Source organism: Actinomadura chokoriensis, assembly GCF_039529475.1.
Lineage (GTDB): Bacteria > Actinomycetota > Actinomycetes > Streptosporangiales > Streptosporangiaceae > Spirillospora > Spirillospora bangladeshensis.
On sequence record NZ_BAAAMW010000001.1, the window covers coordinates 112,102 to 169,772 of the forward strand.

The following is a 57,671-nucleotide window of genomic DNA, read 5'->3' on the forward strand; positions in this document are numbered from 1 at the left end:
TTTCTGCCGCCGCCGCTGCACCGAGCAGTCGCGCTCCCCGAGGTGGACGACGCCGCCCTCCCCGTCGCCGAGGATCTGCACCTCGATGTGCCGGGCGTGGTCGAGGTACCGCTCGGCGTACAGCCGCGGGTCGCCGAAGGCCACCTGCGCGCCGGCGCGCGCCTCCACGTAGGCGCGGGGCAGCTCGCGGGGGTCGCGCACCACCGTCATGCCGCGGCCGCCGCCCCCGGCGACCGCCTTGATGATGACCGGGTAGCCGATGGACGCCGCGACGGACTTCGCCTGCTCGACCGTCTCCAGCGGCTCGGGGCTGCCCGGCAGCACCGGCAGCCCCGCCCGCCGGGCGATCTCCCGGGCCTGGGCCTTGTCGCCCAGCCGGCTCAGCACCGGCGCGGACGGGCCGACGAACGTCAGGCCCTCGGCCGCGCAGATCTCGGCGAAGTCGGGGTCCTCGGACAGGAAGCCGTAGCCGGGGTGCACCGCGTCGGCGCCCACCTGCAGGGCGGCGGTGACGATGGCGGCGGGGTTGAGGTAGCTGCGGCGGGGGGCGGCCGGGCCGATGCGGACGCACTCGTCGGCGACCCGCGTCACCGCGGAGTCGCGGTCGGCGTCGGAGTACACCGCGACGGTGCGGATGCCCAGCTCCCGGCAGGTGCGCGCCACACGCAGCGCGATCTCCCCCCGGTTGGCGATCAGGACGGTGGAGAACATGAAGACTCCTCAGTGGCGGAGTTGCCCGGGACGGGCCCGGCTTGCCGCGCGCGGCGTGCTCAGACCGGGGCGAGCACGAACAGCGGCTGGCCGTACTCGACGGGCCGGCCGTCGGGCACCAGCACCTCGACGACACGGCCCGCGCGCTCGGCCGTGACGGCGTTCATCAGCTTCATCGCCTCGACGATGGCGACCTGCCGGCCCTCCTCGACCTCGTCGCCGACCTCCACGAACGGCCGTGCCCCGGGGGCCGACGCGCGGTAGAAGGTGCCGACGAGCGGCGCCTCGACGCTGAAGGAGCCGTCGTCGGCGGGACCGGCGTCCCCGGCGGCCGGCTCGCCGGCGGGCAGGGCGGGCGCCGCCGGGGCGGGCGCCGGGCCCGCAGGGGCGGCGGGAGCGGCGGCCGGGTCCGGCCATTCCACCTCGACGCTCAACTCGCCCGCGCGCACCCGGACGCTCTTCAGCGGCCCGGCGGTGGCGCCGATCAGCTCGGCGGCCCGCCGGCACAGGTCGTCGAGCGTGCTCGCGGCGGTCGGGTCCTCAGTCATGTGCACCTCGCTCCTCGGCCCCGAACGCGCCGAACCGGGCGCGGCGCCGCCGCACCAGGTCGGCCGGGGCGATGTCGGCCAGTTCGTCCAGCGTCGCGGTGAGCGCGCCGCGCAGCAGTTCGCCGGCGGCCACCGGGTCCTCGTGCGCCCCGCCGTCCGGTTCGGGCACGACCGCGTCCACGATCCCCTGCCGCAGCAGGTCGCGGGCGTCCAGCCGCAGCGCCGACGCGGCCAGCGGCGCGAGCTCGCGGTCCTTCCACAGGATGGCGGCGCAGCCCTCCGGGCTGATCACCGAGTAGACGGCGCCGGCCAGCGCGAGCACCCGGTCGGCCGCGGCCAGCGCCAGCGCGCCGCCGCTGCCGCCCTCCCCGACGACCGCCGAGACGATCGGCACCGGCAGGCCGGTCATCAGCCGGATGTTCTCGGCGATCGCCCACGCCTGCCCGCGCTCCTCCGCCTCGACGCCCGGATGCGCGCCCGGCGTGTCCACCAGCGTGACGACCGGCAGCCGCAGCTTGGCCGCGAGCCGCATCAGCCGCCCCGCCTTGCGGTAGCCGGCGGGCGAGGCCATGCCGAAGTTGTGCGCGATGCGGTCGGCGGTGTCGCGGCCCTTCTGGTGGCCGATGACCACGACGGGACGCCCGTCCAGCCGCCCGGTCCCGCCCACGATCGCGGGGCAGTCGCCCGACACGCGGTCGCCGCGCAGCTCCTGGAAGTCCTCCAGCAGCTGGCGGATGTAGTCGACGGTCGTCGGGCGCCGCTGGTGCCGGGCCAGCCCGACGACCTCCCACGCGTCCCGTGCGGGCAGCTCCGCCGGGTCGCGGACGAGCCGGACGCCCGCCCCGGCCGGCCCGGCGGCCGGCGCCGCGGGCTTCGCGCCGAGCGCGGCGGCGAGCACGCAGCCCAGCGCAGGGCGCAGCGCCGCGCGCGGGACGACGGCGTCCACGAAGCCCCGCTCCAGCATGAACTCCGCGGTCTGGAAGCCGTCCGGCAGCTCCTGCTGGATCGTCTGCTGGATCACCCGGGGCCCGGCGAACCCGATCCGGGCGCCCGGCTCGGCGAAGATGACGTCCGGCAGGGTGGCGAAGGACGCGGCCACCCCTCCGTAGGTCGGGTCGGTGATGACCGAGACGGTCGGCACGCCCGCCTCGTCCAGCTCGGCGAGGGCCTGGCTGGTCTTCACCATCTGCATCAGGGAGAAGGCGCCCTCCTGCATCCGGGCCCCGCCGGAGGCGGTCACCAGCAGGAACGGCGCGCGGGTCCGGAGGGAGACCCGCGCGGCCCGCGCCAGCCGCTCGCCGACGCCCACGCCGAGGCTGCCGCCCATGAACCGGAAGTCCATGACGGCCGCCACCACCGGGTGGCCCTCCAGCGTCCCGGTCACGCAGGTGACGGCCTCCCGCTCGCCCGTCTCCGCGCGCGCCTGCGCCATCCGCTCCGGATAGGGCCGCGAGTCGGTGAAGCCGAGCGGGTCCTCGGCCACCGCGACGTCGTCCAGCGCGGTCACCGACCCCTCGTCGAGGAGCTGGGCGATCCGCTCGCGCGCGGTGAGCCGGGTGTGCGCCCCGCAACCGGGGCAGACCCGAAGGGAACGGTCGAAGCGCTTGCCGTACGTCAGCTCGCGGCACGCGGGGCAGCCGTACCACCGCACCGCGTCTGTCGGCATCGTCTGCGTACTCACCTGGGCAGAGTCGCCCGGCGGGCTCAACGGCCACTGGACGACCGCTGGACGTGCCGCGCCGCGCGGCCGGCGGCCGGGCGCCCGCCCACCGATCTTCCACCGCCCCTTGAGCGGCGCTCCGCACACTCCGTCCGTGCCCCGCGCCCGCGGGTGCTCAGGACGGGAGGACGCGATGGGACGGGGCCTGCTCCGCCGGGCGCTGCGGTATCTCGGCGCCGGGATGGGTTACGTCGGCTTCGGCGTGATCGGGATGACTCCGAGCCAGTACATGCGGTACATGTCGGAGCGCGCGGACGAGGCCGAGGCCGAGGAGTGCCCGTCCGCGCTCGCGTCCCCGCCTCCGGGCCACCCCGAGCGCCTGGTGCCGGGCGAGCCGCTCAGCGAGGAGGCGTCCCGGCTGTGGGCCCAGCTCGACGACCTCGGCCGGTGAACCGGGCCCGGCCGCGGCGTCAGCCGGCGGCCTCGCCGAACGCCGCCGGGGCGGGGGTGCCGCCGAGCGCGTCGGCGTGCGCGAGCAGCGTCTGGAGGGCGCGCCTCAGCTCGACGTTCCGCGCGGAGTCGCGGCCGCCCAGCGGTTCCAGGTAGCGGTCCTCCAGCTCCCGCACCCCGGGGACGGCCTTCGCCACGACCTCCGAGCCGCGCGCGGTGAGCGAGAGCTGCACGGCCCGGGGATCGTCCGGGTTGTCGGCGCGCTCCACGAGCCCGGCCCGCTCCAGCGTCCGGACGAGCCGGGAGATGTACATCGGCTCCAGGCCGCTGTAGTCGGCCAGCTGCCGCTGGCTGGGCCGGACACCGCTCATGATCATGCCGTGCAGCGACGCCACGACGGCGTACTGGGCGTGCGTGAGCCCGAGCGGCGCCAGGGTGCGGTCCATGGCGACGCGCCAGCGCAGGGACACGTGCCAGAGCAGGTAGCCCGTGGGCGGCGGCGGGGCATCGGCTCGGTTCGCCATGAATACAGTCTACATGTTTATTACTGGCACGTTCCCTCGGCCGCCGCCGAGCGCTCCGAACTGCACGTTCGAAAACAAGTCTTGACACGGCTCGCGGCGTGGTATGCACTCACACCACCGCCTCTCAACGACGCCCCCTTCCTCTCAGGGAGGACGATGTCGGCAGCAGAATGTTAGCGATAACATCCGACCTGGATCTCAATCGGCCACCAAGGGCGTGAACACCCTCGCGACCGCGACCATGCACACATGAAGTGACCTCCTCGCTGTCGAAGGGCCATCGCATTGCCGATGTGAGCGCTAACTCCCAACCGTCCCCGGTGCCACGGCACTGCCGCGTTCTCGCGAAATGAAGTCCAGCAGCAGGAAGGAAGGTCCGCACGATGATTCGGTTACTGCTCGCGCGCTGGAAAAAGGCCGTCCTGTTCGCGGCGGCGGTCGTCGCGCTCGGCGCCGCCAACGTGGCCGGGACGCCGGGCGGGGCGCTGGCGGCGGGGACGCTCCCGTGCGACATCTACGCCTCCGCCGGCACGCCGTGCGTCGCCGCGCACAGCACGACCCGGGCGCTGTTCGGCTCGTACGGCGGCCGGCTCTACCAGGTGCGCCGGGCCTCGGACGGCGCGACCCGCGACATCGGCGTGCTCGGCGCCGGCGGCTACGCCGACGCCGCCTCGCAGGACGCGTTCTGCGCGGGCACCACGTGCGTCATCTCGGTGATCTACGACCAGACGTCCCGGCACAACGACCTCACCCCGGCGCCGCCGGGCGGCGTCGGCGGCCAGGACGACCCGGTCCCCGCGGACGCGCTGCCGGTCACGGCGGGCGGCCACACCGTCTACGGCGCGTCGTTCTCCGGCCGCATGGGCTACCGCGACAACTCGACCTCGGGCATCGCGACCGGCGGCCGGCCGGAGGGGATGTACATGGTCACGTCCGGGACGCACGTCAACAGCGGCTGCTGCTTCGACTACGGCAACGCCGAGACGAACAACCTCGACAACGGCAACGGCCACATGGACGCCATCTACTTCGGCACCCTGTGCTGGTTCTCGCCGTGCCACGGATCGGGGCCGTGGGTGATGGCCGACCTGGAGAACGGGCTGTTCCAGTCCGACAGCGGCGGCAGTGAGAACTCCGGATACACCGGCAACCGGAATCCGTTCGTGACGGCGACGCTGAAGAACAACGGGACGAACTACTTCGCTCTGAAGGACGGCAACGCGCAGTCGGGCGGGCTGTCCACGCGCTACTCCGGTCCGCTGCCGACATCGCGCTCGGGCTATTCGCCGATGCACAAGGAAGGCGCGATCATCCTGGGGATCGGCGGCGACAACAGCAACAGCGCCATCGGCAACTTCTTCGAGGGCGTGATGACCTCGGGGCTGCCCAGCGACGCGGCGGAGAACGCCGTCCAGGCCAATATCGTGTCGGTCGGCTACGGCGCCCCGAGCCCGGTCGCGGGAGGCAGCCTCACCCCCGGCTCGACCGTCTCGCTGCGCGCGACGACGGCCTGCTGCACCACCCGCTACATCCGGCACCAGAACGACAACGTCGTCACCTCGGAGATCTCGTCCGGCAGTTCGGCGCTGGACAGGAACGACGGCTCCTGGATCGTGCGGCGCGGCCTCGCGAACAACTCATGCGTGTCGTTCGAGTCCCGCAACTACCCCGGTGACTTCCTGCGGCACTCGAACTACCAGCTCTACCGGCAGCCGATGGACGGCAGCGCGCTGTTCCGCGCGGACGCCACATTCTGCCCGCAGCCCGGCAAGAGCGGCAGCGGGACCTCCTTCGCCTCCTACAACTACCCGGACCGCTTCATTCGCCATTACAACAACACCGTCTACATCGCCGGCAACGGCGGGTCCCACGACTTCGACGCGTCCGCAAGCTGGGCGGCCGACGTGACGTGGGCCGTCAATTCCCCCTGGGCTCCCTGACCCCCGAAGACGACGAGAGCCGCCCCAGGCCCGGGGGCGGCTCTCGTCCCATGCGTCCGCGCTCTCAGGTCATTTCTGGTCCATGACCGTGGCCAGGTAGTCCTCGGTCTTGGCGGGGTCGAGGAGCCAGTTGGCGAAGTCGCCGGGGTTGGCGTAGCCGTACGCGAAGCGGTAGGCGACCGCCTCGTTCTCGGCGGCGATCGCGAGGACCTTCTGGACGTGCTCGGGCAGCGGCCCGAGCATCATGTTCGTGTAGGCGGTGGGGTACTGCGCGTACTCCCAGTAGGTCTCGAAGGTCTGCCGCATCCATTCGGGGTCGAAGGGGCGTTCGCCGTGCCGGAGGATCGCCTGGAAGTAGGTCTCGGCGCACCGCACCGCGTTGTTGGAGCCCTGGCCGGTGCACGGGTCGTTGGCGACGACGACGTCCGCCATGCCGAGGACGTGCGCGGTCGGCGACAGCGTCCCGACCGGATGCCGGACGACGGGCGCGTAGCCCCCGTACAGCGTGCAGCGCGCGTCGGTGGGTTCTGCGTCCACCGTGCGCTCGTACTCCCACGGCACGTACCGCCGCATGAGGTCGAGGGTGCGGGCGAGGTGGTCGGCGGGGCTCGGACGGTCGTCCCAGCAGTCGAACGGCCCGCCCGGGACCGCCTCCCACAGCAGGATGTCGCAGGGGCCGGTGTTGGTGTAGCCCGGCATGAAGAACAGCTCGCCGACTCCGGGCGTCGCGGTGATGCGCACGTGCGGTTCGGGGTGGTCGGGCCACGGCGTCATGCCGTGCAGGTAGATGCACGACAGCTTCCGCTGCGGACGGTCGTACGGCGAGCGGCTCGCGTCCCGATCGAACAGCTCCACCAGCTCGCCCTTGCCCGCCGCGATGACCGTCAGGTCGTAGAGGGCGGCCAGTCCTTCCAGGTCGGACGTCATCACGCTGTGGTAGACGGTGGCGCCGCCGCGTTCCTCGAACAGCTCCAGCCAGCCGGCCATCTTGACCCGCTGGTCGACCGACTGCGCGTAGTGGTCCCAGCGCCCGAGGGTCTGGAAGGCGCGGGTGCCGGGCGGGGCCGCGACGGTGGCGCGCTGCGCGACGATCCGCGGGGTGCGGTCCTCCCACAGGTTCAGGCCGTGGTCGCGCTCGATCTGGAGCTGCGGCCAGAAGATGCACTGCGTCGACATGACGCGGCCGCCCCGGATCTCGTCCGGCGTCCGCGCCGACATCACCGTGACCTCGTAGCCCTCGGCCTGCAGGCTCAGGGCGAGCTGCAGGCCGGCCTGCCCCGCCCCGACGATCAGGATCCTGCGCATTGTCTCCTCCTCGGGGGGTCAGCGGGCGGCCGGTGCGCGGCCCGCGGTGCGGTCCAGGGTGTGGCCGAGCGTCCGGGTCAGGACGTCGACCGCCGAGGCCCGCTCGCGGGCGTCGCAGCTGACGAGGGGGACGTCCGCGTCCAGACGGAGCGCCTCCCGCACCTGCCCGAGCGGGTGGGTCTGCCGCCCGTCGAACAGGTTCGCCGCGACGATGAACGGGACGTCGGAGTCGTTCTCGAAGTAGTTGACGGCCGCGAACGAGACGTCCAGCCGCCGGGTGTCCACCAGGACGACGGCGCCGCTCGCGCCGCGGCACAGGTCGTCCCACATGGGCCAGAACCGCGGCTGGCCGGGCGTGCCGAACAGGTACAGCACCAGGTCGGACGCGAGGGTGACGCGGCCGAAGTCCATCGCGACGGTCGTGGTCGTCTTGCCGCCGCCGGCGCCGTCGAGCGCGTCGACGGTCTTGGCCGCCTGCGTCATCCACGCCTCGGTGTTCACCGGCGGGATCTCCGAGATGGCCTCGACGAGGGTGGTCTTGCCGACCCCGAACCCGCCCGCGACGACGAGCTTCACCGAGGTCATGCCGCGGCGCGGCGGGACGCCGGGCCGCGGCCCGGACGGGTCAGGCGAGCTCGCGTAGACCATCGATCACTCTTTCCAGGACGTGCGGGTCGTACGGCGAGGCGCCCTCCGCGAGGATCTCGATCCGGTCGCCGGCGGCCAGGTCGGCGAGCAGGACGCGGGTCACTCCGAGCGGCACCCCGCAGTGCGCGGACAGTTCGGCGACCGACTCGGCGACGGCGTGCACCCGCTCGTACAGCGCCCTCGCCTCGGGCAGCAGCCGCTCGGCGAACGCCGCGTCGTAGCCGCCGCCGGAGACCAGGGTGTGCACCAGCAGGTGGCGGCGGCCGCGCGTCCGTCCCCCGGTCAGCACGTAGGGCCGCACCCACGGGTTGGCGCTCATGACGTCGCCCGCTCGGTCATGCGGCGCAGGTCGTCGCGCATCTGCGGGGTGAGGACGTGCCCGACGGCGTGCACGAACTTGGTCATCTCGTGCGCGACGCCGCCGAGGTTCGCGCCCTCGCCGACCAGGACGACGAGGCCGGCGAGGTGCCCGATGCCCATGAACAGCAGGTGCCCGGACGCGAACTTCAGCATGACCTGGTCGCAGCCGCCCGCGCCGACGTGCTTGGCGATGTTGTTGCCGAGGCTGATCATGCCGCTGGTCAGCGCGGCCATCGGGTCGACGAACTCCGACGGCATCGGGCCGGACTGGACGAGCGCGAGGCCGTCCGAGGACACGATGAGCGCCAGCGTGACGCCGGGGGTGGCGGAGGCGAACTGCTCCAGCAGCCAGCCGAAGTCCTGGGGGCCCTTGGGCCCGGTGGCGGCGATGCTCGTCACTGCCGTCCTTCCTCCCGTCCGCCCGCGGCGGGCTCGTCTGCGTCACGGCGCGTCCCGGCGGTGAAGGCGTCCAGGTCGGCGGCGAACGAGCCGGCGCCGGACGCCGGCGGAGGCGCGCCGTCCGCTGCCGCGCCCGGGACCGGTGCGGGGTCCCGGCCGGCCGGGCGCAGGCTCGCGCGCTCCCGCCGCGGCAGCCCGCCGAGGTCGGCCGCGCTCCCCGCGTCGGCGGCGGTCGCGTCGACGGGCGCGGCCGGGGCCGCGGCCGGGCTCTCCGCGCCGCGCGCCATGGCGAGGTGCGCCATCCCCGCGAACGCGTCGCCGGCGCGCGAGCCGGCGGAGGCGGCGGGCTCGTCCGCCGGGATCTCGCAGAGGAGCGCGGGCGGAACGGTCACCATCGCGACGGTCCCGGCCGCCCGGGCCGCGAGCCGGACGCCGATGCCGTGCCTGCGCGCGAGCCGGTGCACCACGGGGAAGCCGGTGGACCGGGCGGTCTCCCCCGTCATCGGCGGCACGGATCCGGCGAGCGTCGAGTTCAGCGCGTCCAGCTGGATGGGCGATATGCCGATGCCGGAGTCCTCGATCCGGATCATCACGCCGCCGTCGTCGAGCAGCCGGGCGCTGACGGTCACGTTCCCCGGCGAGTAGCGGGTGGCGTTGTCCAGCAACGCGGCGACGAGCGAGGCGAGGTCCTCCGCCGCGTAGGCGGGGACGGCGAGGTCGACCACGCGCAGGATCGAGACCTGCCGGTACTGCTCGATGGACGATTCGGCCATCCGCACGACGTCCAGCAGGGAGGTGTCCGGGCCGGAGAGCGCCTCGCCGTCCCGGCCGGCGAGCACCCGCAGGTCGCGGGCGGCGCGCCGCATCCGGGTCACGCCGTGGTCGATCGTGTAGAGGGCCTCCAGGCGGTCCGGGTCCTCCTCGCTCTCCTCCAGCAGGTCCATCGCCGGGCGCATCTTCTCCGCGAGGACGAGGAACTGCAGGCAGAATCGTTCGCACAGCTCCGGCCATGTGTCCGGATCGCTCAGCGGACCGGGAATCATGACGTCCGGAACGGCCATTCGCGGCGCGGACGAAATGGGCGCCGGAACGGGCTCGCGGTAATCGGGCGGGACGTGGACGGCCGGATATCCGGCCGCCGACCTGCGCCTCCACCAGCTCACCGGCGCGCCTCGGCCGGTAACGGGGATGCGTCGACGTCCCGGCCGATCCGGCGTTTCCTCACAGCGGCCTCTCCACCTGGGCGCGAGCAGCGGGCAGCACGGCAGGGGCGCGGTGGGGGCGAGCGGGAATCGCCGTCTGCCGGGGCACCGGTAAGAGTGGCACAACGGTGGACGACGATCAACGCATTCGGGCGACCTGAGCGTTATATACGGCAAAAAGTGAAATCACACGTTTGCACGTTCTACCGGTCACCCGAATGCGAAATCCGCAGGTGGCGCGGTCAGCGGCCGGGCGCCGGCGAGTCCGCGCCCGTGGCGGTGAACGGAGCGCGGGCGCTGGGGACGCCGATCTCCGTCCGGCCGCCGCTCTCGTAGGGGAAGGCGAAGGGGATGCCCGCGGCGGCGAGCGGGCCGGGGCGGTCCATGAGGTGGAAGTGCAGGTGGGGCTCGGAGGTGTTGCCGGAGTTGCCGACCTCGCCGAGCACGTCGCCCGCCCGGACGCGGTCGCCCTTCGCCACCCGGACGGAGCCGCGGCGCAGGTGCGCGAACACCGCGTACACGCCGCCGCCCAGGTCGAGGGTGACGGAGTTGCCGACGACGAACCGGCCGCCCGACAGCGTCAGCAGCGAGAGGAGCTGGCGGAAGAGCATGCCCTCGACCAGCAGGTAGAGGAAGGCGGGCCAGGAGTTCCGGCTCCAGTGGTCGCGCTGCCGGCCGCTCGCCTGGACGACGACGCCGTCGGCGGGCGCGAGGACGTCCTGCCCGAACGCCGGGAACGTCTCCGGACGCGCCGCGAGCGGCCACCGGCGGAGCGGGGTCCACGGCCGTCCGGGATCGGGCACGTGGACGAGGTCGATCGCGTACGTCTGGCCCAGCTCGTGCGTCCCGTGGCTGGGCACCTTGTCGGCGGGGCTGTTGACCGCCGCCCAGCGGCCCCGCACCGGGCTGCGCACCACGACCGGCTCGCGGTCCGGGACGCCGCCGGGCACGAAGAACAGCACGACCCCCGCGACGATCAGGACGAGCCCGGCCCACCAGACCGCGCCGACGCCGTACAGGGGTTCGGTGAAGCACACCAGCAGTCCGAGCAGCAGGAGCACCGTCCGGAAGCGGGCGATCGTCCTGAGCATCTCTCTCCTTCGATCGGGATCGGTCGGCGGGCCGCCCCGCCCATCAGCGGCGCGCCGCAGCGAGGACGGTGAGCAGCGGCACCACCCGCTCGCCCGGGACGCTGTACTGCCCGCGCGCGGTGGTGCGCAGCCAGCCGGCGGCGACGAGCTGCCGCAGGTGGTGGTAGAGCTGGCCGGTCGTGCCGAGGCGTTCGTGGGCGGCCAGCTCGGCGGTGGTCCGGGCGCCCTGGAGGATCTCGCGGAGCAGCAGCAGCCGCACCGGATGCGCCAGCGCGCTCAGCGTCTCGGCGGCCCGCGACCAGTCGTCCGCCAGCAGGTCGTCCACCGGGTGGCCCTGCTGCCACTCGTAGTGCTCGCCGGCCGGCAGCGTCACCGAGCCGGTGAACAGCACGCCGCCGGGGTCGGCGACGCGGTCCTTCAGCCCGTCCAGCGCCCAGAAGGCGCCGTCGGGGCGCTCCTGCTCGGCGGCGGGACCAGGCCCTTCCAGCCGGGCCACCCGCTCCTCCAGGCGCGCGACGCGTTCCGCCAGGGTCTCCTCAGCCACGACTCCAATACTACGTAATTACGTAAAAGCAGCAAATCACCTGGTCAGTGCGGTGACGGCCGGGGACGGTACCGCGCCAGGTAGGCGTCGTAGTCCCAGTGGTCCAGGAAGCGGGCGGCGGCCTCGCGTCCGGCGGCGTAGAGGCGGTCGCGGGCCGGCGCGTCCAGGTCGAAGTCGGTCGCGAGGACGCCGCCGGTGCGGGCGAACATCGTGCGGGCCACGATGGACGGCTCGTCCATCTGAACCCGGTCGTGCGCCTCCGCCATCGTGGAGACCAGTGCCCGCCCGTAGCCGAGGGGGCCGCGCACGCCGCGCCACTGCCGGAACAGGCCGGGCTGCGGGCGCGCGGACAGTTTCACGCCGAACGTCGGCCAGCGGGGCTCGCGGTCCTCCCGGTCGAAGATGGTGATCGGGTAGTTGGACAGCATGCCGCCGTCCACCTGCACGCACCTGCGGCCGTCCTCGCGGCAGATGCGGCACGGCCGGAAGAAGACGGGGATGGACGCCGAGGCGCGCACCGCGTCCGCGACCGGCTGGTCGTCGGCGTCGAGGCCGTAGCGCCCGTACTCCCACGGCAGGCGCACCATGCGCCCGCTGCTGATGTCGGAGACGACGACCACGAGTTTGTAGGCGTGCTCGGGCGGCAGCGCCGAATCGGGGTCGTGCAGCTTGAGCTGGCCGAACGTCTCGACGCCGCAGTCGCGCAGCCGCGCGGCGACCCAGCGGTGCAGCGCGTCGCCCTTGTGCAGCCCGAGGGTGGTGAGCAGCGACAGGCCGCGGACGACGGCGAACCGGCAGCCGTCCTGGAACGAGCGGTAGTCCACGCCGCGCATGACCCGGACCATCTCCGGGACGGGCATCCCGGCGGCCAGCAGCGACCCGACGATGGCGCCGGCCGACGTGCCCGCGATGCGCGCCGGCGCACCGAGCCGGTAGCCGCGCGCCTCCATTTCCGCGATCGCGCCGACCAGCGCGATGCCCTTCACGCCGCCGCCCTCCAGGACGAGGTCGGCGCGGCGGTCCATGGTCATCCCTCTTCCTCCCGCCCAAGGCGCGGTGCTGTTCGGCAGAGGAACGAGAAGGCCCCCGGACACGGGTTCCGCTTGCCTTCCTGAATGATGCCCAGCCGGGCAGTCGTTCATCGCGGATCGGCGTTGGTCTCCGAAAAATTTCGGAGCGATGATCACGCTTCCGAGCCGTCTCGCGGTGTTCCGTCTCGTGGCGTTCTGACCACTGAAAGCCGATGGAAACGGTTGACGGTAGGGACGCTTGGGGTTATTTTCCAGTCTACTCTCGAAAAGATATCGAAACATTTCGAGGTCGCTCCCCCACTGAGGAGACCGCCGATGGGCAGATCCCCGCGGACGTGGAAAGTCCTCCTGACCCTGGTCCCGACCGTCGTCGCCTTCACCGCCATGCCCGCCACCGCGATGGCCGCCGCCGGGCCCGCGGGCCACGGAAAGCCCCGCCCCGGCGACCCGGCGTCCTACATCTCCTTCCGCGACGGGCGCGGGTACTTCCCGCTCGTCGAGCACGGCAGGGCCGCGCCGCTGGTGGTCAGCGGCGCCGACTTCCCCGGCGTCGTGCGCGCCGTCGGCGACCTCCAGGCCGACGTCGAGCGCGTGACCGGCGTGAAACCGCGGGTCGCGCAGGCCGTCGATGCCGTGGAAGGCAGGGCGCCGTCCGGGCGGGACGTCGTCATCGTCGGAACGATCGGCCGGAGCCCGCTCATCAACGACCTCGTCTCGTCCGGGAAGCTCGACGTGAAGGGCATCGCGGGCAAGTGGGAGACGACCCTCGAACAGGTCGTGGAGCACCCCATGCCGGGCGTGCGCCGCGCGTTCGTGATCGCCGGCAGCGACCAGCGCGGGACGATCTACGGCGCGTACGACGTCTCGAAGAACATCGGCGTCTCGCCCTGGTACTTCTGGGACGACGTCCCGTCGCCCCACCGGCGCGCGCTCTATGTGAAGCCGGGCCGGCACACCCAGGGCACGCCCGCGGTGAAGTACCGGGGCTTCTTCATCAACGACGAGAATCCGGCGCTGAACCGGTGGGCGCCGAAGTTCTTCGGGAACGGCAAGGCGCCCGGTCATCCGAACGGCTTCAACCACGAGTTCTACGCCAAGATCTTCGAGACGATGCTCCGGCTGAAGGCCAACTACCTGTGGCCGGCGGTCTGGGGGCGGGCGTTCGCCGAGGACGATCCGCTGAACCACGCGACCGCGAAGAAGTACGGCGTGGTCATGGGGACGTCCCACGAGGCGCCGATGATGCGCGGCATCGAGGAGTGGAACCGGCACGCCGTCCCAGCCCAGCGGGATGCGGACGGCACCATCGTGAAGCCGGGCCACGACCCGTACGGCGGCACCGGCGAATGGAGCTACCGCCGGAACGCCGCCGCCATCGAGAAGTACTGGAGAGACGGCGTCCAGCGGATGGTCGACGAGGACTTCGAGGGCGTCGTCACGCTCGGCATGCGCGGGAACGGCGACGTCGGCCTCCCGGACGGCGACGGCATCGAGCTGATGCAGCACATCATCGCCAAGGAGCGCGAGATCCTCGGCGACGTCACCGGCAAGGACCCGGCCGCGACCCCGCAGGTGTGGACGCTCTACAAGGAGGTCCAGCGGTACTGGGACCGGGGGCTGCGCGTGCCCGACGACGTCACGGTCGTCTTCACCGACGACAACTGGGGCAACATGCGCAAGATGCCCGACCGGAGCCTGCCGGCGCGCAGCGGCGGCTACGGGCTCTACTACCACTTCGACTACGTCGGCGGCGGCCGCAACTACAAGTGGGTCGACACCGCGCAGCTCGGCAACACCTGGGAGCAGTTGCACCAGTCGTACCAGTACGGCATCCGCAACCTGTGGGGGGCGAACGTCGGCGACATGAAGAACGACGAGCTGCCGCTCCAGTTCTTCCTCGACTACGCGTGGAACCCCGACAAGTGGCCGCTGCGGAAACTCAGGGAATGGGAGCGGCAGTACGCCGCGCAGAACTTCGGCACCGAGCACGCGGACGAGATCGCGGACGTCCTCGACACGTACGGGAACCTCCAGGCCCTGCGCAAGCCGGAACTGCTGAACCGCCGCATCACCGTCGACCCGGGCAAGGACCTGTCCACCGACTCCAGCGCGGTCGTCTACGACGACGAGCAGACGCCGTTCTACCTGAACCAGTACAGGGAAATGGCCACCGTCACCGCCCGCTGGAAGCGCCTGGCGGCCCACGCGGAACGGATACGCGAGCAACTGCCCGAGGCGTACCAGGACGCCTACTACCAGCTCGTCTACTACCAGGTGAAGGCGACCGCGAACCTGTACGAACTGCGGGACGCCGAGTTCACCAACATCCTGTACGCGCAGCAGGGGCGGGCCGCCACCAACGAGTACGCCGATCTCGCCGAGGCCCGGTTCGCCGACGACCAGGCGATGGCGAACCACTACAACACCGAACTCGCCGGCGGGAAATGGGACGGCTTCCAGAGCCAGCCGCACATCGGCTACGGCGATGTCGAGCGGTACGGCCCGAACGCGCCCTGGCAGCAGCCGGAGCGCGACAACGTGGCCCTGCCGGACGAGATCTTCCCCAAGCTCCAGCGGATCGACGTCCCCGCCGGCTCCGACATGGGCGTCGCCATCGACGGCTCCGACGAGTGGTGGCCGAAGGCGAAGTCCGAGGCCGTCCTGCCGGAGTTCAGCCCCTACCAGAGCGGCCCCGCGCAGTACATCGAGGTGTTCAACCGCGGGTCCGACCCGTTCCAGTACACGATCTCCCCCGCCGAGCCCTGGGTGCGGGTCACCCATGACCGGGGGCAGGTCGACGAGCAGATCCGCGCCACGGTGTGGATCGACTGGTCACGCGCCCCCAAGGGGACCAGCCGCGTGCCCATCGACATCTCCGGTCCGGACGGCCGCACCGTGACCGTCCAGGCCGTCGTGAAGAAGCCGACCTCGTACCGGGCGCACGGTTTCGTCGAGGCCGGCGGCTACGTCTCCATGAACGCCGACCATTACAGCCGCGCGACCGACACGGCGGCGGCGCAGTGGAAGCGCGTCCCCGGAATCGGCCGGACGGACGCCGGAATGGAACCGTTCCCCGTCACCGCCCCCAGCCAGCCGCCCGGCGAGGGCCCGCGCCTCGAATACGACATGACGCTGACCACCACCGGCCCGGTGAAGGTCTGGGTCTACATGTCGCCGAGGAACAGCGTCCTTTCCACCGACGGCCTGAAATACGCCGTCTCGATCGACGACGAGCAACCGCAGGTCGTGAACGCGACGGCTCGGACCGGCGCGAACGACACCACCATGAACAAGCAGTGGGAGCGGAACACGTCCGACAACGTGAACCGCACCGCCACGACCCACACCATCACCGAATCGGGGACGCACACCCTGAGGCTCTGGATGGTCGACCCCACGGTCGTCGTGCAGAAGATCGTGGTCGACACCGGAGGGCTCAGGACCTCTTATCTCGGGCCCCCGGAAAGCCGGCGGGCCGGGTTTCGCTCAACCCCCACCCTTCTAGGAGGAACGAAACCATGAGAAAGGCACTCACCGCAGTGCTGGGAGCGGTGTCACTGCTCCTCGCGATGCTGGTGGCCGTGGCGCTTCCCGCGTCGGCGGCCCCCGGCACGCTCGGAGAGGCGGCCGCCGCCAAGGGCCGCGTCTTCGGAACCGCGGCCGCCCAGGGCCACATGGGCGAGTCGGCGTACGTCTCCACGCTCGACCGCGAGTTCAACCAGCTCACGCCCGAGAACGAGATGAAGTGGGACACCACCGAGCCGTCCCGCGACTCGTTCAACTTCAGCGCGGCCGACCAGCTCGTCAGCCACGCGCAGGCGCACAGCATGAAGATCCGCGGGCACACGCTGGTGTGGCACAACCAACTGCCCGGCTGGGTCAGCAGCATCTCGTCGCGCGACGACCTGCTCAGCGTGATGCGCAACCACATCGCGAAGGAGGCCGGCCACTTCGCCGGGAAGATCAACTACTGGGACGTGGTGAACGAGGCGTTCCAGGACGGGTCCGGCGCCCGCCGCGACTCGGTCTTCCAGCGGGTCATCGGCGACGGCTACATCGAGGAGGCGTTCCGGGCCGCGCGCCAAGCCGACCCCAATGCCAAGCTCTGCTACAACGACTACAACATCGACGGCCAGAACGCGAAGAGCAATGCCGTCTATAACATGGTGAAGGACTTCAAGGCCCGCGGTGTCCCGATCGACTGCGTCGGGCTCCAGGCGCACCTGACGCTGGGCAACGTCCCGTCCGACATGCAGGCCAACATGGAGCGGTTCGCGGCGCTGGGCGTGGACGTCCACATCACCGAGCTCGACATCCGCATGAACACCCCGGCGGACAGCTCCAAGCTCGCCACCCAGGCGAACGACTACAAGAAGGTCGTCTCCGCCTGCCTCGCCGTGTCGCGCTGCACCGTCATCACCGTGTGGGGCATCACCGACAAGTACTCGTGGGTCCCCGACACGTTCCCCGGTGAGGGCGCCGCGCTGCTCTTCGACGACAACTACAACAAGAAGCCCGCGTACGACGCGACGCTCGAAGCCCTCGGCGGCACCTCCGACGGCGGCGGGGACGACGGCGGCGGCGACAACGGCGGCGACGACGGCACCGTCACCTGCGCGTACACCCGCACCGCGCAGTGGAACAACGGCTTCAACGGCCAGGTCACCATCACCGCCGGCAGCAGCGCCGTGAGTTCCTGGACGGTCGTCATGACCCTGAACTCCGGCCAGACGATCGCCGCCCTCTGGAACGGCAGCGCCAGCACCAGCGGCAACGTCGTCACGGTCAAGCCGGTCGGCTGGAACTCGAACCTGGCGCCGGGCGGTTCGGCGTCGTTCGGCTTCACCGCGAACGCGCCGAGCGGCAACGTCTCCAACCCGTCCATCACCTGCAGCACACCCTGACAAGGGCCCGTACCGGCACGGCGGCAGCTCCCAGGCCGCCGTGCCGGTCCGTTTCCGGAGCCGTTCCCCGGAATCTCTGACGGCCGGGACATACATGCACTATCACGGGTAGGTCGAAGTAAGCCGCGGCCAACAGTGAGGATGCGCGTCTTGGCACTGAGGATCGAGGACTACGGACTGCTCGGGGACACGCAGACGGCGGCGCTGGTCGGCAGGGACGGATCGGTCGACTGGCTGTGCCTGCCGAGGTTCGACTCGCCCGCCTGCTTCGCCGCGCTGCTCGGCGACGAGCGGGCGGGGTTCTGGCGGCTCGCGCCCGCGTCCGGCGGGCTGTGCACGCGGCGCCGGTACCGCGGCGACACGCTGATCCTGGAGAGCGAGTGGGACACCCCGGACGGCACCGTCCGGGTCATCGACTTCATGCCGCCGCGCGGCGAGGCCGCCGACATCGTCCGGATCGTGGAGGGCGTCAGCGGGCGCGTCCCCATGCACACCGAGCTGCGGCTGCGGTTCGACTACGGCCGGATCGTCCCGTGGGTGCGGCACCGCGAGGGCGAGCGCAACGCGATCGCGGGCCCGGACGCGGCCTGGCTGAACACGCCCGTCGCGCTGGAGGGCCGCAACCTCGCCACCTACGGCGACTTCAGTGTGTCGGCGGGCCGGCGGGTGCCGTTCGTGCTCACCTACAATCCGTCGCACCTGCCCCGCCCGAAGTCGGTCGAGCCCGAGCGGGCGCTCACCGAGACCGAGGCGTTCTGGTCCGACTGGATGCGGAGCTACACCTACGAGGGACGCTGGGACGAGGCCGTCCGCCGGTCGCTGATCACGCTGAAGGCGCTCACCTACGCGCCGACCGGCGGCATCGTCGCCGCCGCGACCACGTCGCTGCCCGAGCAGCTCGGCGGGCCGCGCAACTGGGACTACCGGTTCTGCTGGCTGCGGGACGCGACGTTCACGCTGCAGGCGCTGCTCGGCACCGGGTTCGCCGCCGAGGCGAAGGCGTGGCGCGAATGGCTGCTGCGCGCGGTCGCCGGCGACCCCGCCGACCTGCAGATCATGTACGGCATCGACGGCACCCGGCGGCTCACCGAGTTCACGCTGGACTGGCTGCCCGGATACGAGGGGTCGGCGCCGGTCCGGGTCGGCAACGCCGCGTCCGACCAGTTCCAGCTCGACACGTGGGGCGAGGTCCTGGACGGCCTGCACCTCGCGCGGACCGCCCGCATCGAGACGGACGAGAACGTCTGGGAGATGCAGCTCGCCCTGATGGACTTCCTCGAAGGGCACTGGAGCGACCCCGACAACAGCCTGTGGGAGGTGCGCGGCGACCGGCGGCACTTCGTCCACTCCAAGGTGCTCGCGTGGGCCGGCGTCGACCGCATGGTGCAGGGCGTCGAGCAGTACGGCCTGGCCGGGCCGGTCGACCAGTGGAAGGCGCTGCGGCAGGAGATCCACGACGACGTGTGCGCGAAGGGGTTCGACTCCGACCGGGGCACGTTCACCCAGTTCTACGGCTCGCGGGGGCTGGACGCGGCGCTGCTGCTCATCCCGCAGGTCGGGTTCCTGCCGTGGAGCGACCCCCGGGTGGTCGGCACGGTCGACGAGGTGCAGCGCGAGCTGTACCGGGACGGGTTCATGCTCCGCTACGACACCGGCGCCGACGGCGGCGTGGACGGCCTGCCGGGCGACGAGGGCTCGTTCCTGGCCTGCACGTTCTGGCTCGCGGACGCGCTGCACGGCATCGGCCGCACCGAGGAGGCGACCGACCTGTTCGAGCGGCTGCTCGGCCTGCGCAACGACCTCGGCCTGCTCAGCGAGGAGTACGACACGGCCACCGGGAGGCAGATCGGCAACACCCCGCAGGCGTACTCGCACGTCGGACTCGTCAACACCGCGCGGCATCTGAGCGGCACCCGTCCCGCCGTCCGCCGGTCCTGACCGCTGGAGAAGGAGAGACCCTATGCGCGCCTTGACCGTCGTCCCGGAGAAGGGCGGCTCGCTGGCCGTCTCCGACGTCCCCGACCCGGAGCCCGGGGAGAACGACCTGCTGGTCGACGGGCTCGCGGTCGGGGTGTGCGGCACCGACCGGGAGATCGCCGCCGGCGACTACGGCTGGGCGCCGCCGGGGCACGAGCGGCTGGTCATCGGGCACGAGTCGCTCGGCCGGGTGCGGGAGGCGCCGCCCGGCAGCGGCTTCGCCCCCGGCGACCTCGTCGTCGGCGTCGTCCGGCGCCCGGACCCGGAGCCGTGCGGGGCGTGCGCGCACGGCGAGTTCGACATGTGCCGCAACGGCCGGTACACCGAGCGCGGCATCAAGGAGATCGACGGGTACGCGAGCCGGGCGTGGCGGGTCGAGGCCGACTACGCGGTGAAGCTGGACCCGCGCCTGGCCGAGGTCGGCGTGCTGATGGAGCCCACCACGGTCGTCGCGAAGGCGTGGGACCAGATCGAGAAGGTCGGCGCGCGGGCCTGGTTCGAGCCGCGCCGGGTGCTGGTGACGGGCGCCGGGCCGATCGGGCTGCTCGCGGCGATGCTGGGCGCGCAGCGCGGGCTGGACGTGCACGTCCTCGACCGGGTGGCGGACGGTCCGAAGCCGCGGCTCGTCGCCGACCTCGGCGCGACCTACCACCACGAGGGCCTGGAGAAGGCGGTCGAGGGCTGCGAGCCGGACGTGGTGATCGAGGCGACCGGGGTGTCGCAGCTGGTGTTCGGCGCGATGGCGAACAACGCCGCCTACGGGATCGTGTGCCTGACCGGGGTGTCGCCGACCGGCCGCATGCTCCAGATCGACGCGGGCGGCCTCAACCGCGACATCGTGCTGGAGAACGACGCGATCATCGGGTCGGTCAACGCGAACCTCGGCCACTACGCCGCCGCCGCGCGGTCCCTGGCGGAGGCCGACCTGGACTGGCTCGGCCGGCTCATCTCGCGGCGCGTCCCGCTGGAGCGCTACGCGGACGCCTTCACCCCGCACCCGGACGACGTGAAGGTCGTCATCGACCTGGACGGCTGACCCCGGGAAAGGCGCCGCATTTATTCTCCCGAATAAAGGCGGATAATTGCGGGCAATGGGGGCACGCCCGGCACGGGAATGCGGGGAAAGGCGTGCGCGGGAACCGGGCGCGCGGCCAGGATGCGGGCATGACCTTCGCGTTGATGCGCGGGTACGACCACATCAACGTGGTCGCCCGCCTCGATCCGGTCGCGGCGGTGCGCGACCGGGAACTCGGCGAGCGCATTCTGCGCTACCCGAAGATCTACTCCATCGGCTCCCCCGAATTCGGCCACGCGGTGCAGACCGGAGACGAGTGGCGCATCGGCTCGCTGGGGGCGGACGATCCGACGGCCGCCCGGTACAACCTCGCCATCGACCTGCGGACCGCCGCCGCCGGCGGCCCCGACCCCGCGACCGCCGCGGCGATGCTCGCGGCGGCGGCCCGGCTCGACCCGGAGGAGGGCGAGCAGCTCGCCAAGGACGAATGGGAGGTCGGCGACCACCGGTACCGGATCATCCGGGTGGAGCGGTTCGTCCAGTTCGGCGACCGGGTGCTGGAGCCGCCCCGCACCACCGACGCCGACCTCGCGGCGGACGGCCTGCTGCGCGACCACCCGATCGACCCGGCGGCGCCGTGCGGGCACTGGGAGGCGCAGCTGCGGCTGAACCTCGTCACTTTCATGGCGACTTCCGGCGACATTCCCGACATCGTGCGCACCGAGGCGCGCCACGCGATCCAGGCGCATCCCGGCGTCGTGGTCCTGCCGCCCACGTTCATGGTGGTGGAGCTCGCGGGCAACGGCTGGGGCCCGCTGACCGGCGGCGACACCCCCGACGACGCCCGCGACGCGCTGGCGCGGTACTTCACCGGCCGGCTGCCGAGGCTCCGCGACTTCGAGGGCGACCCCGCCTCACCGGAGGAGCTGGCCGAATGGTCCGCGATGGCGGAGCAGATCAGGGCCACGCCGGGCCACTCGTTCAGCGTCCGCGGCCGCGAGTTCCGCACCGTCCGGGTGTCGCGCATGCTCCGCCTGGGCCGCGACGGCCCGGAGTCCCCCCGCCCGTCCGACGAGGAGCACTCCGACCTCCCCGCCGACGCCTGAACAACCCACCCGGCGGCGCCGCCTGCTCGCCCGCCGTCCGTTACGTGGTCTTGCGCGAGTGTTCACTGGGCGGGGGTGGGCGGTTCGGCGGGGGCGGGTCATGATCATCTGGTTGCCGGTCGTGGGGAGGGGCGTCGCTGATGCGGTGGATCGTGGCCGGGGTGCTCGTTGCCGGGACGGTGATCGGCGGGACGGTTCCGGCGGTCGCGGAGCCGGGGCCGCCGCCGGGGGTGGACGGGGCCGGGTCCGGGGAGCGGCCGGACGCGCGGGTGCGGGCACTGCCGCCGTCAGCCGAGGTCGGGGAGGTGCGGTTCACCTCGTCCGAGCGGACCGCGCCCGGCGTCACCCTCCGGACGTTCGAGACGTCCGGCACCGGAGGGCGAGTGGTGGGCGGCCTCGTGGACGTCGATCTGCGCAGCCCGAAGGTCTCCGTCGGCCTACTGCACCCGCCGGTGGTCGCCGCGCGCCGGACGGTGTCGGCCATGGCGGACGCGCAGGGAGCGGTGGCAGGAGTCAACGGCGACTTCTTCAACGTCAGCGAGACGCATCCGGGGGTGGCGCCGACCGGGGCGTCGTCCGGCCCGGCGGTGGACGGCGGCCGTCCGCTCAAGGGCGCCGTGCCGGACGGGCAGCGGTTCGGGCCGGCGCTGCCGCCCGGGACGTCCGCCGAGGACGTCATCGGGGTCGGCACCGACCGGCGCGGGCATGTCGCACGGCTCCACTTGACCGGCACCGTCCGCGCGGGGAAGACGTCGATCGCGCTGCGCGGGCTCAACCAGTACGCGCTCCGCGTCGGGGGTGTCGGCGCGTTCGACTCGCGGTGGGGCGAGGTGTCCCGGCAGCGCGCCGTGTGCGGGACGGACGAGGCCCGCAACGCCCCGTGCAGCACGGACACCGCCGAGGTGACCGTCCGGAAGGGCGTGGTCATGGGGGTGTCCGACACGGTCGGCGCGGGCGTGATCCCGGCGGACACGACCGTGCTGGTCGGACGGGAGAAGGGCGCCGGCGCGCTGCGCCGGCTGCGGCCCGGCGACCGGGTGCGGGTGTCGTACCGGTTCACCGGGCCGGTCCGCTTCCGGTTCGCCGTCGGCGGGTTCCCGATCCTGCGGGACGGCGCGCCGCTGGACGGCCTGAGCCCGAACGGCCCGGCCCCTCGCACCGCCGCCGGGGTCAGCCGCGACGGGCGCCGCTTCTACCTCCTCGTCGCGGACGGCCGGTCGGAGCGGAGCGGCGGCCTGACCGTCGCCGAACTGGCGTCCCTCCTGGACGAGGTCGGGGCCGACGACGCCGTGAACCTCGACGGCGGCGGCTCCTCGACCCTCGTCGCGCGCGATCCCGGCGCGGCCTCGGTGTCCGTCCGCAACACCCCGTCGGACGGCACGGAACGCGCCGTCGCCAACGGCATCGGCGTGTTCCGCACCCCCACCCCCGCAAGGCAGATGCGTTGACCTGCGGCGTGTTGTTGTTATGAGGGGCGCCATAACAACAACACGCCGCAGATCAACGGGAGGGGTTAGTGGGGGGTGGTGGCGGCCAGGGCCGTTAGGTCGCCCTTGGCCAGGTCTTCGGCGGTCACGGCGGCGCGGGTGTCCACCAGTGCCTGGAGGGCGTCGCCGTGCTCCCAGGAGTTGACGTTGAGGGCCGCGGTGACGTGGCCGTCGCGGAGCCAGAACGCGATGAACTCGCGGGTGGACGGTTCTCCGCGCACCACCAGTTCGTCGGTGGCCGGGTCGGCGAGGCCCCGGTACTCGCAGCCCAGGTCGTACTGGTCGGAGAAGAAGAACGGGCTGGCGGTGTAGGGGTCGTCGGCGCCGAGCAGGGCGCCGGCCGCATGCTTGCCCTGCCGTTTGGCGTTGTCCCAGTGCTCGACCCGCACCCGGCCCTCGTAGCGGGGGTGGTCGTGGGCGGCGATGTCGCCGGCGGCGAAGATGTCGGGGGACGAAGTGCGCAGCGCCGCGTCGACGGCGACCCCGCCCGCCGCCAGCTCCAGGCCGGCCTGCTCGGCCAGCTCGATCCGGGGGACGGCGCCCACTCCGGCGACCACCACGTCGGCGGGCAGCTCGGTCCCGTCGTCCAGCAGCACCACCCGCGTGTCACCGCGGGTCTCGATGCCGGTCGCCTTGACGCCCAGCCGCAGCGTGACGCCGTGCTCGGCGTGCAGGTCGCGGAACACCGCCCCGACCTCGGTGCCGAGCACCCGCTGCAATGGCAGCGGCAGCGGGTCGGCCATGGTCACGTCCGCCCCGCGGGTGCGCGCGGCGGAGGCGACCTCGCAGCCGATCCAGCCGGCGCCGAGGATCACCACGCGGGCGTCCGCGGTCAGCTTCTCGCGCAGCGCCAGCGCGTCGTCGAGGGTGCGCACCAGGTGCGCGCCGTCGAAGCCGGGCAGGGTCCGCGGACGGGACCCGGTGGCGAGGAGCAGCCGGTCATAGCGGTGCTCGGTGCCGTCCGAGCCGACGGCGACGTGCTCGGCCGGGCGCAGCGCGGTGATCTCGGTGTCGCGGCGCAGGTCGATCCCGTGGTCGGCGTAGTGGCCCGGCTCGGCCACCCAGTCGGGCTCGTCGGTCTTGCCCACCAGGACGCCCTTGGACAGCGGCGGCAGCTCGTAGGGGTCATGGGACTCCCGTCCGAACAGCACCACCTCCCCGTCGAACCCCCGTTCCCGGAGCGCGAGGGCCGCCGACGCGCCGGCCAGCCCGGCTCCGACGATCACGATCCGCCGCGGTGTGCTCATCCTGTGCCTCCAACTCGTCATGTCTCGGTGGTCCACGGCGGGGCGCGCTACCGGCCCACGCCCGTGAGGGCCAGGAACTCCTGCCGGGACGCCGGGGCGTCCCGCAGGGTCCCCAGCAGGGTGGAGGTGACCGTCCTGGCTCCCGTGGCCTGCACCCCGCGCAGGGTCATGCAGGTGTGCTCGGCCTCGATCACGACCCCCACCCCCGCCGGGTCCAGATGGGCCTGCAGCCAGTCGGCGACCTGCTTGGTCAGCCGCTCCTGGACCTGGGGACGGCGGGCGAAGTGCTCCAGCACCCGGGCCAGCTTCGACAGCCCCAGGATCCGCCGCCCGGGCAGGTAGCCGATGTGGGCGGTGCCGACGAACGGCAGCAGATGGTGCTCGCACACCGACCGCAGCGGGATGTCGCGGGCCAGGACCAGCTCGTCGTAGCCGTCGTCGTTGGGGAAGGTCGTCAGATCGAAGGAGCGGGACGTGAACAACTCGGCGTAGGCGCGGGCCATCCGCCCGGGTGTGCCGCGCAGGCTCTCGGAGTCGGTGCCGACGCCGAGCGCCCGCAGGAACTCCCCGGCGGCCAGTTCCGCGGCCGCCAAGTCCATCTCGCCCGGCCGCCCGGTGACCCGGACGGGGGTGATCGGCGACACGGCGAGTGCGGCGACATCCATGGCAACTCCAGGATCGTAGGCGGCATCCGACCTCTATTTCACCAACAAGTTTTAGTCTTATTACCCAGATCGGTCAAGAGTGCCTGCTCAGAAAGATGCCTAGGCTGCAACAACTAGTCACGTGAGTGTTATGGAGGTCATCCTGAGCTATGCTGAGAAGCAGCCGGTTTCGGGCCATGGATGCCGCCGCGGCCGGAGCCGTCCGGGCAGGGACGGGCCGACCGGACCCAGACGTGCGGCGCAGCCCACCACCCGCATCCCTCCAGGCACCCCAATGGGGCGGTGACTGATCTGGACTCGGGGCCGGACGAACCACAGCCCTTCGCCCATCTGAGCGTGCTGAACGCGCCCCTCTACCGGGAGGTGCTGCTCGCGTTCGCGCGCGCCAAGGGGCGCTTCATCGTCCACCTGCGTCCCGAGGACGTGGCGGCCGATCTGCGCCGTGACGGCGACGAGCAGCTGGCGTCCGGCAGTGGTTCTTCGTCACCACCCGACGCATCGGCGTCGACCTCGCCCTCGTCTCGGGGCGGAGAAGACCCGGTTGGACGCGCGCCGCGCCGCCCTCGAGGCGGGGCCGGAGATGCGCGACGCCAGACGCATCAAGGAGATGGGCGAGGACGCGCAGCGCCGCGACGCCTACGCGGCGCGGCTGGAACGCGACCGCGACGGCCTGTCCGAGGAGGTCGCAACGCAGGCAGCCCCGGGCCGGGAGGGCACGGGCGCGGGTTGGCGAGGCCGAGACGTCGTTCGGCACCGTCCGGGACCGTGCGGCGGCCGCTGGCGGCGGACGCCGAGCGGGGGCCCGCGCACGCGGCGGCGATGGGCGGCTTCGAGATCCGGCGCGTGCGCAGCGCGCCACCGGTGCGCTGGCCGACGACCGCTCCCCCGCCCTCGCCGAACTGGACCGGCTGACGGCCGCGATCACCGCCGCCACGGGCCCGGCTGGAGACCGTGGCCGCCGAAGCCGAGCGGGCGCGCGGCGAAGTGCAGGCCGCCGCCGAGCGGATCGGCGCGGCGGAGGCGGAGACCCGGGCCGGTACGGCGGAGCTGCTGGACGCCTACGTCACCTGGCCGCGGTCGGCGTGCACCTGGACGAGTTTCTCCTCCACCGTCCTGTGTCTGGGCCAGCCTGGCGACGCGCACACACCTCTGGCCGCGTGCTCGCCGCCATGCGCGGCAAACCCGTGTCGCTCCCCCTCCGCCAGCTGCGCCGCCACACGTTCCCATACAGGCAGACCTCGTCCGCATCTGCGAGAACCCGGCCGTGGTGGCCGCCGCGGCCGACGCACTGAGTTCAGCGTGCCCGCCGCTTGTCTGTTGCAACGGCCGTCCGTCGACGGCGGTCTGGCGCCTGCTGGAACTCCTCGCCGAAGGCGGCGCCGAGTTCGCCTACCACGGCGACTTCAACTGGGGCGGGGCGGCGATCGCCGCCGCCGTCCACACCCGCATCGGCTGGCACCCCTGGCGCTACGACGCATCCGCCTACCTCGAGGCGACCTCGGACACGCCTCTTTCGGGTCGCCCGGTCCCGCCCCCCTGGGACCCGTCCCTGGCCATCGCGATGAAGGACCGCGCCGTCCGCGTAGAAGAGGAACAGGTCCTCACCGACCTCCTCACCGACCTCCTCACCGACCCGGCCTCCTGAGCGAACCGCCTCTTATACGGTGACCTGGTGACGGACTCCAGGCCCAAGGCGCGGCGGCTCGCCGGGGAACTCGAACGCGACGCCGCGAAGTACCCGGACGAGCGCACGGAGATCCTGCTGGAGGCGGCGACGCAGTGGTCCTTGGCGGGCGAGCCCGAACGAGCGCTGCGGATCTACGACGACGTCATCGCCATGGACGTGGGCTGGACTCCCAGTTCGCCACCGCCGAACGGATCTCCCTGCTCACCGAAATCGGCCACACCGACGAGGCCGACGCGGAGATCGCCCGGCTCAGCCGCTCGCACGTCGACCCGGGGCCGGCCGAACTGATCGCGGAATTGCTGGTGGGACAAGGACGCCTCGACGAAGCCCTCACCTGGTTCGACATCGCCTGCCAAGACCTGATGGCCGACGATGGCGAACTCGCCGATTCCAGGCTGTTCGCCCGGTCCGAACTACGGGGACGGCAGCGCGTCCGCCGAGCTCTCGGCCTCCCGCCCGACGCCGTCGACTTGCACACCGAGGACGAGCAGGGCGAGATGGCCGAACTCTTCGAGCGGCGCGAAGCCCCGGCTCTGCCGCACGCCGGCTCGTTCTTCATCCGCACCGACGTCGACCGCGCCTTCGCCGAGGGCCTCGTCCATGGCACCGCCCCCACCGATGCCTCGTCCTACTTCCGCGACGTCGAGCGCGGCTGGCGCGCCTCCATCGACGAGATCGGCGCGTCCGAACTCCGCGTCCTCCCCACGCCGGTCGACGACCTCCTCGAATACGCCGCCGCCCGCGCCCGCGACCCGAAGGACCAGCAGACCCGTACCGACCACCTCATGGACCGCATCCGCGAGGGCGCCCCCACCCTAGCCTGGCCCCCGGAACGCAGCGCCCCCTGCTGGTGCGGCTCAGGCCGCAAGTACAAGAAATGCTGCGGCTCCCCCACCAACCGCTGAGGCTCAAGCGCCGGGTTTCTTGTCCTGGTGGCGCTTGTCGCGGACGTACATGATGGCCGCCTTGCCGTCGCCGGGGCTGCGGCGGTCCAGGACGAACAGGGTCGTCGCGGCGATCAGCTCGCTCAGCTTGGCGTAGCCGTAGTTGCGGGAGTCGAACTCGGGGCGCTGCTTGGTGATGATCTGACCGACGCTGCCCAGGGCGGCCCACCCGTCCTCGTCGGACGCGGCGTCCACGGCGTTGCGGAGAAGGTTGGCGAGCGCGGTGTCCTGCTTCAACTTGGCGGGCGGCGTCGGCGGCGCCGACTTCCGCTTCGGACCGCCCTCCGGTCCGGGCAACGGTTTACGCTTGAGCCGACGGGAGCCATCCTTAGCGCGGTCCCCTTGTTTCGTCCGCCGTGACGAATTCGACGTGACCGCCCATTCCAGAGCGTCTCTGAAGAACATGCGATCGGACTTGGTGTTCTCGCTCCCCGCATACGTTATGAGCCTGAGCCCCTGCCGGGCAAGACGTTCGGTGACGCGTCGGTCTCCCGCGAGCCGGGCGGACATGACCTCGGCTCTGAGCCTCATGATCCGCTGTTGCGTTCGGGACACACGTTCGGCGCGCCCGTTGCGCCTTCCGGCGCTTCGCCGGCGCGACCTACGCCTGCGCTCGGCGCTCCGCGTCGTGAACGTGATGCGATTCTGACCAGGATCTTTCCGTTCGGCCGCCGCAAGCCGGTCCTCCCTGGCGGCCTCGGCCATCAACTTCTCCGCGCGGACTCGGTCCCAATTCATTCGGGTCACGACGAACGTCCCCCACTTCATTCGCGCGGACGGCAAATGCCAGCAAAGTCGCAGGTCGAGCAAGTCTTGCACCAGGCATCCAGCCTGGGAAGGTCGTTGTCGCGGAGGGAGCGGCCTGCCGCGGCCACGCGGGGGTTCAGGGCATTCAGCATCGTGTCGTCGACCTCTTGGCGGTGGGACCTGCCGTCCTTGTCCAGGTTGTGGATCTCCACAAGGTCGGCGTCGGCGCCGGTGAGTTCGCGGTAGCCCAGCGCGTACATGTGAAGCTGGTCGAGGGTGACGTCCTCGGTCTGGGTGCGTTCGGACGACTTGAAGTCGACGATTGAGACCTCGTCGGTGTCCAGCCGCCTGATGAGGTCGATCCGGCCGGTGACGGTGACGCCGGGCGCGGGGTGGATCTCGACGGGCTGCTCGGAGTACTCGCTCTGGTGCAGCGTCGCACCCTTCTCCCTCAGGTACCGCCGGACGGAAGCGATCGCCGCGGGACGGAGCTGGTCCCTGGCGGCCTTGTTGGCGAACGGCAGGTTGAGGTGGCGGTCGACGAGCGCCTCGGCCTCATCGAGGTCGGCGATGTCGCCCTTGATGGCGCGCTTGTGGATCTCCGCCATCATGTCGTGCAGCGACTTGCCGTAGCCGAGCTCCTTCTGCAGGGGCGAGTCGAAGCCGTAGAGCAGGCGGAGCTTGAAGGAGTACGGGCATTCGAACAGGTACTTGAGGTCCGAGAACGAGAGCACGACGTCCAAAGTTCCGTGCTTGGGGACGGGCGGCAGGCGCCGGGGGTCAGACGGGTCCTTCGTACGGGTCAGCACCCAGTCGTTGCGGGTCGCGGCGTCGAAGAACTCCGACGAGCGCCGCCCGGTCTGCTTGCCGTTCGGCGCGAAGCTGAGCATGAGGTACTTCTGCGCGCGGGTCACGGCGACGTAGAAGAGGCGCCGCTCATCGTCGATTCCGCCCTCGTAGCGGGCCGCGTTCGGCACCAGGGCTCGGTCAATGACGTGGAAGATGTTGAGCCCGCCCGCTCTGCGCATGGGGAAGGTGTTCCGGCGCAGGGCGGGGATGAAGACGGCCGGCCACTGCATGCCCTTCGCCTGGTGCACAGTCGCGATGATGACCGCGTCCGGCCGGGCGTAGCCGTTGTCGCCGTCGGACTCCTCGTAGTAGGCCGGGGCCTGGAACTCGATCCACTTCGCAAATCCCTCGAACCGGTCCCGCGGCGGGATGGTTAGGTAGATGGCCTCATAGTCGCCGATCGCGGTGGAGAACCGGCCCAGATTGTAGAAGACGATCTCGCCGCGGCTCCCGCCCCTCCCCCGCGACGGGACCGTCTCCTCCAGCAGCCCGATCTGCTCCAGGAACCGGAGGAACACGCCCTGCAAGGTGATCGAGTCGCGGGGGCGCGAGTCGTCCCAGTCGGTCGCCTCGTCGAGGACCGCCATGCCGCGGTCCAGCACGCGGTCGTCGCACCCGACGTCGGCCACGCGCCACGCCTCGCGGACCGTGTCCGCGTCCACGTAGCCGGCGATGTACCGGAAGCACGCGACGGCCGCCCTGACCTCCGGCGTATCGAACAGCTGGGTGAGCCCCTTGATGATGTAGGGGATGCCGCGGCGGCGGAACTCCTCCACCAGCGGGCCGGCGTCTCCCCGCACCGACCTGTAGAGGACCGCGAAGTCGGCGTAGCTGAGCCCGCGCTCCGGGCCGTCGGCGTCGTCCCGGAAGGGCACGCCCAGGAGCGTCTCGATCCGGTCGGCGATCCCGCGCGCCTCCTCCAACTGGTCGGAGAACTCCAGGGCGAGCAGGTCGCCGCGGTCGAACGTCTGGTGACCGGCGGCGACCATGGCCTTGCCGAGCCGGGCGGACGCCGGGATTTCCTCGATGGCAGCGCGGGCGAGCTGCGTGACGGCGGGGCTGGAGCGGAAGTTCTCGTTCAGCGTGATCCGCTTGGCGTCAGGGTGGCGGTCCTCGAAGGTCAGGATGTTGGTGACGGCGCTGCCGCGCCACTGGTAGATCGTCTGGTCGTCGTCGCCGACCACGCACAGGTCGGCCCCGTACCGGGTGAGGCCGCGGATGAGCCGCTCCTGGATGGGGTTGATGTCCTGGTACTCGTCCACGATGACGTGCCGGACGTTCTCCCGGATGTGGTGCTGGACGGCCCTCGCGGAGGCGTGCCCCTCGTCATCCTCCATGTAGTCGACCGCTCGCGCCAGGATCGCGGAGTAGTCGAAATAGTTGCGGTCGTTGAGGAGCTGCTCGTACGCGGCGAACGCCTCTGCGAGATCGGGCCTGAGCAGGTGGCGGTCGACCTCGTCCTCCCGCAGCACGGCCATGACCTGCTGGTAGAGACGCGAGTGCACCCAGCGGCGCAGCGGTTCGCGCACTCCCCTGACGCACTTGGTCGTGGCGGTCAGCCCGGACTTGGCGCTGTACTTGTCGATGAACAGCCGGGCCTGCGGATCGTTGAGAACGTTGAACTTGAACGCTTCGGGCGCCTGGCTGTGCAGGAGGTCGAGGGCGTAGCCGTGGATCGTCCCGATGAACATCTCGGCAAGGCCGAGCATCTCTCCGTACCGTTCCTTGATCCTCTTATGCACGCGCTCCGTGAGCTCCCCGGCGGCCTTCTCGGTGAAGGTGAACGCGACGATGTTCCGCGGCTGGACGTCCGGCCGGGACAGCAGGTTCACGATCCGCTGCGCGATCACCTCCGTCTTGCCCGACCCGGCGCAGGCCAGGACGAGCAGGTTGCCGACATCGGCGTTGATGGCCTCCGTTTGTGACCCCGTGAACTCCATCAGACTCTCCCCCCGTGAACAGCATGCTTCGTGTTTGACGTTCACAACAGTTCACCGTGTGGCCAGTTCTTGTCAAGTCAGTTCACAGGTTGCCTCCGTGGCTAGACACGCCAAGGCCCTTGTGTACGCTTGCGAATGTGAATGGAGTCGGGCAGTGACCAGGGACAACAGGGTGACCGCGGCCGAGATCGCCCGCACCGTCGGCGTCGGCAGAGCCGCAGTCTCCAACTGGCGGCGGCGCTACCTCGACTTCCCCAAGCCCGTCGGTGGAACGCCGTCGAGCCCTACGTTCGCCTGGGACGAGGTCGAGGCGTGGCTGAAGGCGAACGGCAGGCTGTCGCGGCCGGCCGAGCAGCCCGCGGACTCCGCCGATGACATGGCGTCACCGGCGCCGCTGGACGATTCACTGCTGGCGAGGACGGTGGCCGGCTTGGTTCCGGCCCTCGACGGCGGCCTCGTCCTCGACCCCGCATGCGGGTCGGGGTGGCTGCTGGCGTCCGTGGCGGTACCCGCGAAGGCGGACGTGGCGTTCGCCGGCCAGGACGCCGACGCCGGGGCCGTCGAGACCGCCCGCGACGGGTTCGACGATGCGGGACGCGTCCCCGCCGTGTTGAAGCAGGGCGACCCGTTCATCAGCGATTCGCTCGCCGAATTCAGGATGGGCGCGGACGCGGTCGTGTGCGCACCGCCCATCGGGGCCCAGGGGCCGTCCCGTCCGATCCCGCTCGACCGGCTGACCCTCGACCCGCGCTGGGAATTCGGCCTCCCCGCACCAGCGGACCCGGTCGGGATATGGGCACAGATCTGCTACTCCTATCTGAAACCCGGCGGAACCGCGATCCTCTTGCTGCCGGCCGCGTACACGCTCAAGGCATCGGGCCGGAGAATCCGCGCCGAACTGGTACGCAGGGGCGCGATGCACACGGTCATCGGCCTGCCCCACCGGTTCTCGCTCCGCATCAGCGGCGGCCTGCACATCTGGGTCCTGCAACGCCCGAGCGGCGCACCCGACCACCAGGTGCGAATGGTGGACCTATCGGAGGCCGACGACCTGCCGGAGAGCCGCTCCGAGTGGGCCGCGGTCTTCGACGACCCTGCAAGGACCAGGACGGTCGGCGCGATCGACCTACTGGACGACGAGGTCGCCCTCGTCCCCGCGAGGCACGTCAGGCTGCCGATGTCCGACATGGCACGCCTCCACCGGGAGACCGCGTCGGCCCTGGAGCCGATGCTGCGCCGGGTCATCGCCGAGACACCGCTGTTCCAGCCGACGACGAACAGAACCGAGCTGCCTCTGATCAGCATCAGTGAACTGCAGCGCGCCGGGGCACTGCAGATACTGGGACGGGACGCCGGAATCCGATCGGGGGACGTCGTCATTCCCGCCGACTCCCACCCGGTCGCCATCACCGGACCCGATGACCTGGACGAAGTGCATCGCCGCGGCGGCCCCGTCGAGATCATCAGATGCGACCCGGAGCAACTCGATCCCTACTTCGTCGCGGGGTTTCTGCTACCCGCAACATATGAGCGCCAAGGGACCGCCGGCTCCGGAATATCCTTGCGTTCGGCTGTGAAAAAATCCCGCGTGCCCCGGATACCGCTGTTCGAGCAGCAGCGCTACAGCGCGGCCTTCCAACGCATTTCCCGATGGACCGCGCAGTTCGATGCGGCGCGGCGGGCCGGCCAGGAACTCACCCGGTGGGCGGTCCATGGCCTGACCACGGGCGTCCTGGACCCCGACACCCCCGCCAAGCGGTGAGGACGGTCAGGGGCCGAGCCGCTCCAGCCGCTCCCTGACCCGAATCGCCGAGGGATGCTCCGGTCCGGCGTCACGGCTCAGGTCGTCGTGCAGGTCGGCCAGCGTCCGCCGCGCCGCCGCGCGATCGCCGACTTCGGCTTCCAGCTCCCCGACGCGGCGCCGCAGCTCCAGGACGCGGGGATCGTCCGCCGGCCGGACGTCGAGCTGCTCTGCGAGCAGCCCCCGCAGGAGCCGCAGCGCGAGCCCGTCGTCGCCGCGCGCACGGTCGCAGTCGGCCTCACCGAGGCGGCACTGGACGACCCGCTCGTCCTCCGCCCCGAACCGGGCGGTGAGGTCGTCACCGAGGCGCATGAAGACCCCGGCCGCCCTGGCATGGTCGCCGCCGCCGGCGAGCACGTTGGCGTAGAGCAACCGGATCTTGACGGCTTCGGGGTCGTCCACGGCGAGGGGACGGCCGCCCGGTTCGACGATCGCCTCCAGCGCCCGCGCCGCGTCGGCGTGCCGCCCGTCCCGGGCCAGCGCCGTCGCCTCCCGGCGCACCCGGCTCATCTCCGCCCTGCTCGCACGCGGCCCGCCGCCCGCCTCATCCACCGCCCGCTCCCGGGGCTTGTGCAGGACGCGGGTGAGAACGTCGGCGTACATCCGCAGCGGGCTCGCCTCCTGGTCGGCCATGCGCGGCAGCGGGTGCGCGCCCGACACGTGCGGGACGAGCCGGCGGTACACGGCGGCGGCGTCCTCGGGACGCTTCGCCGGGTCCTTGGCGAGCAGTTCGGCGACCAGGTCGCCGAGGTCGCCCGGAACGTTCGCCCGGAGCTTGCCTACCGGGATCGGCCGCGCGTTGACCTGCTGCTCCAGGATGGCGTACTCGGTGTCCCCGACGAACGGCGGCCGACCCGCGATCATCTCGTACAGGACGCAGCCCAGGGCGTACAGGTCGCTGCGCCCGGTGGCGGTCTCGGAGCGGACCTGCTCGGGCGGCATGTACAGGGCGGTCCCGATGATCGCGCCGCTGCGGGTCAGCCTGGTGACCTCCGGGTCGTGTAGCAGCGCCAGCCCGAAGTCGATGACCTTGACGGCCCCGTCCGGGCACAGGATGAGGTTGCTCGGCTTAAGGTCGCGGTGCAGGACGCCTTTGCCATGCGCGGCGGCCAGCACCGCGGCGACCTGCGCGCCGACCGCCGCCACCCATCCGAGGGGCAGCGACTCGGTCTCGGCGATGACGTCGTCCAGCCGGATGCCGTCCACGTACTCCATGACGATGAACATGCGCCGGGTCGGGGACGCGTCCTCGCTGACGCCGGCGTCGTGGATCGCGGGCGCGCCGGGGTGGCCGAGCCGCGCCATGACGCGGGCCTCCCGCAGGAACCGGCGCTCCAGTTCGGCGAGGTCTTCGGGCACGTCGCTCAGGCGGACGAGCTTCACCGCGACGCGCCGCCCGAGCACGGCGTCGAATCCGCCCCACACCTCCCCCATGCCGCCCCGTCCGAGCGGCGCCCGGTCGAGGGTGTAGCGGTCGTTGAGGACGAGGGGGCCCGGCGTTGTCACGCCGCCGACAGTACTGCGAATGTCAGCGACGGTCAGCGTCCTTCGTCGGGAAGCCACAGTTCCGGGCCGAACCGGCGGAGCCGTTCCCGGCGTTCTTCGTAGCCGGTCATGGCGCGGTCGACGATCCGCCAGAACTCGGGGCCGTGGTCGGGACGTTCCAGGTGCGCCAACTCGTGCACGAGGACGTAGTCGATGAGAGTGGGCGGGAGCTGCATGGTCGCCCAGTGAATGTTGAGGTGGCCGCTGGACGAGCAGGACCCCCAGCGGTAGCCGAGCGGCATGACCCGCAGGCCGGTGACCTCGACGCCCATGCGGGACGCCCACGGCTCGACCCGTTTCGCGAGCCACGGTCCACCGACCCGCTGGTACCAGCGGACAAGGTCCCGCGCGCCGCCGCCTTCGCCGAGCAGCAGCCTGCCCCGGACGAGCTTCACCGGCGTCCCCGCGTCCACGATCTTGAGCCGGTAGGAGCGGCCGAGGTAGAGGAACCCTTCGCCGGAGACGATGCGCCGCTCGGGGTGCGGCTCGCCGAGTTCGCGGTGCTGCGCGAGCTTCCCGTACAGCCAGGCCCGTTTGGACTCGACCATCTTGGCAAGTTCGTCGCGGGTGGTGGACGGCGGGACGACCGCCGTGACGGAGGCGTCCCTTTCCACGGTGAGCCGGACGGTGCGGCGGCGCTCGCTGACCGCCACCGCCACGTCGAGCTCGCCGACGCGCAGCGTCCCCGGGAAATCGCTCACCGGGCCAGCATGCCAGGTGACCAGGTCAGCGCAGCTCACCGGACACGCGCCCGCCCGGTCACGATCGCGGTATGCGTTCCCGGTTCGCCTTGATCACCTCGAACAGCCGTCCGGCGAGCTTCTCCACGTCCTGTGCCGTCGCCAGCCGCCGGCCGAAGAGGATGCCGCAAATCTCGCTGCGGAACTCCTCGCGGTCGGTCTCCTTGCTGGAGTGCCAGAAGTCCTTGCGGTGGATGACCTCGGCGGCGCGGTGGTAGACGTCCTGCGCCGCGTCCACGCAGTCGGGGATGCGCGGGTCGTCGTCGGAGGTGGCGATCTCCTGGGCGAGGACGCCGTACAACGCGCCCTCCACCGGGCTGAGGTTGTGCGGGTTCTCGGGCGCGTCCTCGCGCAGCTCGGTGATGAGGCCCTCAAGGGCGAGGATCTGCTGGGTCCAGTCGTCCTTGAGCTGCTGGAGGATCTCCTCTAGGCGCTCGCTGAGCCGCTGGTAGTAGGCCGGGTCCTTGGCCTTGTTGACGGTGATGTGGTGCCGGATGGCGTGTTCCATCTCGGACGCCTTGGCACGCGACCCGCCGGGCAGTGCCTCGACCTTCTCGGTGAAGTCGGGTGCGGTCAGCGCGACCGGTGGCAGCATCTGCTCGATGCCGAGCGAGGTGACGTGCTCGTCGATCAGGTGCTTGATCCGCCCGCCGTACGCGGCCGGGTCGAACTCGCCGTCGTCCACCCGGTACCGCCGCGACGCGGTGATCTTCACGACCGTGAACCGCTTGAGGTCGGCCTCGAACGGCTTCACGGCCGGGTCGGGCAGGACGGCGTTGTAGGTCTTCGCGAACAGCGCGAAGTCGGCGTTGAACCGGTCGCGCAGCTCCGTGTCGGCCAGCTCCTCGACGCAGCTCTCCACGTCATCGGGGTCGCGGAACATCATCCGGACCCGGTTGCAGCGCGGCTCCAGCTTCGCCATCTCGGCCTTGACGTCCTTCAACGCCTGCTCGACGTCGGCCATGTCGTCCTCGTCGAAGGACTGGTGCGCGTAGATTTTCAGCGCTTCCACGAGGTTCTGCGCGACGCCCTGGTAGTCGACGACGTAGCCGTATTCCTTGCCGTCTGCGGTCCGGTTGACGCGGGCCACGGCCTGGAGGAGGTCGTGCTCCTTGAGCCGGCGGTCCAAGTACATGACCTGCTCGATCGGGGCGTCGAAGCCGGTGAGCAGCATCGCGTTGACGATGACGAACCCGACGTTCGATTCGTCGAACGGCTTGAGGAAGTCGTCGACGCGGGTGTTCTGCTTCGCCTTGTTCGTCCAGTCGGCGAGTTCGGCTTCGTGGTCGGTGTCGCCCTCGGAGATGACGGGGACGAACTCCATCCGTTTCAGCAGGTCGAGGTGGTGGTGCGCGCCGACGAGGTAGGCCTGGCGCGGCTTCAGCTCATCGAGCGGCTTCTCCAGGACGCGGCCGGGGAGTGCTTCGACTTCGGCGACCAGTTCGTCCCGCGCCGCCATCAGGGCCTCGCGGTACTGGACGGTGGTCACCCGGTCCAGCGCGACGACCTGTGCCTTGAAGCCTTCGGGGAGGACGCGCTGGACGTAGTGGCGGAGCATGTGCTTCGCCTTGGCGGCGATGAGCCTTTCGGCGGCCGACACCTTCGACTTGGTGGCGTACCGGCGTTGAAGCTGGTCACGGTCCTTCGAGTCGAGTTCTTCGAACATCTCGTCCACGACCTCGTCGAGGTCGCGGCCGTCCTGGACTGCGCCCCGGACCTTCAGCCCCTCGTACAGGATCGGGACGATGACGCCGTCTTCTTCGGCGTCCTTCAGCCGGTACATGTCGATGAACTCGCCGAACAGTTCCAGGCTCGTCTTGCGGCGGCCCTTCTTCGTCATGATCGGGGTCCCGGTGAACCCGATCCGCGCCGCGTTCGGCAGGGCGACCTGGAGGTTCGTGCCGAGGGACGCGGTGTGCGACCGGTGCGCCTCATCGACCAGGACGACGATCGAGTCGTCCGCGGTGACCTCACCGAGGGAGGTGTCCGCGGACATGCCCGGCCCGGACCCGCCGCCGTCCCCGTGCTTCTGGATCATCACGAACACCAGGCCCGGCCCGTGCTTGCCGAGCAGCGTCCGCGCCCGCGCCCCCGACTTGGCGACATCGGTCTTCTCGTTGCTCAGCTCCATGGTCTTGCTGAGCTGATCCTGGAGCTGGGTGCGGTCGGTGACGACGACGACCTTGAAGTGCTTGAGGTCGTCGCTCGCGCGGAGCTTGCGGACCAGGAACGTCATGGTCAGGCTCTTGCCGGACCCCTGCGTGTGCCAGACGATCCCGCCCCGCCTGTCCCGCTCACCGTCCTGTTGCTTGGTCTCGCCGGTGCGCAGCCGCCGGACGGCCCGGTCCACAGCCCGGAACTGCTGGTAGCGGGGAGCGGCCTTGATGGTCTTGCCGTCGTCGGTGACCATGAACGTCACGTAGTTGTGGACGATGTCCAGCAGCCGCGCCTTGTCGAACAGGACGGCGGCGAGGATCTCCTGCCTGCTCACCGCGTCGGCCGGCTTGTCGAAGCGGTCGCCCAGATCCTCCCGCGTCATCGGATACGGGTCCCGCCACGGGACGTAGTGCTCGTAGCGGGAGGTGATCGTGCCGAGCTTCGCGTCCTCGCCACTGCTCACAGCGGTGAGCTGGACGGTATGGAAAAGCCGCTGATTCCCGAGCCGGACTTCGCCCTTGGTCTGCTCGGAGTACCGGAGGAGCTGCCCGACGGCGTTGATCAGGCTGCTGGTCTGCGGCTTCTTCGCCTCCAGCACGACCAGCGGGATGCCGTTCACGAACAGGACCACGTCCGGGATGATCGGGTGGCCGTCGTTGCCGGGCACGTCCACCCGGAACTGGTTCACGACCGTGAACAGGTTGTTCTCGGGGTTCTGCCAGTCGATGTAGTGGATGGGACGGCTCTTGCCCCCCTCCCAGCCGACCACCCCGTCCACGACGGTGCCTTCGAGGAGCAGTTTCGTGGCGGTCTGGTTCGCCTCGATGAGGTTGCCGGACGCGGGGATGCGCTTGAGTTCGTTGACGGCCTGATCAATACGGTCATAATCCAGCCAGGGCTGACCGTCCGGGCCAAGGTTGATGCGGTAGAGGGCGTCTCGCAGCCGGTCCTCAAGGAAGACCTCGTCAAAGCCGGCCCGCCCAGAGTCAAAGGGATTGAGCGGCGTCACTGACTCCGGGGGAGCCCCTTGGAGATGCTCCCAGCCCATGCCCTTGAGTTGCTCGAAGAGGGGACGCTCGACGAGTTGGTACTCCCAATCCACCATGACGCCACTCCCATCCCGAGAAGGGAATCATCGTTTCGCCCGCGAACACCCGCCCCAGCAGCTTAGGGCGGCTCACACCACGTCGGCAGGGCTCAGAGGCTCTCCACCACAGCCTCCGCCTCCGGCACCCGCACCCGCCCCGTCAGAAGGTCTTCCGCCAGCCCATTCTTCAAGGACAGCAATTTCTCCGACATGACCACTTCCGCGTTGAGTCTGCCTCTAACCTCTTCCATCAAGCGAATGAACTTATCCTGCTCAGCAACTGAGGGCAAAGGTACGAGCATCGCCTTCAACTGCGTCGAGTTGATCGTCGCTAGATTGGTTGTCTGCTTAGCTATACCGAAAAAATATTCTTTCCCTTCAATCGATCCGGCATATGCTGCCATAAACTCTGGTCGAATAACGTCACGTCGACAACGAACACGAAAAATGTGGTTTTGGCAGATACATGGATCTATGCGACCATCCCAGACTCCACCTCGACCAAGTTTGTCGATGTCCCCTCCCTCTGTGAGGAGTACATCTCCATCCTCAAGGCGATAACGCGCGACTTCCGAGCGTGCAACTCGGACAGTCTTCATCTCCGAAGTGTCGATGTAACCGTCCTGAACGTTGGCGACACGCAGATAGGGAAGTTCAATTCCACCCTCAACCTCACCCCCGAGAGTCACACCGCTTCCTATGTCAGCAACCTCGTCCAGCCGGGCAGTCTTCGCACTCCGGGTAACCAAAGAAAGCTGCTCCTCGCTAAACCCATGTACGACTGCGCCAAATTTCTCGACTACCTGCCGTTGACACTCGATCTGAGCATCAAGAGCAGCGAGAACTTCCACGATCCGCCGCTGTTCCTCCAGCGGAGGCAAGGCAACCTCAATAAGAGCGAATGCCGAGTAGCGCAGATTCCAAGTGTCACTTACCAGCCCCTGAGACATGCGGTAAAACTTGTTGATGACGCCCGGCCTCTTGAACAGATAGGCCAAGAACCTCGAGTTGACGGACTCAGCAGGCTCACACACAGTGTAAGCAGGGCTGACTATTCCAGAAAGATCAGAGGCTCCGGACACTCCTTGCCACATTCGCATCGTATTGTAAACGATGTCGCCCGGAAAGACGCGCCAATAGCTTCCCTTGTACTCGCTAGAGTTATCCCTCCGGCCCACTTCATCCTGAGGGATAACCCCGCGCTTCTGAGTGACCGATAGCAGGGGTTCGCTACCATCAGCACGCTCTGTACGCCGCCTGAGCACATCGCCAAGCGCCAACTTCTTCCATGCCGACGGCACCAGCGATTCAGACATACCCTAGCTCCTTCAGGTGCCGTTCAAGGCGAATTCTCGTGGACTCTCGATGCTGTTCTAGCTCACGAAGAGTGAGAGCATATTTTTCGCCCAGGACTCGGAACAGAGTCCCCAACTTACGGCGAGCTGCCGTGATCCTAGAGTCCAGGCGCGCATTGAGTGAACCTTCAAAGACTTCGAGGACGAGCCTCATCCGCGACTCATCACCCAATTCATTAACCGCAACTGTTAGGCGAGAGACGAATGCCCCTTCAATTGCCGCGAGATCACGCCGAGCCTCAGCAGCATCTTCCTTGAGCCGCTTCAACTCCGCCTTGGTCAAGGCGCTCTCCAACAGACCAGCGTCTTCGTCCTCATCGCTAGGCCTCGCAGCAGCCGCCTTGTGCTTGGCATTAAGGTCAGCGTACCTAGACTCCGCCTCTTCCAACTCAATTATATAATCGGGGATTAGAGCTGGGACGAGACGATGCCCTCGCGCCTTTCGCTGCTCGTGCGCAATTCTCTGCCCGTCCCAGTACTCAGCTTCTTCTTGGTTCAGCTCAAAAGCCGTTCTGATGGTCGTCAGCCAACCTTCGACTACACCTTCAAAGCCTTGAATGGAGAGAGTCTTGATATCGTGCTTACCCTCCCCCCACCAGGCGGCGACAATGCCGGCCAACTCGTAACGGTCAAACAGGCCAAAGGGTTCAAGTTCGGCAACGAAGGAGTCGAGTAGTTCGCGTCTGGCGTCCATGACTGCGTGAGACTCCGGGAGCTCGGTCAGACGCTTGCTGTGGCGACCCCACCAGTCATTGAACGCCTCACGCAACCGTTTCTCGGAAGGGTCAGCTAGTTTAGAGATGCGCTCGGCCGTACGCTTCCATCCCTCGGGAAGGAAGTCATAGTAGTCTGCGTCCCGCTCTACGAAAAGAGTGCTCGGTTCAATGCCGAAGGCTCGGAAGAGGTGAGCCTTGTCGACAACCTCCACTTTGGGGACGCCACCGTGAATGTGGGCGCGGACATCTTGCGGCTCTGGCGGTGGCGTATTGTCTACGTACCGGCGGATATTGAGATTGAAGTCGTTATCACGGATTTCGGAGAGATCCACTACACGAGCAAAACCCGAAACGTCACGATATTCTTCAAAGGCTGAAGCGATCTTCTCGATATGCTCCGGCTCTATGGAGTTTTGCGAGCGATTTGATGCGAACTCGCGATCCGCGTTGATGAAAAGGACCTTGTTGCGACGGCCTTCAGGACGGCGGGCGCTCCCTCGCAAGACGAGGATGCAGGCCGGGATGCCAGTGCCGTAGAAGAGGTTCGCGGGCAGGCCGATGACCGCTTCGAGGCGGTCATCCCTGATGATGCCCTCGCGGATCTCCTTCTCCTTGCCGCCTCGGAAGAGGACGCCGTGGGGCATGACGGTGGCGCCGATGCCGTCCGGCATCAGGACCGAGAGCACGTGCTGGGCGAACATCAGGTCCGCCTTCTTGCCCGTCTCGGGGGCGAAGCCGTACTTGAAACGATCCGGGTACTCCATGCCGGACGTGCTGTAGTTCAGCGAGAACGGCGGGTTGGTTAGGACGCGGTCAAAGCGCATCAGCTCGCCGCCCTCCTTGTGGAGGGGGTTGGCAAGGGTGTCGTCGTTGCGCAGGTCCGCGTTGAGCACACCGTGCAGGATCATGTTCATCTTGGAGATGGCCCACGTCCCGCCGTTGTACTCCTGGCCAGCGAGGGTCAGGTTGCGGGCATCGTAGCCGTGCTCCTCGACGTATTCCTTGGCGTGGATGAGCATTCCGGCCGAGCCCGAGCACGGGTCATAGATGCGCATGTCGGGGCCTGGCTTGACGAGGCGGACCATCATCCGGACGACGCCACGCGGCGTGTAGAACTCGCCGCCCTTCTTGCCGGCCGAGTCGGCGAACTGCCCGATCAGGTACTCGTAGGCCGCGCCCAGCAGGTCTGGGAACTCGAAGTCCTCGTTGCGGAGGCGGTAGCGGTCGAAGTGGTCGACCAGGCTTTGCAGCCGCTTGTTCGGGATGGTGGACTGGCCAACCTTGCGAGTGAAGTCGATGTGTTCGAGGACACCTTCGAGTGCACCCGTGTTGGCCTTCTCTAGCGCGTCCAGGGCTTTGTTCAGGAGGCTGCCGACGCCTCCGGCCCGCGAGTTGTCCTTGATGTACTGCCAGCGGGCCTCTTCGGGGACGTAGAAGCTCTTGCCCCGGTAGATCCACGGGGCGTTGGTGGCGGCCTCGGCCTCCTCCTCGGAGCGGCCTGCCTTGATCTGCTCAGCCTTGAGGCGCTGGCGGACGGCGTCGAACTGGTCCGATGCCCGCTTCAAGAAGAGCATCCCGAAGATGTACTCCTTGAACTCCGAGGCGTCCATCTTGCCGCGGAGGATGTCGGCTGCCCCGAACAGGTGTCGTTCCAACTGCGGCAGGGTCAGTCTCGCCACGGGGCGGTCTCCTCGGCTCGGTCAACTCCAGGGCACACACGTCACCAGGCCCGGCGACGCCGCACTAGTCTCTCAGCCCCCTGGGACACTCGGCGAGGACTTCGCCCAGCGTCGAAGCCCAGCCGTTACGAACGCCAACGACGCCGCCTGTGAACTTAGTTTATACCAGTTGCCTGATATCTCCTCAACGCGAGAGTGTCTAGGTCTCGTCCACCAAGGTCCACTGGGTGCGTTCACCTGCGGCGTGTTGTTGTTATGCGGCCGCCGATAGCAACAACACGCCGCAGGTGAACGAGGGGCCGGCCCCGGCCCCGGCCACTGCACACGCATCGTCCGACAGCACAACACGCCGCACCTCAGCCCGAGGTACGGCGTGTGACTTGGTTGAGTCAGAGGTCGTAAGCGCCCCGCTTGATCTGCGACAGCATCGCTGCCCACACGTCCCGCTCCATGGTCAGGAAACCGCCCTCCGGGTTCTTGGAGTCACGAACGAGGCGCTGGGAGCCGAAGCTGCCCGCTTCCACGCAGCCGTTGCCGCCTTCGCTGTAACTGCTCTTCCGAAAGGCGACCCGACCAAGATCAGTCCTGGTCATTTGCTCCTCCTCGTGATCACTGTCCCGCCAAGCGTTTGAGCATGATCAGCGAGTCTTCAGGGCTCAGCGCCATCGCACGCATCTGCTCGAACGCCAGGGAGTAGGTGTGCACCTCCTCGTCATCCTCAATGTACAGAGCACTCGTCATATTCTCGACATAGACGACATCCGGGGTGAACCGCTGAGGGAAGCCCATGATGGTGAAGCTGCTGACCACACCAGGGTGGGCACCGGCAGAGACCGGCATGACCTGGAACATGACATTCGGCAGCGTGGCCAACTCGATGATGCGACGGTACTGATCTCGCATGACCTCGGGGCCGCCGATACAGCGCCCAAGCGCCACCTCGTCCAGAATCGACCACAGACGGGCCGGTTCGTCTCGCTCCAGCCACGACTTCTGGCGCTCCATACGGGCCGCGACCCGACGCTCCATGCCGTGCGGTGAAGCGAACTGCTTCAAAGTGGACCTGACCACTTGCTCCATGTACGCCTTGGTCTGCATCAGGCCGTGCACCAGGCCCATGGTGTAGGAGTTGAGCCACTCCGCTTCAGCCTCCAGGCCCATGTAGGTGGCGTAGTCCGTGGGAAGGTTCTTTGCGTAGGCGTCCCACCAGCCGCGCTGTCTCGCCGTCCGGGCGAAGCTGACCAGCGCGTCGAAGCGCGGACCCGTCACGCCGTAGAGAGTCAAGAGCTCCTGAACCTCGCCGGCGGTGACGCGGCGGAGGGCGTTCTCGACTCGGGACAGCTTCGCTTTGTTCCAGCCGAGCTGATCGGCCGCCTCCTCGAGCATGAGAGATGTCGATGTCTCGCGCAGTCTCTTCAACTCACTGGCGAGGCGGCGCTCTCGGATGGTCGGAGGTCTGGGCGTCATGTAGTCGATCGTGGTCGCTCTGTAGTCGCTCCGCAAGCGCTTTCGCCAACTCACCCTTTAAACGATCATGGATTTTTTGGTGAAACAGTTGCACCAATGCTTGCCCTGACTCACCATGTGACCCGAAGCACACAACAGACAGTGACCAGAATGTCGCTTTCTGTGCCACTTGCGGTACTACATGGAGGAGGTCGGGCTTCGATGGAGGTCAAGGGGGCGTGGGGGCTGGTGACTGGGGGGCTGTGTGCGTGGCGGCTGCCCGGGGACGAGAGCGGGCCGGCGACGGCGCGTCGCCTCGTCGACCACACGATGTCCGAGCTGCGGCTCGACCGGGACGTGATCGAGGACGGGAAGCTCGCCGTGTCCGAAACCGCGACCAACGCGCTGCGGCACGCCGGGACCGTGCGGAGCGACCGGCCGCCGACCGCACCGGAGCTCTGGATCTGGGCGCGGACCGTCCCGTCCCCTCAGCTCATCGTCTCCGTTTTCGACGGCGCGCGGGCATCCACACCGCTCGCGTCCGGGGCCGGGCTCCTGGACGAGCACGGCAAAGGGCTCGAACTCGTCCGCCAGGTCACCGCCGGCTGGGGCTGCGCACCGACACGGTCTCGGGTCGAGACCGCGTCCGTCCCCGGCAAGGCGGTCTGGTTCGCGCTACCGCTGCCCCGCGAGTGGCCCGGCCTCCACTACAGGGTCCACCCGGGGACGGCCGCGCAACACCTGCTCCTCAACCTCACCCGCCGCGGCTTCAAGGGGACGCGCACCACCGCCGAAGACGGCATGTCCGTCCTGATGCTCCCCGACCTCAACGTGTGGGTGCACCGCCGCACCTTCTGCTGGTGGTCCACCCCGCACCGCTACCTCCGCCGCCCCCTCATCGACCTCCAGGAGACCACCGAACTCCTCGTCCGCCACCTCGACACCGCATCCGCCCCGGCCTACTCCTCCACCTCGCGATAGGCCGGGCGACGGCCCCCGCCGCGAAGCCGCACCAGGTATCACCGTGTGAGGCGCCATCGCCACCCCCTCATCCTCAAGTGCGAGGAATCGCATAGGACAGGCGACCGACTTCTTCGACCTCATGGGCAGGCCCCCGAGATGCCAGAGAGCAAGGCCCCGCGTCATCACGACAAGGCGCGGACACTCCGGTTCTCCGTCAGGGACGAGGACCGGCCCGTCCTCAGCGAGCTCGTCCACTACTTCGGCGATGGAAACCGGTCCGCCTAACTGCGCGCGACCTACCGCGTCATGAAGTCGATCAGCTTGCCGAGCAGGTGCGCGACCTTCAGTTGTACGGGCGGCGGCGCACGGCCGAACTCGGGGTCGAGCCCGCCGACGTTCCCGAGCGGATCCGGGAGTTCCTCAAGGGCACGAATGGCGCCTGACCATGCCGGCTCCGTGGTCTACGACCTCATCGCGCTGGTGACAGCGGCGACCACCGGCAACAGCCCCGCCATTGCACAGCGCGGCACCCCGATCGTTGCCACCTGAGGGGATCAGGCGCGCAACACGCGGCGGGCGACCCACGCGCCGGTTGCCATGCCGGCGCCGAAGCACGTCCCGGCCGCCCACAAGGCCAGGCCCGCGACTGCGACCTGCCCGGGGGTGCGGGGGATCGGCAGGCGCTGTGCGTCTTCGGGCCGTTGCTCGGCGGGCGGATCGGCGGACCGAACGGCGGACGCGGGTGCGCGGCGTGCCGCTGAATCCGGTTCGGGGAGACGATGAATCCGGGACGCGCGGCGACGGAGTCTGCTGCCGACCTTCTGCTCGTACCGGGCGATGACCTCCAGGGTGCCCAGGTCGGCGAGCGGGGCGAAATCGGCGTCGCCGGAGACGATGACGAAGCGGCGGCGGCCCTTGTCGGCCTCCTTCCGTGCCAGCTTCAGTAACGCCCGGTCGGCACTGTTGTTCCCGGCTTTGGCCCACTGGGTCTTGACCCCATGGCGTTTGAGGACCTCTCGAGCCCGCTCCGACAGCAGTCGTTGCGGATAGGCGGCCCAGCACACCGCGACGGGTGCGGCCAGTTCCAGCACGGCCGACAGGCACTTGTCGACGGCCTCCGGGCGCGGGTTCGACCCGATCACGTTCTCCAAGTCCAGCAGCACCACCGCACCTTTGCTGTTGGCCTTGGTCGCATCGGGCCGTTTGGCTGAGGGGGACGCCATGGCCTGAGGGTAACTCCGCACGGTCCGGCCGCTGCGCCACCGGCGAAGGTCACCGGCTCAGCTCTCAGTGTCCTTCGGATGACGGGGCGACGCATAGACCAGCCACACAGTGCGTTTCTCGTCGTCGATCACATAGCGCACGCGACCGCCGCTGGTGACCTCGTACTCCCACTGTTCCAGGTCACGGCCATTGTGCCTGTGAGTCGCAAGCTCTCCACGAAGCCGGTGCTGGCGTTCGTGGTTGGCGCGGGAACGCGGCTCGGAGCGGAGCATCTCGAAGCATCGCTGGGTGTTGGCCAAGGCGAGCCGACACAGCTCCTCCCAGCCGCGCACCGCATCGCTCGTTCCGAACCGCACATCCCACTGGCCGTCCGGAGGCGGAACCGTGACCCTGTCCCCCCGCTTGGGGCTCATGGGTGCACTTCCACCTGGCCGAAGTCACCGCTGGTGGGCCGCACCGCGTCGGCGTGCTGCTGAGGGTCGGCCTTGATGCGCGCGGTGGCACGCCATCCGCTGATCACCTCGTTGATGGACGCATCGAGGTCGAGTTCGGCCGCGTCCGACAACGCCTCGACAAGCTCCACGGTGAACGCGCGCACCTCGTCGGTGCTGAGATGACGTACCCAAGGAAACACGTCCGGCATAGCGAGAAGCAGCTCGCGGGCACCCGGATCGTGCTTCATCAGCGCGATGAAGAGCCGAGAGGCGGTGGCCAGTGTCTCGTCACGCTGCTCTTCACGGTCGACCGCGGTGAGGTAGAAGTCAGGTGCATCACGATGGGTGACGCGCACCCGCCCCAGCTTGGAGGCCCGCTCCGCGACAGCCCGTGGGTTGCGCGACAGGTCGGAGAAGGTGACCGAGTCTGGCTGGATCGTGCTGCTCATACCGGAGAGTTTATCAGATCGTATTCTGAAGTGACCTTGGTCTGGCGCGCTGTCGGCTCCGTCCTGCTCTATAGCGTGGGACAACCGGCCGCCGGACGGCCCAGAGATGCTGTGGATCTAGGCGCGGACCGTCCCGTCCTCCCAGGCTCATCGTGTCCGTCTTCGGCGGGCGCCCACATGTCCGTACCGCATCGTCCGGCGGGACCGGGGGCTCCTGTGCCGGCAACACGGCCTGCGCTCTCGACCTCGAAACCGCAGTCGACGCCCCTGACGGTCACCTTGGCACTGCCCACATCAGGTTGAACCGCAACGACACTCCGGATCACCCCACGCGCGCTTGCACACGGCGCAGGGCTGATAGTACAAGTGCTCCAGCAATTGGGCCTGGGTTGCGCCATCTATCGCATGCCGTGCGAACGCCGAGGAGTTGTGCAGATAAAGCACGTCGCCTGGAACCACAGCCTGATCTCGAGTCTGACTCACGTTGGCGCGGACGACGATCCCCGAGGCCGGGACGGCGTCGGTTTCAGCCCCTACTTTTGGGTCGCCTACACCGCCCGCGACAACGCCCTCTGGAAAACCTAGGCCGAACTCAAGGTCATAGTAGGAGGCGGAAGCGCGGTCCTTCTTCTGACTCGAAGAAGCCCTAATCCATAGGATCAGGTCGTCGTCAAGAACGACCTCAAGTTCCAGCCGCTCGTGCAGCGGTGGCGCGGTATGGTCGACTTCGATCCTGAGGATTCCCAGCGAGGTCCGCCTCTCGCTTGCCTGAGGATGCGGCGATAGAGCCGTTGGCGTAGCGATGGGGAACTTGGCGATCCCATCTGATGGATCGGCGCAGAACAGGTGCAGGCGATCGTGCTTTGCCTCACCGCCGAACGGCATCTCCGTCCCGGCTGTCAACAGCGGAATACGCGACCCTCGCGCCAACTCAAGCTCGATAGGCTTGGCGAGGCGTAGCCGCTGGCGATCGTGCGCGATCCAGGCAGCGCCTTGCGAGACCAGCGTCCCACTGTTGGATGGTACCTCCACTCGATCTGGGCCGAACAGCTCATACAGCCGACTTCGGATCGCCGGCATCACGGCCATACCGCCGGTGACGACGCAAAGTGCGACCTGGCCAGGTGCCATTGAAAGGCTGTCGAGTAGCGACTTGATCTCGCTTATGCCTGCCGTGACGAGAGGTTCTGTAATCTCCTCCAGTTCTTGGCGGGTAAGCTTGTACTGCAACGTTGCACCGGACTGGAAGTAGCTTGGGCGGTAGAAGGTGACGTCCACCCGGTCCGCCGATAGTTCAATCTTGTTCCGCTCGGCGTCCTGAAGAAGTCGCAGTTCGGCCTCAGGGATCGCCGGGTCGTCTTCACCAATTCCTGCTCGTGCCCGGAATCGCTTTACGACCTCATCGAGAATGACCTTATCGAACTCGTCACCGCCAACCTGGTCTGTGCCACCGTTGCGCAACTGCCGGACTTGAGAGTCGTCAACGCGGCACAACGTCAGGTCGAGGGTCCCGCCACCCCAGTCGACGACCAGCACGTTCCGGCGCGCGAGGCGGCGAGCCATCTCGTGGGGGTCACGAGATCCACGGATGAACCCGTACAGGGCCGCCAAAGGTTCGTGCACGAACTGTGCTACGCCCATGCCCGCTCCAGCGAACGCCTCGCGGAGAGCGGCCCGCCGGATGCCATTCATGGTGACGGGGATTGTGACGACCGCATTGTCGAGGGCACCCAGCACGTTTCGTTGTGGGCCTGCCAACGACGCCGACCGCACATGACGGACTACATCGGCGACAATGTCGACCGGGCTTCGGTCCACTCCGCCCACAGTCACCGCTTCCTCGCCGAGCAGGAACTTGGGCGACTTGACGGTGTTGCCATGAATACCGATGCCCGCTGCCCCGAGCGCGTCTTTAGCTTGGCGACCAACGATGACTTGTTCGCCCTCGTATCGCACGATCGAAGGGTGCGGTCGACCGGTTTCGACATCCATGACGTCGATGACACGGTCGCCGACAACGACCGACATAAGGCTGTTGGTCGTCCCGAAATCGAATCCTACGATCATCCCAGTCCCCCAGAAGTGTCCTTCAGGCGCTCGATCTCACGTGTCAGCGCCAGCAATGACCGGTCCAAGAACTCCTCTGCGACACTTGGAGCATCATTGCGCAAGGCATGGAGCCCGTCCGTCAGTAGGTCAACCTCGCCGCTCAACCGGCGGATGATGCGCGTGCGGAGATTCTCGTAGTCGTCGGCCATGTGACTCTTGTCGACGACTCTGTTGTCGTGTTCGGCGGCGAGTTCCTTCTTGAGATGGACGATGTCGGCAGAGAGCGCCTCTGCCCTGGCCGTAGCGGCCTGCCCACGATCCATGGCAGACCGAACCTCTTCACTGAGCCTGGCCTCCCGGTTCTTGGCTGCATCTAGCTCATGCTCGAGCTGGGCGATTTGACGGTCAAGCTGAGTAACCCGCGTGCTGTAGTTCGCCGCCACGATCCCAAGTACGTCTAGATCCCGGCTGGCAGCAATCGCGCCGACGGCACGCTCCAGACTTGCCGCTTCAGGGACTTCGTGCTCCCACACTGCGTTGTACGATTCATCGATGTACTGGGTTAGGTTCCACTCGCGCTGGAGGGCGCGTAGGAGTCCGTAGCAGGCGACCGCATTATTGACGAGACGCTCTCTGTCCGCCGACTTGAACTGATCGGGCGCGAGCCCCAGGCTGTCCGCGTCGATCCTGCCGGCCTCGTCTCGCACAAGCCGAGACGAAAGCTGCGGTGTCATGTGCGGGTCGAGCAAATGATCTGTCCAGCCCCGGAACACCGGGTGATTGGACATGGCCACTATGGAGAGCTCGACCAGTCGGCGCAGCGCGTGCGCAAGCTCAATATCCTCGACACGTTTGAGGTTGACTCCTTGGCGCGCAACATACTGAAGCAGCTTGAACGGCTTCGCCAGGGTCGGATCCGTGGAGGCGAGGGACGCGATCAGAGCGCCTTCAGCCGCGATTTCGTCATCACTGATCGGGATCTTCATCAGCGAGTCTTTGGAGAGCTCGAGTAGCCGAGCTTTCGACTCGTAGGCGTACTTCAGCAAGTCCCCGACCGACTCAACGTGTGGCTGCCGCTTGCGCGGAGTGCGCTTCCCAGATTGCGAGACCCGGCTTTTTTCAGCTGACGTGTTTGTTGGTTCGGCATCGTCAGCAACCAATTCCGACGTCTCTACGGTTGACGGGGATGCTCCACGGGTGCCCTCGGCCAACTCACCAGCGATCTGCTTGTTGTGCTCGTTCAATGTCCAACCTTTTGCATTCGAGCGCGGAAACCGGCGTACCACACGTCGGTGTCTCTGGAGTGGCGGAGCGCCTCGCTGTGCTTGCTCGCACCCTCGACATCGCCTGCGGCGAGCAGGGCTTCAGACGCGACGAGACGCACCTTAAGCTGATCTGCCGGACGCAACTCGTTAAGCGACCGGAGCACCTGTCGCAGCGGGGCGAGGTCAGACCCATCCAACGCCACTGCGCTGACGCTGAGCAGCTCCTCCGTCACCGAGTCACTGAGCGCCTCATCGAAGCTGCCGTGCGTCCGGCCGAGCAGGCTCACAGTGACGACTGGCAACCCTTTGATCAACGAACGAAATCGAGCCGCGACATCAGAGATGCGATGGCTGTTCGTCTTGCGTACGGCTAGGCCGAACTGGTTGTAGTGGAACGCGACCAGGCCGCAGATCGCCTCCGCGGGCGGACGGTCGAAAGCTCCAAGGACCGAGACCGCAGTGTTGTAGCGCTGCTCATACAGCTGTGCTCCGGTTGCATCCGCTGGTCCCGCATGGTCCTGACTCGCCTCGCGGTGGAGGACGCCGTACAGGTAGCTGGCGAGTCCTTCTCGGTAGCGGCGTGCCGTCTCGCCGCTACCGGCACGCATAATGAATGCGTCGATCGCCTGGAGGCTCAGTTCGCGGTTCAAGATGAGCTTGTCGAGGGCTTGATCGACCAACCGGAGGTCATCCTCCTCGGCCAAGCAGAAGTCGAACTCAAACGTCCGCTCCAGTGGACCGTTACGGGCAGTGATCGTCTGCACGCCAGTCTTCGCCGTGGCGAGGAAGTCGGCCGCTCCGTCGAGAGTCGTCGGACGTCCGTTGACACTGATCGACGCGACGTTCGATGCTCGCCAATCGGAAGGTGCACTGGGGGCTGTGACCATGAGGCGAGTTCGTCCGCACTCCCGTCCCTTGAAGAGGAGGGCGGGCCGCTTGGCCGCATGCCCATCGAACCTGTGCGCGCGTTGGTCCCGCTCGGTCGAGAAGACCAGATCACATTCGGGGCAAGGAAACTCCGGAGGCTTGGGCGGCGATGAAGCCCAAGCGTAGTCCTCGCCGGTCGGCTCGTGAAACTCCATGTAACCGGTGTGCCAAAACCCCACCAGGCCCCCCGCGTGCGAGCAGTCGTGAAGTGGTGCATGAGAAGGCTAGTGGTGAAGTCCGACAGTATCTGGTCTGACGCTCGGTCAAGTTGGCCTGATGCGGTCTGAGGCCACTTGCAGTTCAGAAGCGGAAGCCGAAGAGGCCGCCGTCGGGCTGGTCGGTGAGGTGCGGCTCCAGTACGTGACTGGCCGGGCCGAAGCCCGCGGACTCGGCCTTGGAGAGGTCGTCGGAGTTCATGGTGACGATGTACTGCAGGCCCTCTTCGTCCGCGACCTCGGCGCCGAGTGTGAGCGCCGCGGCTAGTTGGCGGGCGTCCACGCCGTCGTACAGGTGGCTGTCGTGAACGAGGAAGTCGGGCCCGCGGCCGCCGCGATGCGCGAGGACGGTGAGAGCCAGGTCGAAACAGAAGATGACCATGTTGTGCACACCGCGGCTGTTGTCGGTGTCGATGTGCGCCTCGATCTGCATCCTCTGCTTGGTGGGGGTGAACGCCAGATAAGGCGTGCGGGCGTCGCTGTAGAGGCGGCGCGCGTAGATGTTGAACAGCCGGTTCGCCTCGTAGGTGAGGGCCGCGCGGTCCTCCAGATCCTCGGCGGTGGCGGTTTCGAGTTCGATCCGCTTCCCGTCGATCTCGCGCCGGCTGGCCTCCAAGGTCTGGGCGGCCTGGAAGCGGTGCCGCAGCGCCTCCACACGTGCCTGTTCCTGAGCCAGGACATGCTGTAGGGCCGTCAGGGCATCGAGCGCCCCGCCTTCGCTGAGCATGGTCAGCAAAGCCGACTGGCGTTCGCCGAGGCGCTCGCGTTCCCTCGCGCGTTCGGCGAGGCGTTCCTCGACGCGGGCGACTTCCTCGCGCAGTTGCCGCTCCCGGTTGCTCACGACCGTCTGGTGGAAGGCGCGCACGTCCTCGAACCGTCGGCGCACCTCCCGGCCCATCAGGACGCCCAGCTGCCCGTACGCCTCCTCCAGATAGTGATCGCCGGGTTCGGCGACGTCGGCGGCAGCCTCGCGCATCTCCAGCAGGTTGTGGCGGTCCACCGTGTCCTGGTCCCGCAGGCGGCGGATCGCCTGCTCCAGTTCGTCGGCCTCCGCCCGGATGTTCTCGTACTCGGGCAGGACCCGGAATTCCTTGACCTGCTCCTGCAACTCGAGGACGCGCTGTTCCACTGCGCCGATCTCGCCGCGCAGCTCCGCGGAGCGACCGACGATCTTCCCCCAGACGGGGTCCTTGGTCGCCTGGACCAGTTTCTTCCGGGTCGAGTCCTGTGTCGCGAGCGTCCGGTACTGCTCGGCGAGCCCGACGTCGAGGCCGAACAGGTGGCTCAGGTTGAGCATCGCGTCGTGCGGGGACTGTCTGGCGTGGGTGCCCGTCGGGCTGAGCAGGCCGTCGAGGCCGCGACGCATGGCGAAGGACAGCATCGTGCGTCCGCTGAGCGGGGATTCCGGCGACGGCACCCGATAGAGGTCGCGCTCAATGGCCCACTGCCACTCTTTGAGCGAAATTTCGCCGGCGAACTCCTCCTGCCAGAGGCGCTCGCCCTGTGATCGGCGAGTGACGTCCGGCCGGAGGAAGACCTTCGGGGTCGCGGGGCCGCGTCGGATCCGCACGAGATCGTGTCCGCCCGGCCAGTCCATGATGAGCTCGAAAACATGCCGCTTCAGGGCCTTGTGCGCCCAAAGCGATGTCTTCTGCGTCGTCGCTCCGAGGAGGAAGTGGAGCAACTCCACCATGCTGGTCTTCCCGGTCCCGTTGCGGCTGTCGGTCTCGGTGGACCGGTGCGCGCGTTCGGCGAGGACGAGATTCAGCCCGGGCTCGAAGTGCAGGGTCTTGAAGCGCTCGTCGTCGGACCCGAGCCTATGGAACATCGGGCCTGGCCTTGAACACGAGGAGATCGGTCTCCGCATCAAGTTCGACCAGGCCCAGGGCGTAGAGGACGTCCAGGGCGAGGGCGAACCACCAGAATGGGATCGGCGCGTTGTGCCGGTTCTCCTCCCGCCAGGTGAGGAGGCGCCGCCACGCCTGCGTGATCGTGACCGGCTGCCTGCCCGTGGCGAGGACGATCTGCGCGCCCACCGCGAGCAACGCCCGCTGCGGGGCGATTCCCTTTGTCGGGACTATCATCCTTCGCTCCTGGGCTCAGGGACGGACCGCCAGCCGTCGGGGGGCAGTTTGAAGATGTCGCATTCCTCGAAGAAGTACATCAGCACGACCCGGGCGTTCAAGCTCATCTGGAAGTCCGCGCGCTCGTTGCCGAGGATGTAGTACTCGAGTCCGTCGAAGACATCGTCCGGCGAGTCGTGGATCTCGGCGAGCATCAGGTAGTGGTCCTTGAACGCGGCGGCGACCTCGTCACGCTCACCGGGGTCGAAACAGTTGCCGTAGTAGGTGTGCACGCAGGGGACGTACTTGAGCGCCTGCCTCAGCAAGTCCTCGACGTCCGGCGAGAAGGTGTTGTACTCGATCTTCCGGGCGGACGGCACGGGGATGTCCGGCAGGCCCTGGGTCGGGCGGCGCTCCTTGGCCAGGTGCTCCAGTAGCGGCAGCACGTCTTCCAGGGCGACACCGGTGACCACCTTCTGGGCGGGGAGAGGGCCGAGAAGGTCTTCGATCTGGTGTCGTTCCAGGCGGCAGAACTCGTTGTAGAGCCGCCTGTGCCCGAAGTTCTCGAACCGGAGGCCGGGATTGGCCTTCTGCAGGTCGGCCAGGGCCGTGCTCACCTGCGGGTGCATTCCCCTGCGGTTGTTGTGGACGAAGACGAAGGTGTCGAAGTGAGCGCCGCGCTTCTCCACGGCTTTGGCGAAGTCGTCCCTGACTTTGGCGGCCACACCCGCGGGCTCGTCGACCTCCGGGCCGTTGCACGCGTAGAGCCGCCGCTCGTGGACCATCAACCCGTCCGCACCGAGGTCACCCAGGTTCCCGTGGGTCGCCACATCGAAATAGCCGCCATAACGAGCGGACATAACGGCATGAAAGAACTCTTCGAAGGCGTTGCCGTGCAATTCGGACAGCTTCGCGCCGAGCAGATGGCGCATGATCGAACGTTCCCACACCTCGAGCATGGACCCCAGCATCCTGACACCCTACCGACGGTGTGAGTCATTCGATACGTCATAGGAATGCGCCTGCGATTTCAGTGCTAGTGGCCCTTGCGGCCACAAATTCGGTCGCAGTCACGGGGTGGGGCCGACGGTTTCTCCGGAGGGTTCGCCAGTAAACTCAGTCAACGCCGGGAAGACCGGCCGACTGGGACGAGTGCGCGGGCGCAGCACGCGCGTGGAGGACGGATGCCGGAGACCGACGAACCGGCGGTATCGGTGACCCTCGCCGAGATCGCCCGCATCGCCGGGGTGGGACGGGCCGCCGTCAGCAACTGGCGGCGGCGGCACGGCACTTTTCCCGCTCCCGTCGGAGGGACCGACAGCAGCCCGCAGTTCTCGCTGCCGGAGGTCGAGAACTGGCTGCGCGAGAACAACAGGTTCAAGTCTCCCGCCGGCCCACTGGACCGCCTGTGGCCCCGCTTCGACGCGCTCGGCGACCGGGACGCCATGGGGCGAGTGATCGCCGCACTCGGCTTGGGCCACGGCGAACCGAACATCGTGGCGCCCGAGCCGGCTCTCACCCCGGCCGAACGGGCCTTGCTCGACGAGTGTCGAACGGTCGCCCGACAAGAGGGGACCGCCGACGTCTTCCGGTTCCTGCTGGACCGATGGCTGACCGCGCACGTCCGCCAGATCACCACCACGCCGGAGCCGCTCGCCGAGTTGATGTCCGAACTCGCCGAGGCCACGGCCGCGCGGGTCCGCACCGTCCTGGACCCGGCGTGCGGTACCGGAACGCCGCTGCTCGCGGCGGCACGCCGGTGGAAGAAGGCGCGTCGCCTCGTCGGCCAGGACATCGACGCCGTTCTGGCGTCGCTGGCGGCGGCCCGGCTCCACATCGAGGACGCGAGCCGGCAGATCGAGACCAAGGCAGCGGACTCGCTGCGCGGCGGCACCCATGCGGGCGCCGACATGGACGTCGTCTTGTGCACCCCGCCGACCAACGAACGCGACTGGGGCCACGACGAACTGGCGACGGACACGCGCTGGGTCTTCGGACTCCCGCCGCGCTCGGAGTCCGAACTGGCGTGGGTGCAGGAAGTGATCGCGTCTCTGGCACCGGACGGGACGGGCGTCCTGCTCCTCCCGCCCACTGTCGCGACACGCAGGGCGGGGCGCCGGATTCGCTCCAACCTGCTGCGCACGGGGGCGCTGCGGGCCGTCATCGCGCTACCGACCGGTGCGGCGGCCCCGTACGGCGTCGGCCTGCACCTGTGGGTCGTGCGCCGGCCGCCGGAGCGGACCGACGAGGACGGCCTCCTGCTGGTGGACACCGGCGACTGCCGGGCGACCTCGTCCGACGGCCGTGCTGTGATCGCCTGGGATGCCGTCCGCGACCGCGCGGTGGCAGCGCTACGCGGAGACCGGATGGAGGCAGCCCAGGTTCTTCCACCGATCGAGCTGCTCGGCGGCGAGGTCGACCTGTCCCCGGCTCGGCACGTCCCGGCCGCACGTCCCGCCGCCTCCGGTGCCGAACTTCAGGACGCGTGGACGGGCTTCCATACCCGCCTCGACCGGGTAGCCGACTTGAGCCGCGCGCTGTCGGCGCTCAGCCCGTCGTCCGGGGCTCCTCTGCCATCGGTTTCCGTCGCTCAGCTGGAGCAGGCCGGGGCCGTGACCGTCCAGCCCGGACGTCCACCGGCCGACGACTTGCTCGGCCGCGGGGACCGCCCCGACGACGCGGTCCCCGTTCTCACGATGCACGACCTCATGGCTGGCGACCGTCCGCAGCAGTGGGTCGCGCCCCACGTCCTGCCGAACAGCGGGCTCACCGTGGCCGAGCCCGGTGACATCGTGGTGGTCGGCGCGCAGCGCGCGTTCGACGCCTGGGTGCAAGAGGCGGGCCGGGTCGTCCTCGGCGCGCAGCTTCTGTCCCTGCGGCACGACCCCGGCAGGATCGACCCGTGGTACCTGGCGGGCTGCCTGCGAACACCGGCGAACGCGCGCCGCGCCGGCGGCCACGCGTCCACCTCCTCCCGTGTCGATGTCCGCCGCCTTGAAGTGCCCTCGCTTCCCCTGGACGAGCAGCGGCGTCGCGGGGAACTGTTCCGAGAGCTGGCTGCGTTCACCGGGTCGCTGCGGGAACTGTCCAACGAGGGGACGGTGCTGGGCGGCACGCTCGGCGAACTCCTCGCCACCGGTCACCTGCGCCCGCGCAAGGCCTAGCAGTCCGGGAGCCGGGCGAGAAGCTGCCGGATCGCGGCGCCGTGACCGCGCTCCTGGAGTTCGAGCGCAACCTCCCGAAGCCGCCGGTTGAGCCTGCGCGGCACGGGGTCGATCGCGAGCGTGTCCCGCGCGGCGGCGGACCATTCCGCCACGGCGTCGTCCAGCCGCTCCTCGGGCACGAGGCACTCCGCCAGCCCGATGCGCGCCTCCAGCCGCAGTTCGGCCCCCTCGCGGGAGGAGTCCCCCGCGACCTGCCGGTCGGCGTCCCGGTAGCGGGCCCTGGCTCGAGCCCCGAGTCCTTCGAGCCTGGCCGCGTCCCCGCACCGCAGGCACGCGCGCGCGACCGGCAGGTACCCGAGCCCCCAAGCGTCGCGGACGTCCGCGAGCGTCTCGTCCAGCCGGGCGATCGCCGGACCCGGTTCACCGGCATCGACCTCCTCCGCCGCCCGCACCACCAGTTCGTCGTACTGCGCACGACTCGGCCGGTCGGTACCCAGGCGGGACGAGCGGCGGCCCCTGCGCCTGGAGGAACCGCTGACGGCGGCGCCGCGGACGTGCCCGCCATCGGGCGTCCGGAAGCGGGCCGTGGGGTCGGGGGTGAGCGCCGGGTCGGGCGCCGGGTCGCCGGGGGCCGGCAGATGCGGGTTGAGCAGCTTGGCCACGTCTTCCGGTCGCGGACGGGACGCCGGGTCCTTGGCCAGCATCCGGTCGACGATGTCGTCGATCTCGGGCGCCACGTGGTCGACGACTCCGCTGACGCGCGGCGGCGGGTCGTACAGGTGCTGCTCGTCCGCGCTGCGGGTCGGCCGGCCGCAGAAGGGCTGCCTGCCGGTGAGGAGCAGGAAGTATACGCACCCGGCCCCGTAGACGTCCGCCGCGGTGGTGACGGTCTCGTTCGAGAGGATCAGCTCTGGCGCCCGGTAACCGGTGCTGCCGGGTGTGTGCCCTTCCTCGGTGTACCGGGTCGCGTCCGGATCCGTCAGGAAGGCGATGCCGAAGTCGATCAAGTGGACGACGCCGTCCGCGCCCACGATCACATTGTGGGGCTTGACGTCGCGATGGACGACGCCGTTCGCGTGCGCGTAGGCGAGCGCGTCCAGGATCTGGGTCATGATCGCCGCGCAGGCCGCCGGCGTCGGCGTATGCAGCCGGAGGAACTCGTCCAGGGCCGGGCCCTCGATGTACTCCATCACCATGTAGGGGTCGAGGCCCTGGAACCCGCGCGCCAGCAGGCGGGGGATGCCGGGGTGATCGAGCCGCTGGAGCAGGTCGCATTCCCTCTCGAACCGGTTGAGCAGGGTCCTCCGGCGTCGTCTGCGCTCACTGGACGCACGGGCACCCGCGTCCTGCGAAGCGCGCAGGACCTTCACCACGACGAGGCCGCCGGTCCGGTCGTCTCGCGCGAGCCAGA

General features: G+C 69.2%; 48 protein-coding genes and 1 pseudogene (2 of these 49 only partly in view). 16 read left to right on the forward strand and 33 right to left on the reverse strand.

The genetic code is table 11. The features are described 5' to 3' along the window. The 3 genes in view from ABFX46_RS00525 to ABFX46_RS00535 are tightly spaced (at most 59 nt apart) and all read right to left on the reverse strand, a layout consistent with a single transcriptional unit that may run on beyond the window. Window positions 1–711 carry the 5' portion of an acetyl-CoA carboxylase biotin carboxylase subunit gene (locus ABFX46_RS00525; protein ID WP_346039333.1) on the reverse strand. It extends 648 nt beyond the left edge of the window, so only the first 711 of its 1,359 coding nucleotides appear in the window; it begins with the start codon at window positions 709–711; its stop codon lies off the left edge, out of view. A gap of 59 nt (window positions 712–770) precedes the next feature. Continuing rightward, window positions 771–1,259, reverse strand: coding sequence for an acetyl-CoA carboxylase biotin carboxyl carrier protein (gene accB / locus ABFX46_RS00530; RefSeq protein ID WP_346039334.1), 489 nt, complete (start codon window positions 1,257–1,259; stop codon window positions 771–773). Then, window positions 1,252–2,940 (reverse strand): acetyl-CoA carboxylase carboxyltransferase subunit alpha, encoded by a 1,689-nt coding sequence (locus ABFX46_RS00535; protein WP_346039335.1) that lies wholly within the window; start codon window positions 2,938–2,940, stop codon window positions 1,252–1,254. The genes accB and ABFX46_RS00535 overlap by 8 nt, the downstream gene beginning before the upstream one ends. 172 nt (window positions 2,941–3,112) lie before the next feature. Between ABFX46_RS00535 and ABFX46_RS00540 the strand changes: the two genes are divergently transcribed. Further along, window positions 3,113–3,370, forward strand: coding sequence for a DUF6059 family protein (locus tag ABFX46_RS00540; protein ID WP_346039336.1), 258 nt, complete (start codon window positions 3,113–3,115; stop codon window positions 3,368–3,370). A 19-nt stretch (window positions 3,371–3,389) separates the two neighbouring features. Here the strand turns inward: ABFX46_RS00540 and ABFX46_RS00545 are convergent, their stop codons facing one another. After that, on the reverse strand, window positions 3,390–3,893 hold the full coding sequence (locus ABFX46_RS00545; RefSeq protein ID WP_346039337.1) for a MarR family winged helix-turn-helix transcriptional regulator: 504 nt from the start codon (window positions 3,891–3,893) through the stop codon (window positions 3,390–3,392). Between the two features lie 383 nt (window positions 3,894–4,276). On the opposite strand from ABFX46_RS00545, the gene ABFX46_RS00550 reads away from it, so the two are divergent. Then, window positions 4,277–5,833, forward strand: a complete 1,557-nt coding sequence (locus tag ABFX46_RS00550; RefSeq protein WP_346039338.1) for an alpha-L-arabinofuranosidase B — start codon at window positions 4,277–4,279, stop codon at window positions 5,831–5,833. 69 nt (window positions 5,834–5,902) lie between these two features. Here the strand turns inward: ABFX46_RS00550 and ABFX46_RS00555 are convergent, their stop codons facing one another. From ABFX46_RS00555 to ABFX46_RS00590, 8 genes are all read right to left on the reverse strand, one after another. Beyond that, entirely contained in the window at window positions 5,903–7,138 is a 1,236-nt protein-coding gene (locus tag ABFX46_RS00555) for a styrene monooxygenase/indole monooxygenase family protein (protein WP_346039339.1), read from the reverse strand. Window positions 7,139–7,156: 18 nt separating this feature from the next. Beyond that, window positions 7,157–7,723 (reverse strand): GTP-binding protein, encoded by a 567-nt coding sequence (locus tag ABFX46_RS00560; protein WP_346039980.1) that lies wholly within the window; start codon window positions 7,721–7,723, stop codon window positions 7,157–7,159. 40 nt (window positions 7,724–7,763) lie between these two features. Continuing rightward, window positions 7,764–8,105, reverse strand: coding sequence for a DUF742 domain-containing protein (locus tag ABFX46_RS00565; RefSeq protein WP_346039340.1), 342 nt, complete (start codon window positions 8,103–8,105; stop codon window positions 7,764–7,766). Beyond that, window positions 8,102–8,545, reverse strand: coding sequence for a roadblock/LC7 domain-containing protein (locus ABFX46_RS00570; protein ID WP_346039341.1), 444 nt, complete (start codon window positions 8,543–8,545; stop codon window positions 8,102–8,104). Before ABFX46_RS00570 ends, ABFX46_RS00565 begins: the two co-directional genes overlap by 4 nt. Continuing rightward, window positions 8,542–9,708: a sensor histidine kinase gene (locus ABFX46_RS00575; RefSeq protein WP_346039342.1), complete on the reverse strand. Its 1,167-nt coding sequence runs from the start codon at window positions 9,706–9,708 to the stop codon at window positions 8,542–8,544. Before ABFX46_RS00575 ends, ABFX46_RS00570 begins: the two co-directional genes overlap by 4 nt. A gap of 281 nt (window positions 9,709–9,989) precedes the next feature. Next, on the reverse strand, window positions 9,990–10,838 hold the full coding sequence (locus tag ABFX46_RS00580; RefSeq protein WP_346039343.1) for a M23 family metallopeptidase: 849 nt from the start codon (window positions 10,836–10,838) through the stop codon (window positions 9,990–9,992). 43 nt (window positions 10,839–10,881) lie between these two features. Continuing rightward, window positions 10,882–11,382: an ArsR/SmtB family transcription factor gene (locus ABFX46_RS00585; protein ID WP_346039344.1), complete on the reverse strand. Its 501-nt coding sequence runs from the start codon at window positions 11,380–11,382 to the stop codon at window positions 10,882–10,884. Window positions 11,383–11,426: 44 nt separating this feature from the next. Further along, complete coding sequence (locus ABFX46_RS00590) at window positions 11,427–12,413, reverse strand: patatin-like phospholipase family protein (RefSeq protein ID WP_346039345.1); 987 nt, start codon at window positions 12,411–12,413, stop codon at window positions 11,427–11,429. Between the two features lie 315 nt (window positions 12,414–12,728). On the opposite strand from ABFX46_RS00590, the gene ABFX46_RS00595 reads away from it, so the two are divergent. The 6 genes from ABFX46_RS00595 to ABFX46_RS00620 all read left to right on the forward strand — a co-directional run bounded on the left by ABFX46_RS00595 (window position 12,729) and on the right by ABFX46_RS00620 (window position 22,863). Next, complete coding sequence (locus tag ABFX46_RS00595; protein ID WP_346039346.1) at window positions 12,729–15,935, forward strand: glycosyl hydrolase 115 family protein; 3,207 nt, start codon at window positions 12,729–12,731, stop codon at window positions 15,933–15,935. After that, entirely contained in the window at window positions 15,932–17,317 is a 1,386-nt protein-coding gene (locus ABFX46_RS00600) for a glycoside hydrolase family 10 protein (RefSeq protein WP_346039347.1), read from the forward strand. Before ABFX46_RS00595 ends, ABFX46_RS00600 begins: the two co-directional genes overlap by 4 nt. 156 nt (window positions 17,318–17,473) lie before the next feature. Further along, the gene (locus ABFX46_RS00605) at window positions 17,474–19,255 is read left to right on the forward strand and encodes a glycoside hydrolase family 15 protein (protein ID WP_428831208.1); all 1,782 of its coding nucleotides are present in this window, start codon (window positions 17,474–17,476) and stop codon (window positions 19,253–19,255) included. Window positions 19,256–19,277: 22 nt separating this feature from the next. After that, complete coding sequence (locus tag ABFX46_RS00610; protein ID WP_346039349.1) at window positions 19,278–20,330, forward strand: glucose 1-dehydrogenase; 1,053 nt, start codon at window positions 19,278–19,280, stop codon at window positions 20,328–20,330. Window positions 20,331–20,458: 128 nt separating this feature from the next. Further along, entirely contained in the window at window positions 20,459–21,415 is a 957-nt protein-coding gene (locus tag ABFX46_RS00615; protein ID WP_346039350.1) for a DUF5954 family protein, read from the forward strand. A gap of 140 nt (window positions 21,416–21,555) precedes the next feature. Continuing rightward, window positions 21,556–22,863 (forward strand): phosphodiester glycosidase family protein, encoded by a 1,308-nt coding sequence (locus ABFX46_RS00620; protein WP_346039351.1) that lies wholly within the window; start codon window positions 21,556–21,558, stop codon window positions 22,861–22,863. Between the two features lie 65 nt (window positions 22,864–22,928). Here ABFX46_RS00620 and ABFX46_RS00625 read toward each other — a convergent pair whose 3' ends face one another. Both ABFX46_RS00625 and folE read right to left on the reverse strand, forming a co-directional pair. Further along, the gene (locus ABFX46_RS00625) at window positions 22,929–24,149 is read right to left on the reverse strand and encodes an NAD(P)/FAD-dependent oxidoreductase (RefSeq protein ID WP_346039352.1); all 1,221 of its coding nucleotides are present in this window, start codon (window positions 24,147–24,149) and stop codon (window positions 22,929–22,931) included. 47 nt (window positions 24,150–24,196) lie between these two features. Then, a complete protein-coding gene (gene folE, locus ABFX46_RS00630) occupies window positions 24,197–24,814 on the reverse strand; it encodes a GTP cyclohydrolase I FolE (RefSeq protein WP_131944106.1) in 618 nt (205 codons plus the stop codon). A gap of 180 nt (window positions 24,815–24,994) precedes the next feature. Here folE and ABFX46_RS00635 point away from each other — a divergent pair. The 5 genes and pseudogenes from ABFX46_RS00635 to ABFX46_RS00655 all read left to right on the forward strand — a co-directional run. Continuing rightward, window positions 24,995–25,258 (forward strand): annotated as a pseudogene (locus tag ABFX46_RS00635) (DUF2397 family protein); the annotation flags it as partial. Window positions 25,259–25,579: 321 nt separating this feature from the next. Then, complete coding sequence (locus ABFX46_RS00640; protein WP_346039998.1) at window positions 25,580–25,726, forward strand: hypothetical protein; 147 nt, start codon at window positions 25,580–25,582, stop codon at window positions 25,724–25,726. Between the two features lie 352 nt (window positions 25,727–26,078). Then, on the forward strand, window positions 26,079–26,459 hold the full coding sequence (locus ABFX46_RS00645; protein ID WP_346039353.1) for a DUF2399 domain-containing protein: 381 nt from the start codon (window positions 26,079–26,081) through the stop codon (window positions 26,457–26,459). Between the two features lie 27 nt (window positions 26,460–26,486). After that, window positions 26,487–26,789, forward strand: coding sequence for a hypothetical protein (locus ABFX46_RS00650; protein ID WP_346039354.1), 303 nt, complete (start codon window positions 26,487–26,489; stop codon window positions 26,787–26,789). Window positions 26,790–26,803: 14 nt separating this feature from the next. Continuing rightward, window positions 26,804–27,406: an SEC-C domain-containing protein gene (locus tag ABFX46_RS00655; protein WP_346039355.1), complete on the forward strand. Its 603-nt coding sequence runs from the start codon at window positions 26,804–26,806 to the stop codon at window positions 27,404–27,406. Window positions 27,407–27,409: 3 nt separating this feature from the next. On the opposite strand, the gene ABFX46_RS00660 is transcribed toward ABFX46_RS00655, so the two are convergent. Continuing rightward, window positions 27,410–27,742, reverse strand: a complete 333-nt coding sequence (locus ABFX46_RS00660) for an OST-HTH/LOTUS domain-containing protein (RefSeq protein ID WP_346039356.1) — start codon at window positions 27,740–27,742, stop codon at window positions 27,410–27,412. 467 nt (window positions 27,743–28,209) lie between these two features. Then, on the reverse strand, window positions 28,210–30,981 hold the full coding sequence (locus ABFX46_RS00665) for an ATP-dependent helicase (protein WP_346039357.1): 2,772 nt from the start codon (window positions 30,979–30,981) through the stop codon (window positions 28,210–28,212). Window positions 30,982–31,135: 154 nt separating this feature from the next. Between ABFX46_RS00665 and ABFX46_RS00670 the strand changes: the two genes are divergently transcribed. Further along, the gene (locus tag ABFX46_RS00670) at window positions 31,136–32,743 is read left to right on the forward strand and encodes an N-6 DNA methylase (protein ID WP_346039358.1); all 1,608 of its coding nucleotides are present in this window, start codon (window positions 31,136–31,138) and stop codon (window positions 32,741–32,743) included. Between the two features lie 6 nt (window positions 32,744–32,749). Here the strand turns inward: ABFX46_RS00670 and ABFX46_RS00675 are convergent, their stop codons facing one another. From ABFX46_RS00675 to ABFX46_RS00705, 7 genes are all read right to left on the reverse strand, one after another. Next, window positions 32,750–34,288, reverse strand: a complete 1,539-nt coding sequence (locus ABFX46_RS00675) for a serine/threonine-protein kinase (RefSeq protein WP_346039359.1) — start codon at window positions 34,286–34,288, stop codon at window positions 32,750–32,752. Window positions 34,289–34,320: 32 nt separating this feature from the next. After that, entirely contained in the window at window positions 34,321–35,028 is a 708-nt protein-coding gene (locus tag ABFX46_RS00680) for a M48 family metallopeptidase (RefSeq protein WP_346039360.1), read from the reverse strand. Window positions 35,029–35,086: 58 nt separating this feature from the next. Next, entirely contained in the window at window positions 35,087–38,329 is a 3,243-nt protein-coding gene (locus ABFX46_RS00685; protein ID WP_346039361.1) for a type I restriction endonuclease subunit R, read from the reverse strand. A 92-nt stretch (window positions 38,330–38,421) separates the two neighbouring features. Beyond that, window positions 38,422–39,627: a restriction endonuclease subunit S gene (locus ABFX46_RS00690; RefSeq protein WP_346039362.1), complete on the reverse strand. Its 1,206-nt coding sequence runs from the start codon at window positions 39,625–39,627 to the stop codon at window positions 38,422–38,424. Beyond that, window positions 39,620–42,061 (reverse strand): type I restriction-modification system subunit M, encoded by a 2,442-nt coding sequence (locus ABFX46_RS00695; protein ID WP_346039363.1) that lies wholly within the window; start codon window positions 42,059–42,061, stop codon window positions 39,620–39,622. The genes ABFX46_RS00690 and ABFX46_RS00695 overlap by 8 nt, the downstream gene beginning before the upstream one ends. Window positions 42,062–42,450: 389 nt before the next feature. Next, window positions 42,451–42,654, reverse strand: a complete 204-nt coding sequence (locus tag ABFX46_RS00700) for a DUF397 domain-containing protein (protein ID WP_346039364.1) — start codon at window positions 42,652–42,654, stop codon at window positions 42,451–42,453. A 16-nt stretch (window positions 42,655–42,670) separates the two neighbouring features. Continuing rightward, complete coding sequence (locus tag ABFX46_RS00705) at window positions 42,671–43,528, reverse strand: helix-turn-helix domain-containing protein (RefSeq protein ID WP_346039365.1); 858 nt, start codon at window positions 43,526–43,528, stop codon at window positions 42,671–42,673. A gap of 201 nt (window positions 43,529–43,729) precedes the next feature. On the opposite strand from ABFX46_RS00705, the gene ABFX46_RS00710 reads away from it, so the two are divergent. After that, window positions 43,730–44,488, forward strand: coding sequence for an ATP-binding protein (locus ABFX46_RS00710; RefSeq protein ID WP_346039366.1), 759 nt, complete (start codon window positions 43,730–43,732; stop codon window positions 44,486–44,488). Between the two features lie 536 nt (window positions 44,489–45,024). Here the strand turns inward: ABFX46_RS00710 and ABFX46_RS00715 are convergent. The 9 genes from ABFX46_RS00715 to ABFX46_RS00755 all read right to left on the reverse strand — a co-directional run bounded on the left by ABFX46_RS00715 (window position 45,025) and on the right by ABFX46_RS00755 (window position 54,055). Next, window positions 45,025–45,636, reverse strand: a complete 612-nt coding sequence (locus tag ABFX46_RS00715; protein ID WP_346039367.1) for an NYN domain-containing protein — start codon at window positions 45,634–45,636, stop codon at window positions 45,025–45,027. 114 nt (window positions 45,637–45,750) lie between these two features. Next, the gene (locus tag ABFX46_RS00720; RefSeq protein WP_346039368.1) at window positions 45,751–46,107 is read right to left on the reverse strand and encodes a hypothetical protein; all 357 of its coding nucleotides are present in this window, start codon (window positions 46,105–46,107) and stop codon (window positions 45,751–45,753) included. Next, window positions 46,104–46,577: a hypothetical protein gene (locus ABFX46_RS00725; protein ID WP_346039369.1), complete on the reverse strand. Its 474-nt coding sequence runs from the start codon at window positions 46,575–46,577 to the stop codon at window positions 46,104–46,106. The genes ABFX46_RS00720 and ABFX46_RS00725 overlap by 4 nt, the downstream gene beginning before the upstream one ends. Window positions 46,578–46,871: 294 nt before the next feature. Next, a complete protein-coding gene (locus ABFX46_RS00730; RefSeq protein ID WP_346039370.1) occupies window positions 46,872–48,644 on the reverse strand; it encodes an Hsp70 family protein in 1,773 nt (590 codons plus the stop codon). Beyond that, window positions 48,641–49,870 (reverse strand): hypothetical protein, encoded by a 1,230-nt coding sequence (locus ABFX46_RS00735; protein ID WP_346039371.1) that lies wholly within the window; start codon window positions 49,868–49,870, stop codon window positions 48,641–48,643. The genes ABFX46_RS00730 and ABFX46_RS00735 overlap by 4 nt, the downstream gene beginning before the upstream one ends. Beyond that, window positions 49,867–50,973, reverse strand: a complete 1,107-nt coding sequence (locus ABFX46_RS00740) for a hypothetical protein (RefSeq protein WP_346039372.1) — start codon at window positions 50,971–50,973, stop codon at window positions 49,867–49,869. The genes ABFX46_RS00735 and ABFX46_RS00740 overlap by 4 nt, the downstream gene beginning before the upstream one ends. Before the next feature lie 145 nt (window positions 50,974–51,118). Further along, window positions 51,119–52,861 (reverse strand): ABC-three component system protein, encoded by a 1,743-nt coding sequence (locus ABFX46_RS00745; protein ID WP_346039373.1) that lies wholly within the window; start codon window positions 52,859–52,861, stop codon window positions 51,119–51,121. Then, the gene (locus tag ABFX46_RS00750) at window positions 52,851–53,117 is read right to left on the reverse strand and encodes an ABC-three component system middle component 6 (RefSeq protein WP_346039374.1); all 267 of its coding nucleotides are present in this window, start codon (window positions 53,115–53,117) and stop codon (window positions 52,851–52,853) included. Before ABFX46_RS00750 ends, ABFX46_RS00745 begins: the two co-directional genes overlap by 11 nt. Next, window positions 53,114–54,055, reverse strand: coding sequence for an ABC-three component system protein (locus ABFX46_RS00755; protein WP_346039375.1), 942 nt, complete (start codon window positions 54,053–54,055; stop codon window positions 53,114–53,116). Before ABFX46_RS00755 ends, ABFX46_RS00750 begins: the two co-directional genes overlap by 4 nt. 225 nt (window positions 54,056–54,280) lie before the next feature. On the opposite strand from ABFX46_RS00755, the gene ABFX46_RS00760 reads away from it, so the two are divergent. Beyond that, complete coding sequence (locus tag ABFX46_RS00760) at window positions 54,281–56,260, forward strand: N-6 DNA methylase (protein ID WP_346039376.1); 1,980 nt, start codon at window positions 54,281–54,283, stop codon at window positions 56,258–56,260. On the opposite strand, the gene ABFX46_RS00765 is transcribed toward ABFX46_RS00760, so the two are convergent. Further along, window positions 56,257–57,671, reverse strand: the 3' portion of a protein-coding gene (locus tag ABFX46_RS00765) for a serine/threonine-protein kinase (RefSeq protein WP_346039377.1). It continues 73 nt past the right edge of the window; 1,415 of the gene's 1,488 nt are visible here — the last part of the coding sequence; its start codon lies off the right edge, out of view — the gene reads right to left on this strand; its stop codon occupies window positions 56,257–56,259. The genes ABFX46_RS00760 and ABFX46_RS00765 overlap by 4 nt on opposite strands.

Excerpts from the sequence above, each read along its gene's own strand:
- accB (WP_346039334.1), bottom strand. The coding sequence starts at position 1,259 with ATGACTGAGGACCCGACCGCCGCGAGCACGCTCGACGACCTGTGCCGG.
- ABFX46_RS00540 (WP_346039336.1), top strand. The coding sequence starts at position 3,113 with ATGGGACGGGGCCTGCTCCGCCGGGCGCTGCGGTATCTCGGCGCCGGG.
- ABFX46_RS00545 (WP_346039337.1), bottom strand. The coding sequence starts at position 3,893 with ATGGCGAACCGAGCCGATGCCCCGCCGCCGCCCACGGGCTACCTGCTC.
- ABFX46_RS00550 (WP_346039338.1), top strand. The coding sequence starts at position 4,277 with ATGATTCGGTTACTGCTCGCGCGCTGGAAAAAGGCCGTCCTGTTCGCG.
- ABFX46_RS00555 (WP_346039339.1), bottom strand. The coding sequence starts at position 7,138 with ATGCGCAGGATCCTGATCGTCGGGGCGGGGCAGGCCGGCCTGCAGCTC.
- ABFX46_RS00560 (WP_346039980.1), bottom strand. The coding sequence starts at position 7,723 with ATGACCTCGGTGAAGCTCGTCGTCGCGGGCGGGTTCGGGGTCGGCAAG.
- ABFX46_RS00565 (WP_346039340.1), bottom strand. The coding sequence starts at position 8,105 with ATGAGCGCCAACCCGTGGGTGCGGCCCTACGTGCTGACCGGGGGACGG.
- ABFX46_RS00580 (WP_346039343.1), bottom strand. The coding sequence starts at position 10,838 with ATGCTCAGGACGATCGCCCGCTTCCGGACGGTGCTCCTGCTGCTCGGA.
- ABFX46_RS00590 (WP_346039345.1), bottom strand. The coding sequence starts at position 12,413 with ATGACCATGGACCGCCGCGCCGACCTCGTCCTGGAGGGCGGCGGCGTG.
- ABFX46_RS00595 (WP_346039346.1), top strand. The coding sequence starts at position 12,729 with ATGGGCAGATCCCCGCGGACGTGGAAAGTCCTCCTGACCCTGGTCCCG.
- ABFX46_RS00600 (WP_346039347.1), top strand. The coding sequence starts at position 15,932 with ATGAGAAAGGCACTCACCGCAGTGCTGGGAGCGGTGTCACTGCTCCTC.
- ABFX46_RS00610 (WP_346039349.1), top strand. The coding sequence starts at position 19,278 with ATGCGCGCCTTGACCGTCGTCCCGGAGAAGGGCGGCTCGCTGGCCGTC.
- ABFX46_RS00615 (WP_346039350.1), top strand. The coding sequence starts at position 20,459 with ATGACCTTCGCGTTGATGCGCGGGTACGACCACATCAACGTGGTCGCC.
- ABFX46_RS00620 (WP_346039351.1), top strand. The coding sequence starts at position 21,556 with ATGCGGTGGATCGTGGCCGGGGTGCTCGTTGCCGGGACGGTGATCGGC.
- ABFX46_RS00625 (WP_346039352.1), bottom strand. The coding sequence starts at position 24,149 with ATGAGCACACCGCGGCGGATCGTGATCGTCGGAGCCGGGCTGGCCGGC.
- folE (WP_131944106.1), bottom strand. The coding sequence starts at position 24,814 with ATGGATGTCGCCGCACTCGCCGTGTCGCCGATCACCCCCGTCCGGGTC.
- ABFX46_RS00665 (WP_346039357.1), bottom strand. The coding sequence starts at position 30,981 with ATGGAGTTCACGGGGTCACAAACGGAGGCCATCAACGCCGATGTCGGC.
- ABFX46_RS00685 (WP_346039361.1), bottom strand. The coding sequence starts at position 38,329 with ATGGTGGATTGGGAGTACCAACTCGTCGAGCGTCCCCTCTTCGAGCAA.
- ABFX46_RS00690 (WP_346039362.1), bottom strand. The coding sequence starts at position 39,627 with ATGTCTGAATCGCTGGTGCCGTCGGCATGGAAGAAGTTGGCGCTTGGC.
- ABFX46_RS00700 (WP_346039364.1), bottom strand. The coding sequence starts at position 42,654 with ATGACCAGGACTGATCTTGGTCGGGTCGCCTTTCGGAAGAGCAGTTAC.
- ABFX46_RS00705 (WP_346039365.1), bottom strand. The coding sequence starts at position 43,528 with ATGACGCCCAGACCTCCGACCATCCGAGAGCGCCGCCTCGCCAGTGAG.
- ABFX46_RS00710 (WP_346039366.1), top strand. The coding sequence starts at position 43,730 with ATGGAGGTCAAGGGGGCGTGGGGGCTGGTGACTGGGGGGCTGTGTGCG.
- ABFX46_RS00720 (WP_346039368.1), bottom strand. The coding sequence starts at position 46,107 with ATGAGCCCCAAGCGGGGGGACAGGGTCACGGTTCCGCCTCCGGACGGC.
- ABFX46_RS00725 (WP_346039369.1), bottom strand. The coding sequence starts at position 46,577 with ATGAGCAGCACGATCCAGCCAGACTCGGTCACCTTCTCCGACCTGTCG.
- ABFX46_RS00730 (WP_346039370.1), bottom strand. The coding sequence starts at position 48,644 with ATGATCGTAGGATTCGATTTCGGGACGACCAACAGCCTTATGTCGGTC.
- ABFX46_RS00740 (WP_346039372.1), bottom strand. The coding sequence starts at position 50,973 with ATGGAGTTTCACGAGCCGACCGGCGAGGACTACGCTTGGGCTTCATCG.
- ABFX46_RS00745 (WP_346039373.1), bottom strand. The coding sequence starts at position 52,861 with ATGTTCCATAGGCTCGGGTCCGACGACGAGCGCTTCAAGACCCTGCAC.
- ABFX46_RS00750 (WP_346039374.1), bottom strand. The coding sequence starts at position 53,117 with ATGATAGTCCCGACAAAGGGAATCGCCCCGCAGCGGGCGTTGCTCGCG.
- ABFX46_RS00755 (WP_346039375.1), bottom strand. The coding sequence starts at position 54,055 with ATGCTCGAGGTGTGGGAACGTTCGATCATGCGCCATCTGCTCGGCGCG.
- ABFX46_RS00760 (WP_346039376.1), top strand. The coding sequence starts at position 54,281 with ATGCCGGAGACCGACGAACCGGCGGTATCGGTGACCCTCGCCGAGATC.